The sequence below is a fragment of the Psychrobacter sp. GTC18467 genome (assembly GCF_055397455.1).
Map to the genome: position 1 here is coordinate 1,382,177 of NZ_AP038920.1, position 57,671 is coordinate 1,439,847.

The 57,671-nt window shown below is 46.5% G+C and carries 40 protein-coding genes, 5 tRNA genes and 6 rRNA genes (2 of these 51 running past the window's edge); 25 read left to right on the plus strand and 26 right to left on the minus strand.

What is annotated here, in order from left to right; genetic code table 11:
- Both ACZ5XY_RS05950 and ACZ5XY_RS05955 read right to left on the minus strand, forming a co-directional pair.
- Nucleotides 1–109 carry the 5' portion of a hypothetical protein gene (locus ACZ5XY_RS05950; protein ID WP_464739873.1) on the minus strand. The gene continues 74 nt to the left of window position 1, outside the view, so only the first 109 of its 183 coding nucleotides appear in the window; it begins with the start codon at nt 107–109; the stop codon falls past the left edge of the window.
- Between the two features lie 151 nt (nt 110–260).
- The gene (locus ACZ5XY_RS05955) at nt 261–1,739 is read right to left on the minus strand and encodes an alpha/beta hydrolase (protein ID WP_464739875.1); all 1,479 of its coding nucleotides are present in this window, start codon (nt 1,737–1,739) and stop codon (nt 261–263) included.
- Nucleotides 1,740–2,177: 438 nt separating this feature from the next.
- Between ACZ5XY_RS05955 and grpE the strand changes: the two genes are divergently transcribed.
- Both grpE and dnaK read left to right on the plus strand, forming a co-directional pair.
- Nucleotides 2,178–2,783: a nucleotide exchange factor GrpE gene (gene grpE, locus ACZ5XY_RS05960; RefSeq protein WP_464739877.1), complete on the plus strand. Its 606-nt coding sequence runs from the start codon at nt 2,178–2,180 to the stop codon at nt 2,781–2,783.
- A gap of 312 nt (nt 2,784–3,095) precedes the next feature.
- The gene (gene dnaK, locus ACZ5XY_RS05965; RefSeq protein WP_464739879.1) at nt 3,096–5,054 is read left to right on the plus strand and encodes a molecular chaperone DnaK; all 1,959 of its coding nucleotides are present in this window, start codon (nt 3,096–3,098) and stop codon (nt 5,052–5,054) included.
- Between the two features lie 90 nt (nt 5,055–5,144).
- Here the strand turns inward: dnaK and ACZ5XY_RS05970 are convergent, their stop codons facing one another.
- Together ACZ5XY_RS05970 and ACZ5XY_RS05975 are read right to left on the minus strand one after the other, a co-directional pair.
- The gene (locus ACZ5XY_RS05970; protein ID WP_464739881.1) at nt 5,145–5,924 is read right to left on the minus strand and encodes a methyltransferase domain-containing protein; all 780 of its coding nucleotides are present in this window, start codon (nt 5,922–5,924) and stop codon (nt 5,145–5,147) included.
- Between the two features lie 72 nt (nt 5,925–5,996).
- Nucleotides 5,997–7,217 (minus strand): 8-amino-7-oxononanoate synthase, encoded by a 1,221-nt coding sequence (locus ACZ5XY_RS05975; protein ID WP_464739883.1) that lies wholly within the window; start codon nt 7,215–7,217, stop codon nt 5,997–5,999.
- Between the two features lie 406 nt (nt 7,218–7,623).
- Here ACZ5XY_RS05975 and ACZ5XY_RS05980 point away from each other — a divergent pair, with 406 nt between their 5' ends.
- From ACZ5XY_RS05980 to ACZ5XY_RS05995, 4 genes are all read left to right on the plus strand, one after another.
- Nucleotides 7,624–8,151: a porin family protein gene (locus ACZ5XY_RS05980; protein ID WP_464739885.1), complete on the plus strand. Its 528-nt coding sequence runs from the start codon at nt 7,624–7,626 to the stop codon at nt 8,149–8,151.
- Between the two features lie 238 nt (nt 8,152–8,389).
- On the plus strand, nt 8,390–8,872 hold the full coding sequence (locus ACZ5XY_RS05985) for an NfeD family protein (RefSeq protein ID WP_464743789.1): 483 nt from the start codon (nt 8,390–8,392) through the stop codon (nt 8,870–8,872).
- 78 nt (nt 8,873–8,950) lie between these two features.
- A complete protein-coding gene (locus tag ACZ5XY_RS05990) occupies nt 8,951–9,808 on the plus strand; it encodes an SPFH domain-containing protein (RefSeq protein WP_464739887.1) in 858 nt (285 codons plus the stop codon).
- Between the two features lie 78 nt (nt 9,809–9,886).
- Nucleotides 9,887–11,287, plus strand: coding sequence for an esterase-like activity of phytase family protein (locus ACZ5XY_RS05995; protein WP_464739889.1), 1,401 nt, complete (start codon nt 9,887–9,889; stop codon nt 11,285–11,287).
- A 106-nt stretch (nt 11,288–11,393) separates the two neighbouring features.
- Here ACZ5XY_RS05995 and hemN read toward each other — a convergent pair whose 3' ends face one another.
- Nucleotides 11,394–12,833 carry an oxygen-independent coproporphyrinogen III oxidase gene (gene hemN / locus ACZ5XY_RS06000; protein ID WP_464743791.1) on the minus strand — a complete coding sequence of 480 codons (1,440 nt, stop codon included), beginning with the start codon at nt 12,831–12,833 and terminating at the stop codon, nt 11,394–11,396.
- Nucleotides 12,834–13,175: 342 nt separating this feature from the next.
- On the opposite strand from hemN, the gene ACZ5XY_RS06005 reads away from it, so the two are divergent.
- The gene (locus ACZ5XY_RS06005) at nt 13,176–14,699 is read left to right on the plus strand and encodes a YifB family Mg chelatase-like AAA ATPase (RefSeq protein ID WP_464739891.1); all 1,524 of its coding nucleotides are present in this window, start codon (nt 13,176–13,178) and stop codon (nt 14,697–14,699) included.
- Between the two features lie 3 nt (nt 14,700–14,702).
- Here ACZ5XY_RS06005 and ACZ5XY_RS06010 read toward each other — a convergent pair whose 3' ends face one another.
- From ACZ5XY_RS06010 to ACZ5XY_RS06025, 4 genes are all read right to left on the minus strand, one after another.
- Complete coding sequence (locus ACZ5XY_RS06010) at nt 14,703–15,365, minus strand: phosphoglycolate phosphatase (protein ID WP_464743793.1); 663 nt, start codon at nt 15,363–15,365, stop codon at nt 14,703–14,705.
- Between the two features lie 74 nt (nt 15,366–15,439).
- Complete coding sequence (locus ACZ5XY_RS06015) at nt 15,440–15,940, minus strand: DUF4385 domain-containing protein (RefSeq protein WP_464739893.1); 501 nt, start codon at nt 15,938–15,940, stop codon at nt 15,440–15,442.
- Between the two features lie 212 nt (nt 15,941–16,152).
- A tRNA-Phe gene (locus ACZ5XY_RS06020) sits at nt 16,153–16,228 on the minus strand.
- A gap of 91 nt (nt 16,229–16,319) precedes the next feature.
- A complete protein-coding gene (locus ACZ5XY_RS06025) occupies nt 16,320–16,742 on the minus strand; it encodes a hypothetical protein (RefSeq protein ID WP_464739895.1) in 423 nt (140 codons plus the stop codon).
- 261 nt (nt 16,743–17,003) lie between these two features.
- On the opposite strand from ACZ5XY_RS06025, the gene hisB reads away from it, so the two are divergent.
- The 3 genes from hisB (at nt 17,004) to ACZ5XY_RS06040 (ending at nt 18,719) form a co-directional block, all read left to right on the plus strand.
- Nucleotides 17,004–17,639, plus strand: a complete 636-nt coding sequence (gene hisB / locus ACZ5XY_RS06030) for an imidazoleglycerol-phosphate dehydratase HisB (RefSeq protein WP_464739897.1) — start codon at nt 17,004–17,006, stop codon at nt 17,637–17,639.
- Nucleotides 17,636–18,268 (plus strand): imidazole glycerol phosphate synthase subunit HisH, encoded by a 633-nt coding sequence (gene hisH / locus ACZ5XY_RS06035; protein WP_464739899.1) that lies wholly within the window; start codon nt 17,636–17,638, stop codon nt 18,266–18,268. Before hisB ends, hisH begins: the two co-directional genes overlap by 4 nt.
- A 79-nt stretch (nt 18,269–18,347) precedes the next feature.
- Nucleotides 18,348–18,719, plus strand: coding sequence for a hypothetical protein (locus ACZ5XY_RS06040; protein ID WP_464739901.1), 372 nt, complete (start codon nt 18,348–18,350; stop codon nt 18,717–18,719).
- A gap of 43 nt (nt 18,720–18,762) precedes the next feature.
- On the opposite strand, the gene ACZ5XY_RS06045 is transcribed toward ACZ5XY_RS06040, so the two are convergent.
- The 13 genes from ACZ5XY_RS06045 to ACZ5XY_RS06105 all read right to left on the minus strand — a co-directional run bounded on the left by ACZ5XY_RS06045 (nt 18,763) and on the right by ACZ5XY_RS06105 (nt 33,881).
- On the minus strand, nt 18,763–20,106 hold the full coding sequence (locus ACZ5XY_RS06045) for a valine--pyruvate transaminase (RefSeq protein WP_464739903.1): 1,344 nt from the start codon (nt 20,104–20,106) through the stop codon (nt 18,763–18,765).
- 117 nt (nt 20,107–20,223) lie between these two features.
- Entirely contained in the window at nt 20,224–22,839 is a 2,616-nt protein-coding gene (locus ACZ5XY_RS06050; protein ID WP_464739905.1) for an ABC transporter permease, read from the minus strand.
- A complete protein-coding gene (locus ACZ5XY_RS06055) occupies nt 22,836–23,600 on the minus strand; it encodes an ABC transporter ATP-binding protein (protein WP_464739907.1) in 765 nt (254 codons plus the stop codon). Before ACZ5XY_RS06055 ends, ACZ5XY_RS06050 begins: the two co-directional genes overlap by 4 nt.
- A gap of 28 nt (nt 23,601–23,628) precedes the next feature.
- Entirely contained in the window at nt 23,629–24,444 is an 816-nt protein-coding gene (locus tag ACZ5XY_RS06060; protein WP_464739909.1) for an arylesterase, read from the minus strand.
- 130 nt (nt 24,445–24,574) lie between these two features.
- Nucleotides 24,575–25,822 carry an MFS transporter gene (locus ACZ5XY_RS06065; protein WP_464739911.1) on the minus strand — a complete coding sequence of 416 codons (1,248 nt, stop codon included), beginning with the start codon at nt 25,820–25,822 and terminating at the stop codon, nt 24,575–24,577.
- Between the two features lie 368 nt (nt 25,823–26,190).
- Entirely contained in the window at nt 26,191–26,439 is a 249-nt protein-coding gene (gene nqrM, locus ACZ5XY_RS06070) for a (Na+)-NQR maturation NqrM (RefSeq protein WP_464739913.1), read from the minus strand.
- Between the two features lie 221 nt (nt 26,440–26,660).
- Nucleotides 26,661–27,755: an FAD:protein FMN transferase gene (locus ACZ5XY_RS06075; RefSeq protein ID WP_464739915.1), complete on the minus strand. Its 1,095-nt coding sequence runs from the start codon at nt 27,753–27,755 to the stop codon at nt 26,661–26,663.
- 107 nt (nt 27,756–27,862) lie between these two features.
- Nucleotides 27,863–29,098: an NADH:ubiquinone reductase (Na(+)-transporting) subunit F gene (gene nqrF, locus ACZ5XY_RS06080; protein ID WP_464739917.1), complete on the minus strand. Its 1,236-nt coding sequence runs from the start codon at nt 29,096–29,098 to the stop codon at nt 27,863–27,865.
- Between the two features lie 43 nt (nt 29,099–29,141).
- Nucleotides 29,142–29,750 (minus strand): NADH:ubiquinone reductase (Na(+)-transporting) subunit E, encoded by a 609-nt coding sequence (nqrE, locus tag ACZ5XY_RS06085; protein WP_464739919.1) that lies wholly within the window; start codon nt 29,748–29,750, stop codon nt 29,142–29,144.
- Nucleotides 29,750–30,421, minus strand: coding sequence for an NADH:ubiquinone reductase (Na(+)-transporting) subunit D (locus tag ACZ5XY_RS06090; protein ID WP_464739921.1), 672 nt, complete (start codon nt 30,419–30,421; stop codon nt 29,750–29,752). Before ACZ5XY_RS06090 ends, nqrE begins: the two co-directional genes overlap by 1 nt.
- Nucleotides 30,414–31,307: a Na(+)-translocating NADH-quinone reductase subunit C gene (locus ACZ5XY_RS06095; RefSeq protein WP_464739923.1), complete on the minus strand. Its 894-nt coding sequence runs from the start codon at nt 31,305–31,307 to the stop codon at nt 30,414–30,416. Before ACZ5XY_RS06095 ends, ACZ5XY_RS06090 begins: the two co-directional genes overlap by 8 nt.
- Nucleotides 31,288–32,523, minus strand: coding sequence for an NADH:ubiquinone reductase (Na(+)-transporting) subunit B (locus ACZ5XY_RS06100; protein ID WP_464739925.1), 1,236 nt, complete (start codon nt 32,521–32,523; stop codon nt 31,288–31,290). The genes ACZ5XY_RS06095 and ACZ5XY_RS06100 overlap by 20 nt, the downstream gene beginning before the upstream one ends.
- A 5-nt stretch (nt 32,524–32,528) precedes the next feature.
- Entirely contained in the window at nt 32,529–33,881 is a 1,353-nt protein-coding gene (locus tag ACZ5XY_RS06105) for a Na(+)-translocating NADH-quinone reductase subunit A (protein WP_464739927.1), read from the minus strand.
- Between the two features lie 616 nt (nt 33,882–34,497).
- On the opposite strand from ACZ5XY_RS06105, the gene hisA reads away from it, so the two are divergent.
- From hisA to ACZ5XY_RS06120, 3 genes are all read left to right on the plus strand, one after another.
- On the plus strand, nt 34,498–35,238 hold the full coding sequence (gene hisA, locus ACZ5XY_RS06110; RefSeq protein ID WP_464739928.1) for a 1-(5-phosphoribosyl)-5-[(5-phosphoribosylamino)methylideneamino]imidazole-4-carboxamide isomerase: 741 nt from the start codon (nt 34,498–34,500) through the stop codon (nt 35,236–35,238).
- 96 nt (nt 35,239–35,334) lie between these two features.
- The gene (locus ACZ5XY_RS06115; RefSeq protein ID WP_464743795.1) at nt 35,335–36,795 is read left to right on the plus strand and encodes a mechanosensitive ion channel domain-containing protein; all 1,461 of its coding nucleotides are present in this window, start codon (nt 35,335–35,337) and stop codon (nt 36,793–36,795) included.
- An 81-nt stretch (nt 36,796–36,876) separates the two neighbouring features.
- A complete protein-coding gene (locus ACZ5XY_RS06120) occupies nt 36,877–37,137 on the plus strand; it encodes a hypothetical protein (RefSeq protein WP_464739930.1) in 261 nt (86 codons plus the stop codon).
- Between the two features lie 98 nt (nt 37,138–37,235).
- On the opposite strand, the gene rnr is transcribed toward ACZ5XY_RS06120, so the two are convergent.
- The 4 genes from rnr to thrS form a co-directional block, all read right to left on the minus strand.
- The gene (gene rnr / locus ACZ5XY_RS06125) at nt 37,236–39,494 is read right to left on the minus strand and encodes a ribonuclease R (RefSeq protein WP_464739932.1); all 2,259 of its coding nucleotides are present in this window, start codon (nt 39,492–39,494) and stop codon (nt 37,236–37,238) included.
- Between the two features lie 124 nt (nt 39,495–39,618).
- Nucleotides 39,619–40,860, minus strand: coding sequence for a toxic anion resistance protein (locus tag ACZ5XY_RS06130; protein ID WP_464739934.1), 1,242 nt, complete (start codon nt 40,858–40,860; stop codon nt 39,619–39,621).
- A gap of 321 nt (nt 40,861–41,181) precedes the next feature.
- Nucleotides 41,182–41,685 (minus strand): translation initiation factor IF-3, encoded by a 504-nt coding sequence (gene infC / locus ACZ5XY_RS06135; RefSeq protein WP_464739936.1) that lies wholly within the window; start codon nt 41,683–41,685, stop codon nt 41,182–41,184.
- 23 nt (nt 41,686–41,708) lie between these two features.
- Nucleotides 41,709–43,643, minus strand: a complete 1,935-nt coding sequence (gene thrS / locus ACZ5XY_RS06140) for a threonine--tRNA ligase (RefSeq protein ID WP_464739937.1) — start codon at nt 43,641–43,643, stop codon at nt 41,709–41,711.
- Nucleotides 43,644–44,251: 608 nt separating this feature from the next.
- On the opposite strand from thrS, the gene ACZ5XY_RS06145 reads away from it, so the two are divergent.
- The 12 genes from ACZ5XY_RS06145 to parE all read left to right on the plus strand — a co-directional run.
- Nucleotides 44,252–45,791, plus strand: a 16S ribosomal RNA gene (locus ACZ5XY_RS06145).
- A gap of 181 nt (nt 45,792–45,972) precedes the next feature.
- Nucleotides 45,973–46,049 (plus strand) — tRNA-Ile (locus ACZ5XY_RS06150).
- Nucleotides 46,050–46,056: 7 nt separating this feature from the next.
- Nucleotides 46,057–46,132: transfer RNA gene (locus ACZ5XY_RS06155), tRNA-Ala, on the plus strand.
- 312 nt (nt 46,133–46,444) lie between these two features.
- Nucleotides 46,445–49,302, plus strand: a 23S ribosomal RNA gene (locus tag ACZ5XY_RS06160).
- Nucleotides 49,303–49,417: 115 nt separating this feature from the next.
- Nucleotides 49,418–49,532, plus strand: a 5S ribosomal RNA gene (rrf, locus tag ACZ5XY_RS06165).
- Between the two features lie 719 nt (nt 49,533–50,251).
- Nucleotides 50,252–51,791, plus strand: a 16S ribosomal RNA gene (locus ACZ5XY_RS06170).
- A 181-nt stretch (nt 51,792–51,972) separates the two neighbouring features.
- Nucleotides 51,973–52,049, plus strand: a tRNA-Ile gene (locus ACZ5XY_RS06175).
- Nucleotides 52,050–52,056: 7 nt separating this feature from the next.
- Nucleotides 52,057–52,132, plus strand: a tRNA-Ala gene (locus ACZ5XY_RS06180).
- Nucleotides 52,133–52,444: 312 nt separating this feature from the next.
- Nucleotides 52,445–55,302 (plus strand): 23S ribosomal RNA (locus ACZ5XY_RS06185).
- A 115-nt stretch (nt 55,303–55,417) separates the two neighbouring features.
- Nucleotides 55,418–55,532: ribosomal RNA gene (rrf, locus tag ACZ5XY_RS06190) — 5S ribosomal RNA — on the plus strand.
- Together the 16S, 23S and 5S rRNA genes with 4 tRNA genes alongside form the textbook arrangement of a ribosomal RNA operon.
- A gap of 157 nt (nt 55,533–55,689) precedes the next feature.
- Nucleotides 55,690–56,325: a YqiA/YcfP family alpha/beta fold hydrolase gene (locus tag ACZ5XY_RS06195; RefSeq protein WP_464739939.1), complete on the plus strand. Its 636-nt coding sequence runs from the start codon at nt 55,690–55,692 to the stop codon at nt 56,323–56,325.
- Nucleotides 56,326–56,428: 103 nt separating this feature from the next.
- Nucleotides 56,429–57,671 carry the 5' portion of a DNA topoisomerase IV subunit B gene (gene parE / locus ACZ5XY_RS06200; protein ID WP_464739941.1) on the plus strand. 644 nt of this gene lie beyond the right edge of the window, so the window shows 1,243 of its 1,887 coding nt (coding positions 1–1,243); its start codon is at nt 56,429–56,431; its stop codon lies off the right edge, out of view.

Genomic DNA, 57,671 nt, shown 5'->3' on the forward strand with positions numbered 1-57,671 from the left:
CAAGGTTGACGTTAACCCATTTTACGCCGGCAATATCGCTCGTTGCCTCAACCAAGTCTTTCGCCGCGCTTTGGTCAGCAACCGGCAAGTCATAACTGGTTTGAGCCATAGAAATTCTCTTAAATCATTAAAGATAGTCGATAAAAACTGATTCTTAAAAAGCCAGTACTTTTGTTTAATGTAGCAAAATCAATCCTTTTTTAATAGCCAGTTGGGTTAAAAAATTATGCCACTCGTCGTAAAATTAAGCCCCAATGATTTTAAATCATCGGCTCATTTTTAAAGTCAACATTAGGTAAATCATAAACAAAATCAATAAAGTCATCGATGGCAGCGCAGGTTTGGACATGAAGTCCCCCATGGACGCTTGCCAAATGAACAAAGCCATGCGGCGCGCCTTTAACCACCAGCAGCTGAGTGTTGATACCAAACTCTTTAAGTTGCTCGGCGTAAGCGATGGCTTCATCGCGAAGCATATCAAACTCAGCTGCCACTATAAAACTCGGACAAAGCTTGGAATTGTTGCCTGCCATGGGGGAAATGAGCGCATCATTGCGCTGCAAATTACTTTTTTGGATATAAGCGGAGTCAAAAACCAAAATGTCCTCATAATTGAGCAGCAATCCTTTGCTGTAAAGGTCCCAACTGGGGTAGTCGGTTTTGGTGTCGGTCACCGGATACAAGGTCAACTGAGCAATTGGCGGCGCAAGTCCTGCCACTTGCCGGAAAATTTGGGTATTGATGTCCTCGTCTTGTAAGCTTTGCTCCTGAGCGCTTTTATCCCGCGTCTCAAAGCTTTTAGATTGGCTTAATTGTTGAGCCACTAAAGCTGCCAAGCAACCACCGGCGCTGTCACCTGCCACAATGATATGGTCGTTAAAAACGCCAAAGTCTTTAGCATGCTGCGACAACCAAGCGTAAGCGGCAAGGCAATCTTTTAGGGCAACAGGCGCCGGAAACTCAGGCGCTAAGCGATAATCAACGCTCACCACCTGCCAGCCGGATTTGGCGCAAAGATGGTAGCAAAACTCGTGATGGGTATCTAAATCGCCGATACAAAAGCCGCCGCCATGAAAATAAAGGATAATCGGATTAAAGGTTTGCTGACTTGTCGCTGGTTGATAACAGCGCAGCCGCATGTCGCCGCCATCGGCATTTTGAATGATTCTATCGCCCCAAGTGACCGCTTGTGGTTTGGACAAAGACAAAAATTGGGCTAAGCCAAGCGCGGCAAGCGGGTGCTCGTGCTGCCAAACGATGGGGGATTGTAGCGACACCACATACGCTGAAAAGCGCTGCCGGAATGCTTCCATGTGGGCGGTGGTCAGCGGTTGGCGAATTTTGCGATTAAACCCGATAATCAAGCGCAAAAAAGCATCAGCGGTGGGGTAGTCTTGAGCTTTTGGCGCATCGATTTGCCAATTGATACGTTCAATAACCGCGTCTGGCAAAAAACTAATAGCTTTTAGCGCAAAGTGTAACGTATGGCTTTGATAAAGATTGACATAAGAGTGAGCAAGCTCATCAATGTGTTTTAAGGTTCGCGGCGGCGTAGAGGTGGGGGTTGCCGAAGCAAATTTGGCAGTATGAGCGCCGTGCTTAAATCGACGCTTGCGGTAGCGTTGCTGCTTATACTGCTGAACACTGGTATCAACAGCCTTTTTTATCAAAGAAAGTCCTGCATCGCGAAGCGCTTTGAGCAGTTTATTTTCAAGCTGCCATTTTAGGGTCTGGCTCATCGTTGCCTCCTTTTAACGCTGCCGCTAAACCGGTTAGTTAGCGCCGCCTACGGCAAGCCGTAATTCAAAATCTTGTTAAGTAAGCCCTTGTTTTTAATATATTATTAAGATTTATTAATAAAATAATTATAGTTATTAAAGCCTGCTGTTATGACTATTATTCTAGAAGTTTCCCTCCTAAGAATTAAGTCAAGTTTGGTCAGCTTTGGTGCAAAATCGGTAACTGCGGGCGGTAATTGCAAAAAATTGCGCCGTTAAGGCTTGAAATAAGCCGCCATAACCTTTATCAATCAGCTATTGCCAACCGGCTAGCGTCAGTGCCCACAACTGCCAGTTGCCTGACCTTATAAAGACCTAAATTTATTGCAAAATATTCATAAAACCTGAGTTGCAACTTTTAAGGTAGCACTGCCTTACCATAACAATAAAGGAGATATCATGAGCGAGCAGGCCCCAAACCATAAGTTTGATACCAAAGACCCAAAAGCTGCGCAAAGCAACATCGAGCGCGAAGACAGCGTTCTTGAGGAAGCCATTGAAGAATTTGACCCCAAAGCCAATGATGGCGACTTTGAGACCATCAAAAGTGAAATTGACTTAGATGCCTTTCATGAGCGCATAGCCGAGCTTGAAGGCGAGGTCAAACAAGCCAAAGAGCAAACCGCCCGCGCCAATGCTGAAGCTTACAACGCCCAAAAACGCATGGAACAAGAAGCCGATAAAAGCAAAAAATTTGCCTTGCAAAAATTTGCCAAAGAGCTGCTTGAGGTTGTTGATAACCTTGAGCGCGCCATCGAAAATGGTCAAGAAGACGATGCGGTCACCGAAGGGGTCAAACTTACCCACAAAGCCTTATTAAATGTGTTGAACAAAAACGGTATTGAGGTCATCGACCCCAAAGGCGAGGACTTTAACGCAGATTTTCATGAAGCGGTGGGCATTGATACCGAAGCGGCTGCCAATACTGTGGGCGAGGTATTGCAAAAAGGCTATAGCCTAAACGGTCGCTTGCTGCGCCCTGCTATGGTTCGCGTTGGTCAATAATGACGCTTGGCATGGGAATGGGCTTTTAATGAGCCCCTTTAAAATTAATATTTAAAAACCTATTCCTTAAAAACAGTGCGGATTTTCACAAAACTTCACATTAAATTGAAAATTTGCCGTTTGGATGCCTTGAAAATTAGCGTAAGAAAACCGATATAAAGCAGCAAGTCAGCGTTCAAGATTATCTATTGCAGATTCAGCCGCAGCAAGACAGGTAACTTCAAATCCGGTCTAACTGCTTGCGGCACAATTATTATTGAGCGCCATATTTTGCTAAAAATCATTCAGCAATAACAACATTGGAGAAAAATAATGGGAAAGGTAATTGGAATTGACTTAGGAACCACCAACTCTTGCGTGGCAGTCATGGAAGGCGACAGCGTTCGCGTCATTGAGAACGCCGAAGGTACGCGCACCACGCCGTCGATTGTGGCTTATAAAGACGATGAGATTTTGGTCGGTCAATCCGCAAAACGCCAAGCCGTCACCAACCCAACCAACACTTTATTTGCCATTAAGCGCCTCATCGGTCGCCGTTTTGATGACAAAGTCGTTCAAAAAGACATCGGCATGGTGCCTTATAAAATTGCCAAAGCCGACAATGGCGATGCTTGGGTCGAAATCAACGGCAAAAAACTCGCCCCACCACAGGTTTCTGCTGAAATCTTGAAAAAAATGAAAAAAACCGCTGAAGATTATCTTGGCGAAAGCGTGACCGAAGCGGTCATCACGGTTCCTGCTTATTTTAACGACTCACAGCGCCAAGCGACCAAAGACGCGGGTAAAATTGCCGGTCTTGATGTCAAGCGCATCATTAACGAGCCAACGGCGGCTGCCCTTGCTTATGGTATGGACAAGAAAAAAGGCGACAGCGTTGTTGCGGTTTATGACTTAGGCGGCGGAACCTTTGACGTGTCCATCATTGAGATTGCTGACGTTGATGGCGAGCAGCAGTTTGAAGTATTGGCAACCAACGGCGATACGTTCCTAGGTGGTGAAGATTTTGATTTGGCGTTGATTGATTACTTAGTTAACGAGTTCAAAAAAGACCAAGACGTGAACCTAAAAGGCGACTCACTTGCCATGCAGCGCCTAAAAGAAGCGGCTGAAAAAGCTAAGATTGAGCTGTCAAGCGCCCAAAGCACCGAAGTCAACTTGCCTTATATCACCGCAGACAGCTCAGGACCTAAGCATTTGGTGGTGACCATCAGCCGCTCAAAACTTGAAAGCTTGACCGAAGAGTTGGTTCAGCGCACGATGGAGCCTTGCCGAATTGCTTTAGAGGACGCAGGTCTTAAAGCTTCTGATGTGAACGATGTGATTTTGGTGGGTGGTCAAACTCGGATGCCACTGGTTCAGCAAAAAGTTCAAGAGTTCTTTGGTCAAGAGCCAAGAAAAGACGTGAACCCTGATGAAGCAGTTGCCGTAGGGGCAGCAATTCAAGGCGCCGTATTGTCAGGTGACAAAACTGACGTCTTACTCCTTGATGTGACTCCATTGACCTTGGGAATTGAAACCATGGGCGGCGTGTTAACGCCAATCATTGAAAAGAACACCATGATTCCAACCAAAAAATCACAAGTGTTCTCAACCGCTGAAGACAATCAGCCGGCGGTGACCATTCAGGTTTACCAAGGCGAGCGCAAAATGGCAAGCCAAAACAAATTGCTTGGTCGCTTTGACTTGACCGACATTCCACCAGCGCCACGCGGAATGCCGCAAATTGAAGTTACCTTTGACATTAACGCTGATGGTATCATGAACATCTCCGCCAAAGACAAAGGTACGGGTAAAGCGCAAAGTATCCAAATTAAAGCGGACTCTGGACTTTCGGACGAAGAAATCGAACAAATGGTTCGCGACGCTGAAGCCAACGCCGCCGAAGACGAGAAATTTGCTAACCTTGCGCAAGTTCGCAATGAAGCCGATGGTCGAATCCACGCGGTTCAAAAAGCGCTTAAAGATGCCGCCGATAAAGTATCAAGTGAGGAAAAATCAGCGGTTGAGGCTGCCATCAGTGAGCTTGAAGTGGCGACTAAAGAAGACGACCATGACGCGATTAAAGCCAAGCTTGAAGCGCTTGACAATGCCTTTTTACCGGTAAGCCAAAAAATCTACGCGGATACCGATTCAGGACCTGCCGGAATGGACCCAAGCCAGTTCCAACAGGCAGCAGATGAAATGCGACGTAATCAGCAAGGTGGTCAAAGCCAAGCTGATGATGACGTGGTCGATGCTGAATTTACTGAAGTTAACGACGACAAAAAATAAGTCGTTGTTGAGTTAATCAACAAAAAACGCAGCCTTAATGGTTGCGTTTTTTTATGCCTATTTTTAAAGCCGTCTTATTAATCTCATAAATTAAGGCTTTATGGCAGAGATGATGAGCGCCTCATAAGTTAAGATGACTTCTGAGGGCTTATTTGGATTAAAAAATTGCTGTTGATAATGGGCTTGAAAGTCAAAAAGGCGAGATTTGTTCCAAAAGAACGCTTTTTGCGAATAATTAGTTGAAACGCCGGTCAATTTCATGTGCTTTAGTACCGCCATCGGGTCAGAAAAAGATAAATCAAAGCGTTTGGTGGAGATTTGAATTTGGGTAAATCCGGCTTGAGTGAGCCGATTTTGCCAATCATCTTGACTTGGGTAATGAAGACCTTGACCGGTTAACGCTTTGATTTGCAAAAAATGCTCAGGGGAGAAGGTGTTAAACAGCAATTGACCGTTTGAAATTAGCCTTGAATAGGACGACTCAACCAAGCTTAACGGATTATCGAACCACTGAATGGCGTTGGCGCTGATGATTAAGCTAAAATTTTGCCCAAAATCTAACGTTTCAGCGTCGCCAATAACGACCGTAGCGTTTGGTAAAATCGCTTGCAAAGCGCCGCGTTGGCAATCAGCAAGCTCGTTAATTATGAGGTCAGGGCAAGTCAAGTGTTGCGCCAAAAGCTTGGTCAGCTGACCTGTTCCTGCGCCGATTTCAAGGGTTTTTGAATGGTGAGTCGCCGCCATTTTATCAATCAGCAATTTGCAAATATCATGCTGAATAATGGCATGGCAATCATAAGTAACGGCACCAGCAAAATGCTGAGCAATCGCTTGTTTGCGTAACTGCGCCGTGGTGAGGGTTTGGGTCATGACAAAGGCTACTAAAAAAGGTGAGCAATAAAATAGGCAGTGGCAGTTTTGCTGATAACTACAAGTTAATCACTACAAGGCAGCAATGAGTTTGGCAAGCTCGTCTTTGGTGATTGCTGCATTCATCACCAGCCTTAGCCTTGCGGTATTTATAGGAACGGTTGGCGGGCGAATCGCTTGAACATAAAATCCGGCAGCTTTTAGCGCTTCTGCTTTTTGCAGCGCGCGCTCGTTGCTTCCTAAAATATAAGGAATAATTGGCGTTGGGGTATTTTGATTCGCTAAGACAAAGCCGTTATGTTCATTCATTGGGGCAATGACTTGATAAAGCTCGTTTGAGAGTTGCGCCAAATACTCACGCGCTGCGCTAAATTCCGGCATTTTTGCCAAAATAAATCGCGACCAAGCATGATTTATCGGTGGTAGCGCCGTGCTAAAAATCAGCGGTCGCATCTGATTGACGAGCCAATCCTTAATAAGATCATCACAAAAGATATAAGCGCCAACCGAGGCAAAGGCTTTGCCAAACGTTCCCACCAAATAGTCAATATCGGTAAGCGTTCCGGACAACTCCGAAAGCCCCAAGCCTTGATTACCTAAAACGCCTACCGCATGCGCCTCATCGACATAAAGCTCAACGCGCGGATCACTCGCTTTAATGGCAGCAAGCTTGGGCAAATCGGCGCAATCGCCGTCCATACTAAAAATGCTTTCGGTGACGATAATGATGCGCTCAGCGTCCGATTGCGCGACCATCATTTTGAGCTGCTCATAATCGTTATGCCGGTAGCGCCGATAGCTGCAATGCCGACTTTGGCTTAATTTTATCCCATCAATAAGGCTGGCATGAACCAATTTGTCCGCCAAAATCAGCGTGGGTATAGCCATGGTGGTCAGCGCCGGCAAAATGCCAAGATTGGCATGATAGCCGCTATTAATGACCAGCGCTGCTTGTTTATTTTGAGCCGAATGGTTATTTAAGGCTGAGGAGTACCAAGCTTCTAAATCCGCCTCAAGCTGTTGCAGCTCGTCACTGTTGCCGGTAATGAGCCTTGAAGATACCGCGCTCATTTTTGGCAGATCATCAGGATGTTGCCTCAGCTTGGCGAAAAACTCGCCTTGTAACTCACGGTTGGTTGACAGCCCTAAGTAGTCATTACTGGCGATATTTAATAAAGGTTGCTGAGGGTCAATAAGGTAGCGCCCTTGCTGTGGCAGCGGCGACAGCTGACGATATTGCTGCTTATTTTTTAATTCTGTCAGCATGGATGGCAAAGCAGTCATGAAAGTCATTAGGCGTTCCTTGACCCGAGGGTTAAGATCATTACTGTGGTTCACTTTTAATCACATAGCGAACAACAAAGGCAGTTTATGGGGCAGTGCGCTTATTATAGTCAAAGTTATTAAGCAAACGATTTTTTCAAATGGGCAAATTGTTTATTGCCTCAATTATTGCTAAAAAGCGCTAATTGTAACAAAAGTTTTCATAGAAAGCAGTTTGTAACTTTGCAGATGACAAATGATAGCAAAAAATAACTTCCGACCTATCAAACTCTGACAGAGAAAACGACATGATTTGTTACTATATACTCATCGTTAGCAAACAAGGCGATGGTTTGATAAAAAGCAATTTATCAATCTTGGACACTTCCAACTAAATAAATAACTTGTTTGTAAAAGTGATTTTAAGGAGATGACGATGAAAACGCTACAAAAAACCCTACTTGCTCTTGCAGCTGGCTCGTTACTTAGTGTAGGCGCTCAAGCAGCCGTCTCTTATGGCAGTGGTTATACCGGTCAGCCTTATGTTGGCGCAAAAGTAGGTAAGTTTGACCTTGGTGAAAGTGGTGCAAAAGATCCAACTGCTTATGGTGTTGTTGCCGGCTACAACTTTGATCCAAACTTCGGTATGGAAGCTGAGTACGTAGGTTCAGACGATGCCAATTACAATACAGGGGATATCAGTGCCAAAACTTACGGCGCTTACGGTACGTACCGCTACGGTTTCCCGAATACCGGACTTTATGCCAAAGGTAAACTTGGTCTGGCAGAAACGAAGGTAAAAAGCTCTGGTGCGCTACCTATTGTAGACCGTAGTAAAACTAGCCTAGCAGGCGGTGTAGGACTTGGGTACAATGTTAATCCAAACTTTGGTATCGAAGCTGAGTATGACCGTCTTAATAGTGATGTTGACTTAATGACCATTGGCGCTAATCTAAAATTCTAAAAATGACTTTTAGAAAACAGAATTAACAGCAAAATCTGCCAAATAAAAAGCGATCACTAAGGTGGTCGTTTTTTTTGGCGTTAAAAATCGCTACGACCAGCTTATGTTTTTGAAAAGACTCAGTTTTTGTAGCGCTAATCTTAACAAAAGTATGCTACATTACTGATAAATGAGAATCAAAATCTAAAATTTTGCTCATAAGGGCTGAAAACAAGTAAAAGGGGCAAGGATGGATTGGATGTTCGCGGTTGAGCCTTGGCATTGGTTGGTTCTGGGACTGGTTCTTGCTATTGTAGAGATGTTTATTCCAACATTTGCCAGTATTTGGTTTGGGGCGGCAGCGGTCATCGTGGCTGCCCTAGCTTGGCTGCTGCCGATTTCTATATTATGGCAAGTGCTGATTTGGCTGGCTTTATCCGTCGTGTTTATGATTGCTTGGTTTAAATATATTAAGCCGTTATCCGTTGACCGCACCAAAGCAGGGCTTGGCGGCAGCGTCATTATCGGTGAAACGGGGATGATTATTGTCAAGCCGCAAGGCAGCCAACTTGGTCGGGTGCGCTTTAGTGTACCGATTGTGGGCGCAGATGAGTGGCTTTGCCGGACGCGCGATGAGGCGGTGGAAGTTGGTGACCGCGTTGTTGTGGTCGATATCAGCGGTAACGAATTGATTGTCGCTCCTGCGAAGCGTTTAGATGAGCAAGTTTTGCCTGATCACTGACAACTGGCTTGCTGTGTCAGCCTGACCCCAAGTTTACAACCTATATTTATAAAAATTAATACCGTTAAGGAAGAGATTATGAGTTTAAGCATCGTGATTTTGGTGTTGGTGCTGTTGGTGGTGTTTACCATTTTTAAAGGCGTTCGCATCGTCCCGCAAGGTCATAAATGGATCATTCAGCGCCTTGGCAAATACCATCAAACGCTTGAGCCGGGGCTTAACATTATCATTCCTTATGTCGATACGGTGTCGTATAAAGTCACCACCAAAGATATCGTTCTTGATATCCCCTCTCAAGAAGTTATTACCCGTGACAACGTGGTCATTATTGCCAACGCGGTGGCTTATATTAACATTGTCCACCCTGAGCGCGCCGTTTATGGCATTGAAGATTATGAATATGGCATTCGCAATTTGGTGCAAACCTCCTTGCGATCGATCATCGGTGAGATGGATTTGGACAGTGCGTTATCGAGCCGCGACCAAATTAAAGCTCAGTTAAAACATGCCATTTCAGATGATATTTCTGATTGGGGAATTACCTTAAAAACCGTTGAAATTCAAGACATTAAACCCTCATCGACCATGCAAATGGCAATGGAAGAGCAAGCCGCCGCCGAGCGCCAACGCCGAGCCATCGTGACCCGCGCCGATGGTCAAAAGCAAGCCGCAATTTTGGAGGCTGATGGCAGGCTTGAAGCCTCACGCCGCGATGCTGAAGCGCAAGTGGTCTTGGCAAAAGGCTCTGAAGAATCGATTCGCTTGATTACCGAAGCGTTAGGTGAAGAAGAAATGCCGGTCATTTATTTGCTTGGCGAGCAATATATTAAAGCCATGAACAATTTAGCGGAGTCGGACAACTCAAAAATGGTGGTCTTGCCGGCAGATATTTTAAACACCGTTAAAGGCATCGTGGGCGATAAATTTAAAAGCTAATGGTTTAATTTTGCTTTAGCGTAATTTTAAGCCGCGACTTCAAGCAAAAAATTACGCAAATAGTTGGGGGTATTTTTGGTGATAGAAAATGATGAGATAGGAAATGATAAATTAATACCGCTAAGCAGCTTTGTTCAAGGTTCTGCTTTGCCATTTGAATCCATCATTCATAACCTTGATGATGCCAATCCTCATGAGGCGCCGGTGAAGATTCGCCTTGGCGGTTTTGGCTCAGATGCCGCCGCTCACCCGCATCAGCCCAATCAGTTTTACGCCCTGACCGATCGCGGCCCTAACGCCGATTTTGACGGCGCTTTTGGCGCAGGAAAGCGTTTTTTATTGCCCGAATTTACCCCAAGAATTGGGCTGTTTGAATTAAAGCCTGACGGTCAAATTATTAAAATTAAGGAAATTTTACTCAAAGACAAAACCGGTTGCCCCATCTCAGGGCTTCCCAACCCAAAGGCGCTTGGCGGCACCAATGAGGTGGCTTACAATGCCCAAGGTTTTGCGATGACCATGAATCCTGACCTGCCCTTTGATGACGTCAGCAACCCGCTTAAAACCGATTTAAACGGTCTTGACCCTGAAGGCTTGGCAGCGCTTGCTGACGGCAGCTTTTGGATCAGCGACGAATATGGTCCGCACCTAGTGCATTTTGACCATGAGGGCATGGAGATTGAGCGCATTAACCCGTTTGCCGCTGATGCTCGAAATACAGTTGACGTAGGCGGCAAAACGCTACTTCTGCCATTAGAATTTGCCCATCGCCGTGCCAATCGCGGTATGGAAGCGCTGACCATTACCCCCGACCAAACTACTTTGGTGGGGATTATGGAATCCGCCATGGACAATCCCGATAAGGCGGCGCGGCAGTCGAGTTTGGCGCGGATTGTGACTGTCAATCTCATGACGGGCAAAATAGCGCAGTATTTGTACCGACTAAACCGCGCTCAAAACGTCACCTCAGGGATTGAAGCCATCAGCGGTCATGAATTTTATGTGATTGAGCATGACCGCAAATTCCCCTTGCAAGAGCATTCGGTACAAAAACATATTTATAAAATCAATATTTTGCAAGCCACAGATATAACTGATATTACAAAGTTTTCAAATAGTACAAACCTTCAAAAAATCTCCCAAGATGACTATTTAGGACTATTAATTGACAATCAAACGCTTGAGCAATTTACAAGTAAAGATGACAGCTGCTGGCAAGAGTTTATGGCGATGGAGATTTGTCCTGTCACCAAAACCTTAGCGGTCGATGTCATAGCCGAGCTTGATTATCCTCATGACAAGCTTGAGGGGCTTTGGCTGCGCCGTGATGGCTCGCTTGGGCTGTTAAATGATGATGATTTTGGCATTACCGATGTCACTTTGCCCGATGGTCGTATTGCCCTTGAGCAAAAATATTTAGATAACGATAAAACCATTACCGATGGCAATCGGTTATACCTTGTGAACCCCATGTTATAGCGCCAAACCATAAAAGTAACACCGTTCATAAATCAATTTCGTTCAAAAACGCTCTAGGTTGAATAGATTAATAGCGTCATCGCTAGTGATTTGACGCCGGAGAGCCCTAAATCACCTTCGAAAAGCGGTGATGGTGCTTTTTACCCAAATATTCATCAAAAACCATCGCCACGTTGCGACCCAGCAGGCGACCTTTGGGTAAAATTCGGATGCCGGCGGCGTCCATATCAATGAGTTTATCCGCTTGCATTTGACCAAGCTGCCCGATTTCATCGATAAAATACGTGACCGCATCGATGCCAAATTTTTGATTGACGTCTTTAAAATCAAGGTAATCATGGCAAAGTAAGTTCATAATCACATACTCGCGAAGGCGGTCTTTAATTGACGTTTTGATATATTTAACCGCGGTAAGCGTCGCCGGATTGTTTTTTGCGGCAATCACGCTGTTTTCATAATCTTGTAAATCGGTGGCGTTTTGCAACATATAACGGCTGGTGGCGTTGCTGATTTGGCTGATTGCCGACACCCCAAAACCGACCAAATCGCAATCGCTCATGATGGTATAACCTTGAAAGTTACGGTGCAGCTTGCCTTCGCGCTGAGCAATTGCCAGTTCATCGTCAGGTTTGGCAAAGTGGTCAATGCCAATATATTGATAACCGGCATCGGTTAAGGTATTGATGGTATTTCCTAAAATCGCAAGCTTTTCGCTTGGCGTTGGCAAATCCTCATCTTTAATTTGCCGCTGAGCTTTAAAGCGCTCAGGTAAATGTGCGTAGTTAAATACCGATAAGCGGTCAGGACTCATGGCAAGGATTTGTTCAACGGTTTTGGCAAAGCTTTCAGGCGTTTGGTGCGGCAAGCCATAAATCAAATCTAAATTGATGGAGTGAAAGCCCAATTCGCGAGCTTCGGTCAGGATATTATTGATAAGCTCGGCATCGTGAACGCGGTTGACCGCAATTTGAACTTGATTGTCCAAATCCTGAACGCCCAAGCTGATTCGGTTAAAGCCAAGATTTCGTAAAGTTGCTAGCGTATTTTCACCAAGCTCACGCGGGTCGATTTCGATGGAATAATCGCCCTCGCTCTCTGGGGCAAACTCAAACTTACCTTGCAAAAACTGCCAAAGCTGAATGAGTTCTTCATCTTGTAAAAAAGTTGGCGTGCCACCGCCAAAATGCAGCTGTTTTACAAACGGCTTATACTGATTTGCCGCGTTGGCAAGCAGTTTATGTTTGGCGGTAATTTCGCTCATTAAATACTGCAAATAATCGCCGGAGTCACTATTTTTTTTGGTGATGATTTTATTGCAAGCACAGTAATAGCAAAGGTGGCGGCAAAAGGGAATATGAAAATAAAGCGATAATGGCACCGCAGTTTCACGCTGTTTTAAAATTTTGACTTCCACCCCGTCAGGAATCGGCGCAAATTCAAGCGCGGTCGGGTAGGAGGTGTACCTTGGTCCCGAGCGGTTGTATTTTTGGATGAGGGCTTCGTCAAATTTGGGCAGTTTTTTGCTGCCAAGGCTGCCCTCAATCATCGCATACGGGCTTTGGCGCTGCAGCAAATCCTCGATAGGTCTTGTGGTCGTTGGCATCTCTTGCGGCGAAAAGTCTTGAGCATCAAGATTTGGGGTAGAGTTTGGCATTTGACCTTCCTTTTATAAAAATAAGGCGGCAAATTATCAGCAGTCGTTTTTGTGGGCAACATGATAATTAAGCTTAGACCATTATAACAAAGCAGAGCTATAAATCAGCATTAAGATTAAGGATTAATCAGGTCAATAAAAAACTGGGAGAAAAATAATGGCAAGGCAAAACAATTGCACAGTAATGCCAATTGATTTATCATCTTGGCAATTGGGTCAGCTTGGGAAAATATCATGTCATTTGCGCAAGTGTTTACGCGCTCGGTGGTTGGGCTTCACGCGCCCGAAGTAGTGATTGAAGTGCATTTGTCGCAAGGACTGCCGGCGCTGACCATCGTTGGCTTGCCTGCCGCTGCCGTCAAAGAAAGTAAAGACCGCGTTCGCTCAGCGATTTTAACCTCAGGATTTCAGTTTCCCAATCGCCGATTAACGATTAATTTAGCCCCTGCCGATTTGCCCAAAGACGGCGCTCGCCTTGATTTACCGATTGCTATTGGCATTTTAGCCGCAAGCGGTCAAATTGACGCTGAAACGCTAAGCGGCTTTGAGTTTATCGGTGAGCTTGCTTTAAATGGTGATTTGCGACCGGTTTCTGGAAGCCTTGCCGTTGCTCGCGCCATGATGACTGCAAAATCAAAGGTGAAGCAGCTGATTGTTCCTAATGACAACGGTAAGGAAGCGGCTCGAGTTGAGGGCGTCACCGTCCTTGCCGCGCCTAATCTCAAAGCCGTTTGCGCGCATTTGCAAAGTTTAAGTAAAACCGCAGCCGCAACGATTCACGCTGAGCCTTTAGCGGTCGTTCAGCCGGATTTTAGCCAAAATCAAGCTCAATACTCGGTCGATTTAGCGGACGTTAAAGGTCAGCATCATGCCCGCCGCGCCCTTGAGATTGCCGCAGCCGGCGGTCATTCCTTATTATTTACAGGACCACCAGGGTCGGGAAAAACCTTAATGGCGGAGCGCTTGCCGACGATTTTGCCGGAGCTGAGCAGCGAGGAGGCGCTTGAGGTGGCAAGCACTTATTCGGTTGCCGACAGTGATTATCATTTTGGAACGCGACCCTTTCGTCAAGTCCATCATACGATTTCGGCGGTGGCTTTGGTTGGTGGCGGCTCAAAACCAAGACCCGGCGAGATTACCCTTGCCAACAAAGGCGTACTATTTTTAGACGAGCTGCCCGAATTTGAGCGCAGCGTTTTGGAAGTATTACGGCAGCCATTAGAAGCCAAACAAATCACCATCAGCCGCGCCAGCTCCCAATTGACCTTTCCGGCAAATTTTCAGCTGATTGCCGCGATGAATCCCTGTCCTTGCGGCTTTGATGGCGACCCATCGGGGCGCTGCCGCTGCCGACCTGAACAGGTGAAGCGCTATCAGGATAAATTATCGGGACCTTTGCTTGACCGAATTGACCTGCACATCACCGTTCCTGCATTGCCAATTAGCGATTTGCAAAATGCGCAAGCTGGTGAAGCCTCCGTTGATGTTCGTTTGCGGGTAAGTCAAGCTTATGAGCGGCAACTTTTACGGCAAAATAAAGCCAACAATGAGCTGACGCCAAGCGATTTGGACAAATACGCCACCCTTGGCGCCAGTGAGCAGCAATTATTGCAAGTCGCTCAAGCCAAGCTTAATTTATCCGCTCGCAGTTATCACCGGATTTTACGGGTGGCGCGAACCATTGCCGATTTGGCAGCGAGCGACACTATCGATAGCCGCCATTTGTCCGAGGCGCTCAGTTATCGCAGCAAGGCTTAAGTTTTACTGCTTTTGCTGTAATAAAAAATCGGTCAGCGTTTGAAAATCATCAAAAGCAAAATTGGGATTGCAATCTCTAATATCTTGACCATAGTTGTAGCCGTAAGACAGCCCAATGGTGTCAATTCCGGCATTTTTTCCAGCTAAAATATCATTGATTGAATCGCCAATCATCACCGCGTTTTTTGGGTCAATATTTAAAGTCTGGCAAGTGTGCAAAAGTGGCGCGGCGTCCGGTTTTTTTTGCGGCAAGCTGTCACCACCAATGAGATTTGAAAACAGCGGCGACCAACCAAAATGATTGATAATTTTGGGAACAAAGCGGATGGGCTTATTGGTGACCAGTGCTAGGGTAAAGCCAGAATGATGAAGCTGATTTAAGCCTGAGGTGACATCGGGATAAGCAATGGTTTGCGAGCAATCAAGCGCCTCATAAGCAGCTAAAAATAAGCGCTCCGCCTCTTTGATTTCAGATGCCGATAACGACTCATCAACTTGAATATCGCCTGACAGCGCGCGTTTCACGAGCATTGACGCGCCATTGCCAATCCAAGTTTTAATAATATCTAGCGGATAGGGGTCGCGACCAAGATGCTGCATCATGACGTTGACAGCAGCGGTCAAATCGGCAACGCTATCAATCAGCGTGCCATCAAAGTCAAACATGAGTAATTGTTTTTGTTGCACAACATTGTCCTTATTCTTGTTATTAGGGCGGCGGGTTTGGCATTGAGAGTTCATTACTTGGCGCTTTCATAGCGCTGTTTATGGTCGGCTTTTTGCGCTTGGTAATCAGGATTGCTCCGGCACAAGTCCCATTTTTCTTTAAAAATTCGTGCCGATTCGGCTTTTATGGGGTCTTCAACCTGCCGTGGCAACTCGTCGCGACCATGAGCGCCGCTTTGACCTTTTTTATCAGCAGGGACAGCGCCCTTGTATTTTTTGCCGCCTTTATGATTGGCGTAGCGGCGCGCTCGGGTAAAGCCCATTTGCAAAAACTTGCGCGCCATGTCCGCGCCAACAAAGTCACCTGCGGCTAAATAATCTAAAAACATCTGATAAATGGTGTCGCTGCTTTTTTGGGCAATCTCAGGCGTGGCAAAGCGCCAATGCGGCAGGATTTCCGATTTGTAAGGCTCAACAAGCAGCACGCCTTGCTCACCGCGACCCACACGGTAAAGCTCAGGTTGCGCTCGCAAATCAAGCGCTTGGTAGTCTAGCTCGTAATCAAAGTCTGCCATAACTTCTCCTTTTCCACAGCCAAGCTTTGCTACCGCTTAGCTTTGTCATGGTTTAGTATAGGCAAAAGGTAGGCGCAAAACTGTTATAAACCGTGACTGACAGCATTTTGGCTATTTGTTTTTTTGATTATTTGCTTTTAAAAGATAAAAATTTAACCATAAAAAAAGCCCCAATCCAAAAGGAGTGAGGCTTTTAATATCTGGTCAACGAATGGTGGCTCGAGGCAGGATCGAACTGCCGACACACGGATTTTCAATCCGTTGCTCTACCGACTGAGCTATCGAGCCAATGTCGTTGAGGCGCTATTAAACTAAATATTAGTGCTACTGTCAAGATATTTTTCTAAAAAAGTCAAAATAGTTGCCGTTTTTGACAAAATCAGCCGTCAAGGGCAAGCAAGCCATAATCGCTCATGATTTGGTGAATTAAAGTTTCGGCAGGGACAAACGCGCGGACGCCTTTTTTGACTTCAAGGTCATAAACCATTTTGATAAATTTGGCATCGATGGCGCGACCGTGATTTTGCGGATGCACGGTGAGGTATTGCAAGCGTTTGCTGTTGGTTTGACCGTCATCAAAGCAGCCAACTGCCGCGATGGGCTTGTCGTTAAACATACCGACATAAAGACAGCCGCCGCGTGCAAAGCTGGCTTCGACGATGTTTAGCACGCTATCGCCGTCAGGATGACTGTCATCAGCGTCATAAAGGTCTTTTAGGCGCTCGGCAAGCTCATTTTTACGGGCAGGTTTTTTAATCAGCGGCGCATCAAGTCGGGTGATGGCAAAGGCTTCAAGGGGCATAAAGGCTCCTGATTCAAGTTGGAAAGTTAAAATTGAGCATTAAAATTATGATTATTTTAGCAGAGTTAGAAATATTTACCCGCAATCCTGCCAAGCCATAGCCGATTATCACAGGGTTTGCTATCATAAGCAGAACTTTTCAATGGCTTGATTTTGATAACCTCTTGTTATTGACCTCAAAATCAACCCTCACAAATTAACATCCAAAGCTAACACCCAAAACCGACGTTCATTATTGACGATTTATTATTGAGAGTAGCCATGACCGCCAATTTGACAGATGACACAAAAGCCCTTGCCAATCGCCCCGACCGCACCGCCACCGTTGAGCGCAACACTGCTGAAACGCAAGTGACCTGTACGGTCAACCTTGATGGTACCGGTCAAGGCGTGGTGGATACCGGCGTGCCATTTTTGGATCATATGATTGACCAAATCAAGCGCCATGGGCTGTTTGACATTGACATTAAATGCACGGGCGACACCTATATCGACGACCACCACAGCGTTGAGGACACCGGAATCACCTTGGGGCAAGCATTTGCCAAAGCCATTGGTGATAAAAAAGGCATCCGCCGCTATGGTCATTTTTATGCGCCGCTTGATGAGGCGTTGACCCGCGCCGTGGTGGACATTTCAGGTCGCCCGGGGCTGCACATGGACATTCCATTCACCCGCTCGCACGTCGGCACGTTTGATGTGGATTTATTTAGCGAGTTTTTTTACGGCTTTGTCAATCACGCTTGGATGACGGTGCATTTGGACAATTTAAAAGGCAAAAATAGCCACCATCAAATTGAATGTACCTTTAAAGCGTTTGCCCGAGCGCTCAGAATGGCCTGCGAGTACGACCCGCGAGCGCTTGACACCTTGCCATCAACCAAAGAGGCTTTATGAAAATCGCACTGCTCGATTATGGAATGGGAAATTTGCACTCGGCGGCAAAGGCGCTGGCGAGTGTTGGGGCAGACGTGAGCATCACCGCTGATCCCAAAGTGGTGGCGGCGGCGGATAAAATCGTTTTTCCGGGTGTTGGCGCAATGCGCGATTGCATGCTTGGCATGCAACAAGCCGGCATCGATGAGGTGATTCAATCGGCAGTGTTTAACAAGCCGGTCATGGCAATTTGCGTGGGGATGCAGGCGCTGTTTGAGTCGTCCGCCGAAAATGGCGGAACGCCGTGCTTAGAGATTTTAAAAGGGTCGGTGAACGCCTTTGATAATCCATTATTTAACGCTCAAGGCGAGGTGTTAAAAGTTCCACATATGGGCTGGAACACCATCAATCAGATGGCAACCGAGCATCCGCTTTGGAAAAATATTGCTGAGGACTCATACTTTTATTTTGTCCATAGCTATTATTGCGCGCCAAAAGAGGCGTCAGTGGTGGCAGCAATTTGCAATTATGGCAAGCCGTTTTGCGCAAGCCTGATTCAAGATAACTTATTTGCCACCCAATTTCACCCCGAAAAAAGCCATACCGCAGGGCTGCAACTGCTGAAAAACTTTGTCGATTGGAAGATTTAATCTAAAAGCTACATTTGGCTTACGCTAATGAAAATACGGTGCGGTAAACTAGGCGCTCTGAATCAATTTGGAGCGTTTGGTGGATTTTTACAATTTTAAAGAAGGCATCGTTGCCGCAAGCGGTCTTGATAAAGATGCGCTGCATATTTATGTCGGCGTGAGTATTTATTTGCTTAGCTTAATCGTGCTGCGACCTGTGGTTAAAAAATTGGGCGCTCGCGGTATGATGGCGCTGATTATTGTGACGATAATTGCGCTCTTGGGTGAATATTTGGACAATAAGCCAACCCTGATTAAAACAGGGCTTAACGGTTTAAGTGATAAGGAGATTCGCGACAGCATTCATGACCTTATTAATACTTGCCTGCTGCCTTACGTGCTTTATTTTTTAACTTGTTTTACCAAACTATTTAATAAATCTACCGCACCAAAAAAGCTGCTCAATCGTTAAAGCAGCTTTTTTTAGGCTTCAGGCTTTATCAGTTGATTTCAAATTAGACGTTTGCGTTGTCATAAATTTCGCGAACGACTTCGCCAATCACTTTAATACCTTCAATCAGAGTCTTATCATCGGCGGCAATGCTCATCCGAAAGCACTCGTGAGCATGGTCGTAATTGTCAACGTCAACTCCAGGGAAAAAGTACTGACTTGGGACAATCAACGTGCCTTTAGCTTTTAAGCGCTCATACAATTCAAGGGTGGTAATCGGCAAGTCTTTAAGCCAAATCCATAAAAATATCGCGCCCTCAGGCTTATGAATTTGCATGGGATAATCGCTGAGCGCTTCTTTTAACAAGCGAACGGTGGTAGTGGCTTGCTGCTGATAAAACGGCTGAATGACCTCATCGGATAAGGCTTTCATTCGGTCATCTTGCAGCAGCGGCGTGGCAATGGCGGCGCCAAACCTTGTTGGTGATAAGTTGACCACGGCATTTAGCGCGCTGACTGCTTTAATGACTTCAGGATTTGCCACGATGATTCCGGTTCTGATGCCAGGCAAGCCAATTTTGGATAAACTAAAGCACAAAATGGTGTTGTCATCCCAATTAAGCGTCGCATCGGAATAAATGATGTTAGGAAACGGCATGCCATAAGCATTATCAATAATCAGCGGCACCTCAAAGCGTTTGGCAATGGCAGCTAAGCGCTGCATTTCCTCATCGGTCAGCACGTTTCCGGTGGGGTTGGTCGGGCGCGAGCAGCAAATTGCGCCGATTTCGCCATTATTGAGTTCCGGCAGGTTTTCAAGGGCGTCAAAATCAACATGATATTTAAAAAAGCCTTCTTCGCCGTCATGCTGGCAAGCTTCAATCTTTGGCAGAACGGCTTTAAAATATTGACCGCCAACCTGAACGTCGCTATAGCCGATATATTCAGGGGCAAGCGGTAGCAAAATGGACTTAATTTTCTTTTTATTATTTTGTTTTTCACGGCTTCCGTCTTGATTTTGCTCATCATCAAACTCGCCGCCAAATAAATTAAACAGGTAAAAAAAGGCGTTTTGTGAGCCGTTGGTCAGCGCGATATTGTCTTTGGTCAATTGCCAGTCGTAATGACGGTTAAAAAATTCAACGAGCGCGTCGATAAATTTGCCGTCGCCTTGCGGGTTGGAATAATTGCCGATATTTTCTAAAGCTTGATTGGCAAGTAAATCCGCTGCGCCTAACTGCTGATAAATCGTTAAAAAAGCATCATTCACCGCATCAATTCGCGCCGGATTACCGCCACCAAGCATGTTAATGGGCTGATCGCTTTTGAGCGCATCGCCCAAATCGTCCATCAATTGTGAAATGCCCGTAGGTTTAGTAAATTTTTGCCCAAAACTTGAAAATTTCATAACGTTTGCCTAAATCATTGTCTGAAAGTTAAAAATAAAATTAGTATAGCAAAGCTTAGCTTTTGGCGTTGCCGCTTTTGACTATGGCTTAGATAAATTCGTTTTCGCCTAAACCAACTAAATCAGCGCCCGAACCCGCGCCATGATGCCGCGACCAATCACCAAGCGAACGTAAATCAGCGCAATGGCAATTAAAATAATCAGCAGCGCAGCAAGCCCTAATAAAAACTGCAACCAAGGTAAGCTAAACGGCAGCTGAAATTTTTGGGTGACCACAAACCAAGCGCTAAGGCTGGCTACTACAAGTGAAAAAATAGCCGCACTTGAGCCAATTAAGATGATTTCAATGATATTGAGTGCGTACAAATCACGCTTTTGCATCCCAAGCAAACGATAAGAGGCGCTGTCTTTTAAGCGCTCTTGGGTTGTTGCTAGCAAGGAACTTATCAGAACCATAATCCCCGTAATCAGCGCCAGTAAGGTGAATACAAATACCAATCGGCTCATTTGCGCAATCAGCGATTGCACCTGTTCAGCAATCATCGCGCCATCAATGGTGGTAATCGCCGGATAGCGCCGCGTCAGCTCCCCTTGAATCGGCGCGATGTTTTGCTTTTCCACATGAGCGGTGGCAAATTGAATTTGCGGGGCTTTGGCTAACACATCTGGCTCAAATAAAAAATAAAAAAACGGGCTAGGACCTTGTTCAAACCGCGAGCGAATACTGGTAATTTTACCAATGATTTCAATCCCTTGGATATTAAAGCGAACTTCATCGCCCATTTTAACGTTTAATAAGTCAGCAGCGGTATCCAAAATCGACATCGGCGCCATTTTCAGCGCGCCGGCAAGCTGACTTTTATCTTGACTGACAGGCGCAAACAGCGCGTCTTTTTTAACACTTGATTTAATAAATTCGGTGTCCATTACCTTATCGCTGTAGCTTAAATTAAAGACCCGAGTGGGGTCATCAAAGCCGTCTTTGGGCACGATGTCAGCCGCTTTTATCCCGTTTGCGCTGACCACTCGGGCGCGAATGACCGGAAAATAAGTCACCGGCGCGTTAATAATTTGGTTGATGCTGTCATGTTGGTCACTTTGAACGTCTAGTAAAAATAAGTTGGGCGCGTCCTTTGGGTAGCTGGTCACAAACTGCTTGGTGATGCTGTGATTAAGGGTCGCCACGAGCGCAAGCACGGCGACGGATAAAGCAAGGGTCATAAAAAACAGCGCCGATTGATTGCCTTTTCGCGATAAGTTGTGAATGGCAAGTCGTGGCAGCAGCCCGATTTTATGGCGTTTAGCAAGTTTTGCGAGCAGCCAAAGCCAAGCTTGCGCCAGTCCCCAAAAAATCGTTAATACAGTAACTAAGCCAACCATTAATCCAAGTGCCAATTGCCACGAGCCTGCTTCTAAGGTAAAAAAGCCGAACAACACCAAGCCGATGATAATCACTTTTAGCCTTGATTTTTTTTGCGGTAAAAAGTTGCTTGGGCTGGAGCTTGTGTCTTCTTGAAGCAGTACTGCCGGTTGCATTTTAGCGAGGCTTATCAGTGCTCGGTGGGTGATAAATAAGGTGAGTACCAAGGCAATAATTAGCGTTTTAATCACGCTAATGGGGCTAATACTCAAGCTAATATCGGCAGGTAAAATCGCGCCAAGCTGCGGTCTGGCAATAATAAGAAAGCCGACACTTAACACCGTTGCAATCAGCCAAGACAGAATAGCGGAAATGCCAAAAAGGCGGTAATAACTGATATTTACCGCTCGCCGCGACTCACCAAGCGCAAGCCTTGTGGCGTTAACCGATTGCTGCTTATTCACAAAAGCGGTGATGATGCCAAACATCGCCACCAACGCAAGCAGCAGCACGGCAATGACGAGCAGCTTTAAAAACAACAAAACGTTGTCCGAAATCCGCGTGATGGACGTATCCGCCGATTGCGCGTCGCTCAGTTTAATATCCGGATAATGGGTTAAAATGTTGCCTAAGCTTTCGCGCTCAGCAGCAATGCTATCTGCGCTACCTTTTAGCGCAATTTTATAGCTGACGCGGCTGCGCTCGCCGATAAGTTTGGTTTTGGCGACGGCCGCCTCACTCATCATCACCCGACCGCCAAATCCAAAGGCAGTCAGCGGTCGGTCGGGCTCTTTGATTAAGGTGTCAATGATAGTAAATTGACCTTCACCAATGGTGATGTTATCACCAATTTTGGCATTAAGTCCGGTGAGGACTTCGGGAGCGACGACGATATTTTGGTCAGATAATTGCTGCCAAAGCGGCTTATTTGAGCCAAGTTTAACCTTGCCATAAAGCGGATAATTGGCGCTAACAGCTTTGACATAGCCAAGCTGAGTTTGCTTGTCGGTGGTCAGCATGGCGTTAAAGCGATAATCCATCACCACGTCATCAGCGTCAAGCTTTTGGATATTGGCAAGCAGTTCCGGCGGCCAGTCTTGATTGCTGCTGATAATCAAATCGCCGCCAACAAGGGCGCGCTGATTGTCATTGATATAGTCATCGACGGACGCTTGAATGGAGTCAAGGCTCAAATAGGTGGCAAGCGATAAGCTCAGGGTCAATAGCAGTAGCAGCGGATAAATCCAGCGCCGCCACCACGCTTGTGATAGGGCTTTATTGCCCAGTGAGCGCCCGAATAGTAGGGCTAAAAAGGTTTCGCTTGATTTGGCAGCGTTGGGCGAATTTGGCGAAGGCTTACGGTCAAGGCTCAAATTGCAACCTCTCTTTTTGCCGCGGTTGCAATTTGCAAATTTTGCAAATTACTGTCTTCAATACTGCCATCTTTCATGATGATGACGCGGTCAGCAAGCTTGGCAAGGGCAGGGTCGTGGGTAACGACTACCAAAGCACTGCCCGAGTCTTTGCGCAAATCAAGCAGCAAATTAAGCACTTGCTTGGCGTTTTCTTCATCCAAATTGCCGGTTGGCTCATCGGCAAAAACAATTTTTGGTCGAGCGACCAATGCCCGAGCCACCGCCGTTCGCTGCTGCTCGCCGCCGGACAATTGAGCTGGCAAGTTGTGTTTTCGGTGGTTTAAATTGACCGCCGTAATTAATTCTTGAACGCGGTCAGCATCAGGCGATTTGGCAATATCAAGAGGAAAGGCAATGTTTTCGCTGACGGTCAGCGTTGGCAATAAATGAAACGATTGGAATACAAAGCCCATTTCTGACTGGCGAATTTTGGCTAAGCTGTCCTCATCTAAGGTGTTTAAAAGCGCGCCATCAAGCTCAATGCTGCCGCTGTCGGGATAGTCAAGGGCGGCTAAAAGCCCAAGCAAGGTTGATTTGCCAGACCCCGATTTCCCCATAATAATAACAAACTCGCCTGCCGCAACGCTTAAGCTGACATTTTTAATGATATCAAGGCGGCGCTCGCCCACGCGAACCGATTTATTAAGCTGATTGGCGATTAATAGTGGCGCGTTTTTTTGATTGTCAGTGGTATTGGGCTTGGTAACTTTAGATGTCATAAGGCGACCTTATTATTTTGTTATTGTTCTAAAGAAATTTTTTTTCATTGTTTTTTGCATCGGTACTTTCTAAATTATCATTTTTTTGAGCTTGCTTTTGTTTAATCGTGCTCTCTATAACCGGCAGTAATACCGGTAAAATATTGCTATTGACCACGATTTTATAGCCCTCAGCAGTCGGGTGAATGGCGTCGGCTTGGTTTAAGTTGCGGTCAGCGGCAACGCCTGCTAAAAAAAACGGAATGAGCGCCGCGCCGGTATCGTTAGCAATTCGCGGGTACATTTCAGAAAAGGCGTTGACATAATCGCTGCCCAAATTGTCATAAATTTGCATCCCGCCCAAAACAATAACGCTGCCATCATTTTGCAATCTTGCAATTGCCGTTCGAATGTTTTTTTCGACAATAGCAACGTCAATCCCGCGAATCGCGTCGTTAGCGCCAATAGTTAAAATGGTAATGTCAGGCTTGGTTTGTGCGACCCAATCGAGGCGGTTAATCATTCCAGTACTGGTTTCACCGCTTAATCCTGAATTGATGACTTGGATATTTTTATAGCCTTTTTGTTGAAGTGCGCGTTGCAGTTGCGCCGGATAATTGGCGTCACTTGCCACCCCAAGACCCTCGGTGAGCGAATCGCCAAGCGCTAAAATGGTTAAGGGCGTTAATTTAATATCACTTGAGTCAGCCGTTTGGGTTGTCGACTCGGTCGCGGAATTTTGCACGTCGGTTTGTGGTTGGCTATTGTCTTTGGCTGATTTTGGCTGACAAGCGGCAAGCGCCACCCCAAGCGCGGCGACGAGGGTTAACGCCAATAAATCAATCTTGCCATTTTTTAAGCGCATAAGTCACCTTAACCACGAAAAATTAAAAAGCTTGCGGTTAGTTTAGCAAATAAAAAAGCGCTTGCCTCATTCAAGCGTAACGCATTGTGAATGAAGCAACCGCTTAATATTAAGTTAACATAACTTTTGCTTAAATCGGTTTACCATCGACCATGACCGGACGGCAAACCAGCCAAGCTAACCAAATATTAATTGCCATAAATGCCAGCATCACCAAAATCGGCGTGTTCCAATTGCCCGTAAGCTCATGCAAAAATCCGGTTCCTAAAGGTCCAAAAAACGCCAGAACATAACCGACCCCTTGCGCCATTCCGGACAATTCACTGGCTTGATTGGTGGTATAAGTTCGCATAGAAAACAGCATCATACTCAAAGTAAAAATCGCCGAGCAGCCAAGCCCCATCATCCCCGACCAAACCAGCGCCCAACTTGGCGATAAATACCCCAGCCCCAAAACGCCAATAAAATTGAGCACCGAGGCTAAAATAGCCAAAGCGCGAATCGGGCGACCACGGTTAATCAGCCACGTTAAGGTAATGATAGAAACCGGCGCCATAAACTGGAACATCGACCCCATTTGACCGGCGGTTTTGGCGTCCAATCCGCGGCTAATCCAAATCAAGGGTAAAAAACTTGCCACCGTATAAAACAGCAAGGATTGAATTCCCATAAAAATGGCAATTTGCCAAGCAAACGCCGAGCGCCAAACCGAAACTTGCGGCGCAGCTTCCGAGCCAATCGCTTGATTTTGAGTTAACGCGCCCAATTTTACCCGCATCATCACCCAAACGATGAGCGCGGCAATACCCAAAATTCCCCAACCGCCAATTGCCCATTGCCAGCCGACAAACTCCGATAATGGCAGCACCACCCCCGAAACCAGCCCTGCCGTCACCGTCATCGTTAAGCTAAATATTCCGGTCACCAGCGGAATATGATTCGGCGTTCGCTGCTTAATCACGGGCGCGGCAAGGGTATTGGCAAAGCCGACTGCAAGGGTTAACAAGAGCGTTCCGGTTAAAAAGCCGCCCCACGTTGGCACAATGGCGCGGATAAAAATCCCAACGGTCAACAGCGCAATCATCACAATCAGCGTATTGTCAATGCCAAAGCGCTTGCCAATGGCGGGGGATATCAGCGCCCCGACTGCAAAGGTCAGCATCGGCACCGCACCCAGCCAACCGATTTGGATTTCGCTGATGTTCAGCGCCTCTTGAATCACCGGCGCCATGGAGCCAAGCAGCACGATTTGCGAGCGCATGTTGGTGCCAAGCAGCACCATCGCGCAAATCACCAACCAAAAAACAAATTTGCCTGAGGGAAACTTTGATTTTTGCTCATCTACAGGCTTAGACGGCAAATCAGCAGAGGTGGTCATGGCAGCACAACTATTAAAATAAAAAAGGACAGGCCAAGGATTCGCAGGTGGCTGCAAAAACCCAACCCAAAACAGAATACCAATTGGTATTAAAAGACAATAGATTGTATTGCTGCGACTTAAAATAAGCAATCGCGGCACACGTTTTAGACGATTAAAAGCCCTTAACTTAAAAATAAACGTTAAGGTCAGATTAAGAAACCACAATAAGAAATCAGCAGCTCAGCAACAAGGCTAAATAATGCCAAGCTTATAAACTAAGACTTAACGGCATTATAAGGTCAATATCTGCCTGATAGTATCAGCAAATAGTAACCGCCGTATAAACGACTTTTAAGCGTTAGCCGTAAAAATTCTCGGTTGGGAACTTACTTAGCAGGTGTTCCAAGCTCGGCCGCTTTTAGCGCCGTTTGTTGCTGCTCATCTTTTAACGATTCGCATTTGTTCGGGTCATTGCCACAAAATTGACAATGGGTGTCGCCCATCAATGCCGCCACCCCGCCGCAAGAGCCTTTTAGCGGCTGTTTTTTTACCATATAGCCGATGCCCATAAAGATAAAAAACAGCAAAAACACCCCAAAGCTGATGGCAAGCATAACAAGTAATTGGCTAAGCATAAGGTAACCTCGCGGTTATTTAATGATATCTGATATTATAGCAAAATTTGGCTGGCGCGTCTTAACGGGCTTACAAAGCTTTGATTTTGCTATAGTTAAAATAGTTGCTATTTTTAAAGACGCTCAACTGGGATAAATTTTTTTACTTGCTGTTCGTAATCTCACAGAGGCGGCAAAAAATTCATCCCAGCATCGCGGTATTCCTTTTAAGACAGCTAAAATTAGAGTTTTTTATCCGCTCGCAGTTGTTTCATCGCCGCCGTTTCGACCACCTGCCAGTCGCTAAGGTCATCCTCGCCCGATTTTGTCGCGTCATGAATGATAAATAGCGCGGCAATGTGTTGCTGATGGGCGGTTTTTAGCGCCTTTTCATACGGCATGGCGGTAAGCGCGGTTGCCCAAGCATCAGCTAGCGCCACTGATTTTGCGGCGACCGTCACTGAGGGCGCGCCGCCAGCAATGGGCGAGCCGGTTGTTGGGTCAATGGTATGGCTAAAGCGCTGATTGTTAAACATCACCGAGTTGCGGTAATTGCCGGACGTTGCCAAATGCAATTGGTTATTTTGCGAGGTTGGCTGACGGATGGAGGCGATGGTTTGCCGTTTGCTGACCGTACTGCCGACAATGGGCGCGTCAATGGCGATTTGCCACGGTTTTAATTGTTGATTGACGCCGGACGTTGCCACCTCGCCGCCGATTTCAACCATATAATTGTGGATGTTGTGGCTGTCTTTAAGAACTTCAGCAATGACATCAACGCCATAGCCTTTTGCCACCGCTGAAAAATCAAGGCTCACGCCATCTTTGGATTTATAAATGGCGTTGTCTTGTTGAATGACGGCATCAAAGTCAACCAAGGCTTTGGCTTTGGCGATTTCCTCTTTGGATGGCGGACTTTGCAAACGCTCAACGGTCATGGTTTTACCAAAGCCCCAAGTTTCCACCAACGGCATCACCGTTGGGTCAAACGCCCCGCCTGACTGCTGATACACTTGCCTTGAGACGTTTAGCACATGGCTAAAATCAGGGTCAATGGTGATGGGCGTATTTTTACCCAAGCGGTTAAATTTGGAAATGGTTGCCTCATCGATGTAGGTGGACATGCTGGCGTTAATTTGCGCCAAGCGATCATCAACTTCCTTTTGAATCGCCGCCTCGCTCACGCCGTCTGGCAACTGATAGCTGATATGATAGCTGGTTCCCATGGTTTCCCCCGTTAAATAGTGATATTCAGGGGATTTTTGGCAAGCGCTGAGTAGGGAAGTGGTAGCAAGGGTAAAACTTACCAAAGCAGTTTTTATTGAAAAATTTTTCATAACGATGACCTAAGTCAAAAAAAAATAAAAAAAAGAGCGCCAATGCTGACGTTGACGCTCCGTTGTTTTATTTCCAATATTATTTTTAATCGTATTAATTTTAAAAATTAGCCGCCAAAGTCATCAAGCAAGATATTTTCATCTTCAACGCCAAGGCTATGCAGCATGTCAATTACCGCCGCGTTCATAACCGGAGGCCCACACATGTAGAACTCACAGTCCTCAGGGTTTGGATGGTCTTTGAGATATTCTTCATAAAGCACGTTGTGAATAAAGCCGGTGTAGCCTTCCCAGTTGTCCTCAGGGAGCGGGTCGGAGAGCGCCACGTGCCATTCAAAGTTATCAAACTCTTTTTCAAGCGAGTCGTAATCTTCCACGTAAAACATCTCGCGGATCGAGCGCGCGCCATACCAAAAGCTGATTTTGCGCTTGGAATTGATGCGTTTTAGCTGGTCAAAAATGTGCGATCGCATCGGTGCCATGCCAGCGCCGCCGCCGATAAAGATCATTTCAGCGTTGGTATCTTTGGCAAAAAATTCGCCATAAGGTCCTGAAACGGTGACTTTATCCCCCGGTTTTAAGCTAAACACCCAAGATGACATTTTACCCGGTGGGATGCCATCGCCGCCGCGTGGTGGGGGACTGGCGATACGGATGTTAAACTTGATGATGCCTTTTTCTTCAGGGTAGTTTGCCATTGAATAGGCGCGAACCACCGGCTCATCGACTTTGGACACGTATTTGAAGACGCCAAATTTTTCCCAATCTTCGCGGTATTCTTCCGCAATATCAAAGTCTTTATAGTGAACTTCGTGCGGCGGCGCTTCTAATTGAACATAACCACCGGCGCGGAAATTGACCGCTTCACCTTCAGGAATTTTAAGTACCAATTCTTTAATAAAGGTCGCCACGTTGTCGTTGGAGATGACCTCACATTCCCATTTTTGAACGTCAAAAAACTCAGGGTCAATCTCAATTTTCATATCTTGCTTGACGGCTACCTGACACGCCAAGCGCAAATGGTCGCGGATTTCGCCTTGGGTAAAATGACCTTCTTCGGTCGGCAAAATCGAGCCGCCACCTTCAATCACGCGGCAGCGGCACTGAGCACAAGTTCCGCCACCACCGCAAGCCGACGACAAAAAGATGCCTTCGCTTGCCAAGGTTTGCAAAAGCTTACCGCCGGCTGCGGTCACCACGTCATTGTCGGGATTATCATTGATATGGATGGTCACGTCACCTGAGCTGACCAATCTTGAGCGCGCCATCAAAATAATGGCAACAAAGCTCATGATAATCACCGTGAACATGGCAACGCCACCAATCGCCGTAGCATAATCCATGAATGTATCCTTAATTTATATCTATAAATAAATGAAAGCTTGTTTAAATGGACATCCCGCCAAACGACATAAAGCCAAGTGACATCAGTCCTACGGTGATAAAGGTAATCCCAAGACCACGAAGGGGTGCTGGGATATCCGAGTATTTGAGCTTCTCTCTGATGCCAGCAAGCGCGGTAATCGCAATTGCCCAACCAAGTCCTGCGCCAACCCCGTAAACCACCGATTCGCCAAATTGATAATCGCGCTCAACCATAAACAATACCCCGCCCATGATGGCGCAGTTGACCGTAATCAGTGGCAAAAAGATGCCAAGCGCGTTGTATAAACTTGGCACAAACTTATCAAGGAACATCTCCAAGATTTGAACCACTGCGGCAATCAAGCCGATATAGCTCAGTAGCCCCAAAAAGCTTAAATCAATATCAGGGAAGCCTGCCCAAGCAAGCGCGCCGTCTTTTAAGATAAATTGATACAATAAATTGTTCAAAGGTACGGTGATGCTCATCACCACCACCACCGCGATGCCAAGACCGATGGCGGTCGATACTTTTTTGGAAACTGCTAAAAAAGTACACATCCCCAAAAAGTAAGCCAGCGCCATGTTTTCAATGAAAACGGAGGTAATAAATAAACTGACGTAATGTCCCATTAGTGACCGCCCCCTTGAACCATGCCTTTAGATTGCGGCTTGATGACAAATTCTGCCTCCTCAACCTGCTCAGGCTTCCAAATTCGGATAATAACGATAAACAGCGCAATGATAAAAAACGCCGATGGTGGCAGCAGTAATAGCCCGTTTGGCAAATACCAACCGCCATCTGTCGTCGGCTGCAAAAGGGTAATGCCAAACCAGCTTCCTGCACCCAAAAGCTCGCGGATACTGGCAACAAATAACAATACCGCCGAGTAGCCCATGCCGTTACCAATGCCATCTAAAAAGCTTGAGATTGGCGGGTTACTCATGGCAAACGCTTCCGCGCGACCCATCACGATACAGTTGGTGATGATAAGCCCCACAAATACCGATAAGCCTTTACTCACGTCATAAGCGACCGCTTTTAAGATTTGGTCAACAACGATAACTAAGGAGGCAATAATCGTCATCTGAACGATAATTCGGATGCTCGATGGGATATTTTTGCGGATAATGGAGATAAAAAAGCTTGAAAACGCGGTGACCAGCGTTAGCGCCACACACATCACCAAAGCGTTAGCGACGCTTGTGGTGACCGCAAGCGCCGAACAAATCCCAAGGATTTGCAGCGCAATCGGATTGTTGTCAAAAATGGGCGTCAGTAAAATGCCCTTAGTATCAGCCATGAGTTGCCTCCTTGCCTTGAGCGTGATGCTCGTTGCTTGGTTGAGTCGCTGCTTGATTTTGACTTGATCTGCTGTCTTTATTTAAGCTAGTGCCGCTTTGCTTGCGCAAATAGTCCAAATACGGCTTGTAGCCTTGGTCGCCAAGCCAAAACTGAATCATATTACTGACCCCGCGGCTGGTTAAGGTGGCGCCGCTGATGCCATCGACCCAGTTGTCTTTGGGGTTACCCGCTTTGGTGACGCCGGTTGCGACATTGCCATTTTCATCGTAAGAGTGAATGCCATGCCACATTGCGCGCCATTTTGGCTCTTCAATCAGCGCCCCAAGACCAGGGGTTTCTTTATGGTCGTAAAAGCTGATGCCTTTGATGGTGTTTAAATCGCTCTCCAAAGTCAAAAAGCCATAAATCGTGCCCCAAAGCCCGTAACCTTGAATGGGAAGCACGACCAATTCAGGATTTCCCGACGCGTCATTTTTCACATAAACTTTGGCATATTTGGGCTTACGACCGATGCTGGCAGGGTCATTGGCGCCCAAATCTTCGCTTAATGCTTTATTTTTGGTTGCTTGACTTGCGTCATAAGCATTGCGGTCAGGAATGCCCACTTTTTTAAGTTCTTCATCGGTCAAATAATTGCCGGCGTTTAAATCGACAATTTCAACCTTAAAGTCTTCAAAGCGTTTTGCCACATCGGCGTTGGTGTCTTTTTCGGCATCAAACATGCCGGCTGCGACCAAGATGTTTTTATTGCGGTCAAGGCGCGCATTTTCGACTTGGGCAGGCTTGAGTCCCACCGCCGCCGCCGACACCAATATTGAGCACACCAAGCACAGCACGAGCGCCACGCTGATGGTTTTCATATTGTTACTTTTGGGCTTGGACATAGCGCATCCTCCGTGCCGTTTGGCGTTTGATGTTGGCTTGGGTGACAAAATAGTCGAAAAGCGGAGCGAACAAGTTGGCAAATAAAATGGCCAGCATGATGCCCTCAGGGAAGGCAGGGTTGACCACGCGGATCAGCACCGTCATAAAGCCAATTAAAATGCCATAAGCCCAGCGACCTTTGTTGGTATGCGCCGCCGATACTGGGTCGGTTGCCATAAATACCGCCCCAAACGCAAAGCCGCCAAGCACCAAATGCCAATAAAATGGCATGTTCATCATCAAATTTTCTTCAGAGCCAACAAGGTTAAATACCAGTGAGGTGGCAATCAAGCCGACCACGCAGCCTGCCATAATCCGCCATGACGCAATCCGCGTCCAAAGCAAAAATACCGCGCCAATTAAAATAGCAAGGGTGGACACCTCGCCAATACTGCCTTGGATATTGCCTAAAAACGCATCTGTCCAAGTGATGGCATTGCCATAAGCATCGGTGAATTTATCAGGAGGGACCCCAAGCGCAGCAAGCCCTAAAGGCGTGGCACCTGAGAAACCATCAACCGCCGTCCAAATGGAGTCGCCTGACATATACGCAGGATAGGCAAAATATAAAAACGCGCGACCCGATAAGGCAGGGTTAAGAAAGTTTTTGCCCGTGCCGCCAAAGACTTCTTTGGCAACAACCACGCCAAAGGTAATCCCAAGCGCCACTTGCCAAAGTGGAATATCCGGCGGCAAACATAACGCAAACAGCACCGAGGTGACAAAAAAGCCTTCGTTGACCTCATGACCGCGAACCACCGCAAAGATGATTTCGCATAAAATCCCCACCAAAAAGGTCACCGCATAAATCGGTAAAAACTGCATCGCGCCATAAACAAAGCACGCCCAAATGCTGTCTGGATTGTAGCCAACCATCGAGGTTATCACCGTTCGCCAACCTTCAGGCTGAAGCCCCAATTGGGCAATGGCGGTTAAGGCTTGATGACCGATGTTATACATTCCCCAAAACATCGCCGGAAACGTACAAAGCCAAACGGTAATCATAATCCGTTTTAAATCAATACCATCGCGAACGTGCGAAGAGGCGAACGTCGTCGAGCTTGGCTGGCGCAAAAAGGTATCAAACATCTCATAGATGGCATAATATTTTTCGTGCTTGCCGCCTTTGCTGAACGATGGTTCCATTTTGTCGAACATATTGTGTAAAAATTTCATCGTCATCAGCCCTCAAGCTCAATTCGCGTTAAATTGTCGCGCAAAATGTCGCCAAACTCATATTTTCCCGGTGACACAAAGGTGCAAAGTGCCAAATCCTCTTCATCAAGCTCAAGCGCGCCTAAATCCACAGCGGTGACGATGTCCTCGACAATCAGCGCCCGCAAAAGCTGAGTCGGCAAATAATCTTGCGGCATCACCTCCTCAAACGTACCAATTGGCACCATTGCTCGCGGTGAGCCATTGGTTGAGGTGGTAAAATTGTACTTTTTGCGGCTAAAAAACTGCGACACATAAATGGGCAGTTTTGAAAAACGGTTGCTTCCGGCACTTAAAAAGTGAAATGCAGGGCGCTCATAGCCTTCAGTCAGAGCGCTGATTTGGTCGTGAAAACGTCCTAAATATTCGGTATTTCTTGCAACTTTACGACCCGAGAGCACCGATCCTGAAATTAAACGATTGTCACCGGCGATCAGCTCATTGTTAGCAAGAGCAACGATATTCGCGCCGCGCTCAGTGGCAACCAATCGCGGATTTTTGACCGAAGGTCCTGCAAGGCTGACTAAGCGTTTGGTATAAAGCCGTCCGGTGGTGAATAATTTACCAATGGCAATCACGTCTTGATAGCCAATTGTCCAAACACTCACCCCGCGAGCAATTGGATGCAAAAAGTGAATGTGCGTGCCAACAAGCCCTGCCGGATGCTTTCCTGCAAAGCTGTGATATTCGGTGACATTATTGGGCGCAGTTTTGGTGATTTTTGGCAAATTGGCTGCGGCTTCATGACAAACGAACGTCTTTGGGCTTAAGGTAGATAATACCGCTAAGCCATCATTAAACGCATTTAATTCATCATTGATAAGCAGCATGGGGTCAACGGCTAATGGATTGGTATCCATGGCGTTGACAAAAATAGCATGGGGGCGAGCGCCAATATCAGGAGTTCGGCTAAACGGGCGCGTCCGAAACGCCGTCCACTCGCCTGAAATGATGAGCTGAGATTCAACCGTTTGCGCGTCAAGGTCAGCAAGCGCTTGGGAATTGAACTGATTAAAGGTGATTTCGTCGCCGTTTGGGTCGACCGCAATCACCAAGCTTTCAAACACTCGGCGAGCGCCGCGATTGATGGCGACCACTTTTCCGGCGGCAGGCGCGGTATAAATGACCCCGACCCGTTTTTTATCTTCAAAAACAGGCTGACCTTTAGCGACCACATCGCCTTCTTTGACATTCATGGTAGGTTTCATCCCTACAAAATCATAGCCAATCAGGGCGACTTGAGCAGGTCTGTGCTCAAAGATCTCGCGGGAGGGTTCACCGCTAATCGGCAAATCCAGACCTTTTTTAATGGTAATCATAAGCGAAAACTTAGTCCATAGTCTAAAACGATACCAATCGACCTTGAATGGTATGACTCAGTAATAGACAAAAGCGGCGCTCAATGGCTTGACTGATCAGCCCATTAAGACAAGTTTCGCTTAAAAATTACTGCAAATAAGAATATTAACGCTGACCTTAGACTCCTTAACAACACGTTAATGTCTTAATCCATAACCAAAAGGTGACTGGCTACCAAGATGATGACGGCATTTAGTTTACCTCGACTTTCTCAATTGAAGCTTTGACCAAAATCAGGCAAAATAAGCCCTAAGCCATCATTGTTGTAACAATTAAAATTTGTAACCCGCTAAAAAAGTCATTTTAAGCAGATTTAGCCTTACAAAAAGGATGCAAAACGACACAATAACGACTACTTTAACGCATTTTCGTACAAATTTTCCTAAAGATTATACGCTAACTTAACCTAAAATTGCCAGTTTGTTAGCAACTTCAAACGTATTTTTTGCAACCAAAGGTAAGAAATTAACCTCATACCAGTTGGTCAGAGGCTTGGCAATTGCTTGAAATAATTAGTAAATTTTTTTGACTTTTATAAAAAACATTATGTCTATATTGATAAAATAAGGGTTTGGTATGACTAAAGCGCCAGTGATTATTCCGGCTATTGATTTAAAAGATGGCAAATGCGTTCGCCTAAAGCAAGGTCGGATGGAAGACGACACCGTATTTTCGGACAATCCGGTAGCGATGGCAGCGCGCTGGGTCAAAGAAGGCGCGCGCCGACTGCATTTGGTGGATTTAAACGGTGCGTTTGATGGCGTTCCTGTTCACAAGCGCGTGGTTCAAGACATTGCCAAAGCCTACCCAAAGTTGCCGATTCAGCTTGGCGGCGGCGTTCGCACCATGGCAACCATCGAGCAGTATATTGACGCCGGACTGACCTACATCATCATCGGCACTAAAGCGGTTGAAGACCCTGACTTTGTGGCTGAGGCTTGCCGCGAGTTTGCCGGTCACATCATCGTCGGCATTGATGCCAAAGACGGCTTGGTGGCAACTCACGGTTGGGCAAACGTCACCGACACCCGCGCCACCGAGCTTGCCAAGCGCTTTGCTGATGTGGGCGTCTCCTCCATCGTTTATACCGACATTGCCCGCGATGGCATGATGCAAGGGGTGAACGTCGAGCAAACCGTCAATTTAGCTCGTGAAGGTGGCTTGCCGGTTATTGCTTCAGGCGGCGTCACCGACATGCAAGATATTAAATTGCTCAAGCCTTTTGGTGCCGAGCTTGAAGGCATTATTACTGGTCGCGCCATTTATGAAGGGACGCTTGATTTGGGTGAGGCGCAAAGCTATTTAGACCGTGAATAACGACCTAAATAATTAATTGACCTTATGAAAAAAGGCGCGCTGACGGCTAAATTTTTGGCATCATGGCTTAGCTTAGGGGTAGTTATCCTAAGCTTAATGACCGTATTGCCAAAAACTGCCTTTGCCGAAAATGATGTCATCTCCGACACCGCCGCCGCCCTTGGGGTTCCGCTTCCTGCGACCAAAGACGCCAAAGCTGAGCGCAACTTGCCGGTCATCAGCGGCGAGTCCACCAACAATGAAAAAATCGAAACCCTGCCCAGTCCGCAAAAAGACCAAGACATTAAAAACCGCATCAGTGGCATTTTTTCTGAAATCGACGGCTTGCAAGCGGTCACCATTGAGGTCAGTAAAGGCGTGGTTCGCTTAGGCGGCGAAACCCCCAACGAAAAAAAAGCCCAACAAGCCATCAATATCACCAACCGCTTAACTGATGTGGTCACTGTTGAGGACCGAATCAGCCGAACCCTTGACGTTCAAGATAACGTCTCAACGGTATTTAATGGCTTAAAACATCAATTGCAAACGCTGATTAAGGCGTTACCGCTGCTCATTGTTGGTCTCATTTTATTTATTTTGGTGGCAGGATTTGGGCGTTGGCTATCAAATCGGCAAGCGCTTTGGCAGCGAATTACGCCCAATCCTTTTGTTGCCGAAGTCGTCTCGCAGCTGGTCAAAATTGTCTTTATCATTTTAGGTTTGATATTAGCATTGAGCTTAATTGGCGCGGAAACCATTTTAGGAACGCTGCTTGGCGGCGCAGGGGTGATTGGCATTGCTGTTGGCTTTGCCATTAAAGATACCATTGAAAACTATATTTCCTCCTTGATGCTCAGTATTCGGCAACCCTTTCGCGCCCGTGACCACATCAAAATCAATGGTCAAGAAGGCATTGTGGTTCGCCTAACCTCACGAGCCACCATTTTGATGACCCTTGATGGCAACCAACTGCGGATTCCAAACGCTGAAGTGTTTAAAGGGACGATTTTAAATTTCACCAAAAATCCGGAGCGCCGATTTAGCTTTCGCCTTGGTATCAATAGCAATGATGACCCGCTTGCGGCGATGAAAGTTGGTCTTGATGCCATCAAAGCGCTTGATTTTGTCCTTGAAAAGCCCAAAGCCATTGCCATTATTGTTGAGGTCGGCGACGCCAGTACGGTTTTGGAATTTTTAGTTTGGGTCAACCAATCGACGACCGATTTTACCAAAGCCCGCAGCATTGCCATTCGCGAAGCCAAGCATGCCATTGAAAATGAAGGCTTTAATTTACCAGAGCCAATTTACCGCTTGCGCTTTAATAAAAGCCTTGAAAAATCGCTTGAGCAATGGTCAAAACAAGACTTATCAACACCCTTAACGACTGAGGCGCAAACGCTTGATGACCAAGCCAAGCAGCAAGCTCGAGCCCGCGCCAAGCAAGTGCTCAGCTGCCAAAATGCCGCTGAAGTTCTTGATGCCAGTGCGGACAATAGGCTGCTTGAAAAGGTCGATGAAGAAATTGCCAACGCGCCCAACGAAACCGATTTGCTCAATAAAAACAGTCCGCAAGAATGAACAAAAGGGGCGTTCAAAACTCGGCATGAATCCTGCAACAACGCTGAGAAGACTAAATTATCGTTGTTCAAGGATAAATGAATGCCAATCAAGCCGATTATTATTGCAAGCCTTATTGCCATCGTTCTGCTTGCCGGATTTAACCTCATTAGCAATCAGCGCCATAACAGTCAGCGAACCGCAATGTTAAGCGAAACCGCCCAGTCTGACGCGCCAACGGTGGCGCAAAATGATACGCCACTTGGTCAGCAGCCAAAAGCCATTCTTGATGACGCCAATCGCAAAATTAACACCGCTGAACAGCAAAGCGAGCAGCAACTTGCCGCCGCTGACCAAGAATAATTTTTCATTTAAAAATTTTCAAAACTTAATTGCCATAAAAAAGCCCACAATGTTGTGAGCTTTTTTAGGTTAAGCAGATTTTATTTAAAGCAATAAAATTAGCCTTTTCTGCCTTTAGGCTTATCATTTTTATCTACTTTATCATGGCTGCGTTTGCGCTTTTTTTTTGATTGGTTCATTTGACTTGATTGGAGTTTAGCAACCAATTCAAAATCAATTTGCAATAAGTCCATGTTCACGCCAGCAACTTTTACCCGAACCAAGTCACCAAGACCAAAGATTTTGCCATAATCTTGACCAATAAGCTGCTGCTGCTTTTCATCAAAGACGAAATAATCGTCGCCAACGTTAGAAATATGCACCAAGCCATCAATAAATAAATCGGTTAAGGTGACAAATAAGCCAAAATTGGTCACCGTAGTGACAACGCCGTCAAACTCTTCACCGATGTGGTCTTTCATGTAATGACATTTGAGCCACGATTCAACAAAGCGGGAGGCTTTTTCGGCTCGGCGCTCGGTATCGGAGGTTTGCGTTCCGGCTTCCACTAAGTTAAAGTTCATCACCGGCTGCTTGGCTCCCGTGACTTTGGCTTTAATGGCACGATGCAGCATCAAATCCGGATAGCGGCGAATTGGCGAGGTAAAGTGGCTGTACTCGTCGTAAGCCAAGCCAAAATGACCGATGTTATCAGGCGCGTAGTTTGCTTGCATCATTGAGCGCAAAAGCATACTGTGAATGCTCACCGCATCAGGGCGGTCTTTAGTCGCCTCAATAATACGCTGATAATCCGCTTGCGTTGGGCTTTCTTGTGGGAAGCTTAAGCCAAAGTTTTTGGCGTACTCATGGATTTTAAGCGATTTTTCGCTATCTGGCTTATCATGGTTGCGATAAAGCACGGGAAGCTCATTTTTTAAGGCAAAGTTTGCCGCACTGGTATTGGCAAGCAGCATACACTCTTCAATCAGTTTATGAGCATCGCCGCGCGTTCTTGGAACGATGTCTTTAATCCCGCCTTCCTCATCAAACTCGATTAACGTTTCAACTGTCTCAAATTCCATGGCGTGACGTTCTTCGCGTTTTTTCAATAGCAATTCGTAAAGCTGATGCAGCGTATCGACCGATTTTTTAACCGCTTTATTTCCGGTTAATGACTTAGGAATGCTGTCGTCTTTTGGATTGTCAAAATAAGCATTCACTTGGTTATAAGTCAGCCTTGCCTGCGAGTGCATCACCGCCGGATAAAACTCATAACCGGTGACGTTGCCGGCGCGCGAGACTTTAATATCAGCCACCATACATAAGCGGTCAACGTCAGGATTGAGCGAGCAAAGCCCGTTTGACAGCACTTCAGGAAGCATGGGAATCACGCGGTGCGGAAAATAAACCGACGTTCCGCGCTCAAAGGCATCATGGTCAAGCGGCGAGTTTGGCGTGACGTAATGGCTGACATCGGCAATGGCAACGAGAACGCGAAAGTTACCGCCGCTGCGTTTTTCGGCAAAAACGGCATCGTCAAAGTCGCGAGCATCTTCGCCATCGATGGTGATGAGCGGAATATCGCGCAAATCAACGCGACCTGCCAGCTCTTTTTTGCTGGGTTCTTGGTAGCTGTTGGCTTGGTCAAGCGCCGCTTGGCTAAACTCTGCCGGAATATCGTAGTTGAGCAATGTCGTTTCAATAATCAATTCACGGTCATTGTCATCATTTAATACTTCAGTGATTTTACCAGTGGCAAACTCATGCTGATTTGGCCAATCGATGATGGCAACTTTGACCGGAAAGCCAATTTTGGCATTGACCGCTTGAACATTTTCTTCGGTGACCGTAATCGGCTGATGCGAATTTGGACTGCCAAGCTCAATAAAATAGCCGTCATCATCACCCGAAAGCGTTCCGATAAATTCATTTTGTTGGCGCTCAATCACTTCAACGATGCGGCCTTCGGTGCGACCGCGATTGTCCGTTGCCGTGCCAATGGCGTTGACCTTATCGCCGTTAAAGACCCAGCGCATTTGCTTTTCATGTAAAAACAAATCGGGCATGTCATCAAGAATGACAAAGCCAAAACCTTTTGCATGCGCTGATACGACTCCGGTTACCACGTCGTGCTTGGTGACCACGCGATAGCGGTAAGGTCGACCCTCACGGTTAACTTGACCATCGCGCGTCATGGCTTTTAAGCGGTTGCCAAGCGCGTCAAATTGATCCGGATCGCTGATACCAAAAATAGCCGCAAGCTCTGGATGCGTGATGTCGCTATGCTCGCCAAGCGTCGTCAAAATCAGCTCGCGGCTTGGGATCGGATTGTCATATTTTTGCGCTTCAGCTTGAGCGTTTGGATCATTCCAAGTCATAAATTACCATGTCTGTATTAATTATTGAGTCGTGTCATTTTAACACGATCCTGTCAGGATTACTTAACGCTTATCTGGATAAGCGCTAGGAGTTTTCCGGTCTTTTTAGTTTAAATTCTACTCTTTAAATTTGAATAGAATTGCTCTCATCAGTGATTCTTGAAGTCTCAAGCTCTTTTGATACCTCAAGCACTGTCGTTTGATTCGCTTTATCGAGGTATTTTTGCGCTTTATCAACCTCGGTACTTAAGCTCTCAACCGTCTGCTTCATATTATCGAGCGCTTCAACTTTATATTTACTGATCATATCCATCGTTTCATAAATATTGTTAAAAGCATTTTGCAGCTTATCAAGCTCAATGGTGCTGCTGGTGGCCTGCTCATTAATGGCAAGCGATTGGCGTTTGAGCATCGCTGACGTTGATTCAATGACGCTGCTTGTGGTTTTATTAAGCGCCGTAATTTGATCAAGCACCAATTTTTGATTGGTCATGGCTTGCGCGACGACCACAGCCGTTCTCAGCGCCGAAATGGTCGTCGTCGTTGCGCGATCCACACCTTTTATCAGCTCTAAATTGTTTTTACGAATGGTATCTAGCGCCAAATAACCTTGAACATTTACTGCCAATTGCGTTAAAAAGTCGGTGTTTTTTTGGCGAACATAAAACAGCATTTCTTCTTTAATGATTCGCGCTTTTTCAGGATCGGTGGCTTCCAAATCAGCAACTTTACGCTCAAGCTCAGCATCGATCTTTTTACCGACATAAATATATTGCCGAATCGATTGCATCAGCTCCCACATATTGACTTTTTCTTGCTCAATCATGGCATTGTCTTTAATCAGCTCATCCTTGCCGTTGTAAAGACTGGTCACCACCGCGTTGATATGCGACTGCGCCGATTCATATTGGCGAAAATAATCTTGAACTTTATTGCCAAAAGGAATGATGCCAAACAGCTTTCGCGAATGAGTCAGCTGTTTTTTACTGGGGTCTAAATCTTCAACAATACCGCGAAGCTCGGTCAATGATTTGGCAATTGGGGAGTTTTCAAACAAGCCATCATCGATACTTTTGGCGGGCAGTTGTAGCATTCGATTGGACACTTGCGCCGACTCGCGGATTTCTTTATTGCCCAAATTGTGGATGGATTGCACATTTTGCTGAAAATCAGGGCTATGAACCGGATTGGCAATCACATGATTGACAAACGCTGAGACTTTGGCATCAAGCTCAGGGATTTTATTTTTATTGAGCGTCACCATTTGGTCAGCTTCACTGGTCGCTACTTGCGTTACCGGCTCAGGCGGGGTGAGCGCAACGACAGAAGATTTTGCAGTATCCGGAGGAGTCAATTCTTGCGCCATAAGGTTGTCCTTTAATTTTTTTAATCGCTTTTTATTTAAAACCAGACGTTAAATTATTGTTAATTATTATGGTTAGGCTTCGTTATTGCGGCGGCGGGCTTGATATTCAAGGGTAAACTTCAGCCTTTAAGCGTTCTAAACTAAGAGTAGCTGAGCCAAATCAAAGCTTTAAGCCTTAAATTGTAATCGCGCACCAATTTTTGGTAACCAAAACCCAATCAGCTGACCTAAAAAGCGCAAAAAAGCCACCAATCACCATGAGTAATTGGTGGCTTGCAAGTAATCCAATAACCGCAGTTAAACTTTTACGTCAACAAGCGCTTATTTTTTCTTGGTAGGCCCAAGCAGCATTCCCATTTGTCGACCTTCCATTTTTGGTGGCTGCTCAACGTTTGAGATGTCCGCAGTATCTTCAATGATGCGCTCAAGCTGTTTGCGACCAATTTCTTGGTGCGCCATTTCACGACCACGGAAGCGAATGCTGATTTTGACTTTATCTTGGTCTTCTAAAAAGCTGATAATCTTTTTAAGTTTAACCTGATAATCCGCCTCTTCAGTGCCAGGTCGCAGTTTCATCTCTTTGAGCTGAGTCTGCTTTTGGTTTTTCTTCGCCTCTTTTGCCTTTTGTTTTTGGTCATAAAGATAGCGTTTGTAATCCATGATTTTACAAACAGGCGGCTTTGCGTCAGGAACCAATTCGACCAAGTCCAAGTTTTCATCACGCGCCGCTTTCATTGCGGTGGCAATATCGACCACGCCCAATTGTTCGCCGTCTTCTTTGACCAAGCGGACTTCTTTAGCGCTGATATCTTCGTTGATGTTCAAACGGTTTGACTGTTTAATGGGTCTTACTCCTCATCTGTTTTTTGATTTAGTCGACCTTTTTGCGCAATGTCGGCGTTCACTAAAGTTATAAAATCCTCAATGCTCATGACACCAAGATTTTTGCCTTCACGGGTTCGCACGTTGACGCTGCCAGATTCGACCTCTTTGTCCCCCAATACTAGCATATAAGGGACGCGCTCTAATGTTTTCTCTCGTATCTTAAAGCCAATCTTTTCGTTACGCAAGTCGCTCGTGGCGCGCAGTCCTGCGTTTTTAAGTTGCTCGGTAACTTCAAGACAAGCTTCGCTTTGTTTGTCGGTGATGTTCATGACCGCAACTTGGATTGGCGCAAGCCAGACGGGCATCCAGCCGGCATAATGCTCAATCAGCATTCCCAAAAAGCGCTCAAACGATCCTAAAATCGCGCGATGCAGCATGATTGGCGTTTCGCGCTCGCCATTTTCATTAACAAATTCAGCATCTAAGCGCTCAGGCATATTGGGGTCAACCTGAATCGTGCCGCACTGCCAAACGCGACCTAAGCAATCCTTTAAGCTAAATTCAATTTTAGGACCATAAAACGCGCCTTCACCGGGCAGATATTCCCAATCAAGCCCTGAGCTATCAAGCGCGTCAGCGAGCGCTTTTTCAGCAAAATCCCAAGATTCTTCACTACCAACACGTTTTTCAGGTCGCGTTGACAATTTCATTTCGATGTCTTTAAAGCCAAAATCGTCATAAACCGCCAAAGTTAACTTAATAAAATCGGCAACCTCTTGTTGAATTTGCGCTTGGGTACAAAAAATATGCGCGTCATCTTGGGTAAAGCCGCGAACGCGCATCAAGCCATGAAGCGACCCTGACGGCTCATTGCGGTGGCATGAACCAAACTCCGCCATTCGTAGCGGCAAGTCACGGTAGGATTTTAACCCTTGGTTAAAGACTTGAACGTGACACGGGCAGTTCATTGGTTTTACCGCATAATCACGGCTTTCGCTTGCGGTGGTGAACATGTTGGTTGCGTAATTGCCCCAATGACCTGACTTTTCCCAAAGCGTTCTGTCCACGATTTGCGGCGTTTTGATTTCTTGATAGCCGTTATCAATCTGAACTTTGCGCATATACTGCTCAAGAACCTGATAAATCGTCCAGCCGTTTGGATGCCAAAATACCATCCCTGGCGCTTGCTCTTGCATATGAAATAAGTTTAGTGCCTTGCCAATTCGGCGGTGATCGCGTTTTTCAGCTTCTTCAATGCGGGTGATATAAGCTTTTAACTGCTTTTTATCCGCCCAAGCCGTACCATAAATGCGTTGAAGCTGCTCGTTTTTCGCGTCCCCACGCCAATACGCGCCGCTCATTTTGGTTAATTTAAACACCTTTAAAAAGCGCGTGTTTGGAACGTGTGGTCCTCGGCACATATCAATATATTCTTGATGATAATAAATGCCAAACGCATCCTCACCCGGCATATCATTGATCAATTGCAGCTTATAATCTTCGCCGCGCTCCTCAAAGATTTTGATTGCCTCATCGCGCGGCGTCATTTTTTTGACGACATCATAGTTTTGATTGATAAGCTCAACCATCCGCGCCTCAATCTTTTCCATATGTTCAGGCGTAAATGGCGTCTCACTATAAATGTCATAATAAAAGCCCTCATCAATCACAGGGCCGATCACCATTTTCACTTCAGGATACAGCTGCTTGACCGCATGACCGAGTAGATGCGCGCACGAGTGGCGAATAATATCCACCCCATCGTCATCTTTTGCCGTCACAATCTCTACCCGCGCATCCGCCACAATCGGATCACACGCATCGACCAAATGACCATCGACCCGACCAGCAATCGTCGCCTTGGCAAGTCCTGCGCCGATACTTTCGGCAACCTGCATGACCGTCGTTTGACCCTCAAAGTTTTTCACCGTACCATCGGGTAGAGTAATCGCTACCATAATTTTTCACCTTAATTGCGTCCGCTAGCAGTGATGATTGCAACCATCAACCATTTGACCGTAAGACTGCTAAAACTGAATATCGCTAAAACAACGACAACATCTTAAAAAAAGCTACTATAGCAAAACTGGATAATGAACACTACAAATCAATAGCTTCAAGCGACCAATTAACCTACTCTTTATAAGGTCAAATACGCCCAAATCAAACTTTTTGCAAAATAATTGCAATTAATTTAAAAAAGCTGTTGACACCAAAAATAAAGTCTCTATAATACGCACCTCACAAGGCAAGCGAACTAACAAATTGGCTAGTTATGATTTTAACCTTGAGAAACAAATTAAAATAAAAGCTTGACAGAGTGTCCGATTGTGATATGATAGATGGCTTGAGCGATACTGGACGACAGATTGCTAACTATTTAACAGCGAACTAAAGAACAACTTGTGTGGATTTTTGCTAAGACAGAATGCTAATACTATTATCATTTAGTTTCAGCAAAGAACTCAAGTTAATTCATACGAATGCGAAAGTAATTTGCTAGTAATTAAATGAGCCAAGATTCGAAGTCATCTTCCTTTAAAGGTTAAAGACTTCATTTAAGATTAAACTGAAGAGTTTGATCATGGCTCAGATTGAACGCTGGCGGCAGGCTTAACACATGCAAGTCGAGCGGTAACAGGAAGAAGCTTGCTTCTTTGCTGACGAGCGGCGGACGGGTGAGTAAAGCTTAGGAATCTACCTAGTAGTGGGGGATAACTTGCCGAAAGGTAAGCTAATACCGCATACGACCTACGGGAGAAAGCAGGGGATCGTAAGACCTTGCGCTATTAGATGAGCCTAAGTCGGATTAGCTAGTTGGTGGGGTAAAGGCCTACCAAGGCGACGATCTGTAGCTGGTCTGAGAGGATGATCAGCCACACCGGGACTGAGACACGGCCCGGACTCCTACGGGAGGCAGCAGTGGGGAATATTGGACAATGGGGGGAACCCTGATCCAGCCATGCCGCGTGTGTGAAGAAGGCCTTTTGGTTGTAAAGCACTTTAAGCAGTGAAGAAGACTCCATGGTTAATACCCATGGACGATGACATTAGCTGCAGAATAAGCACCGGCTAACTCTGTGCCAGCAGCCGCGGTAATACAGAGGGTGCGAGCGTTAATCGGAATTACTGGGCGTAAAGCGAGCGTAGGTGGCTTGATAAGTCAGATGTGAAAGCCCCGGGCTTAACCTGGGAACGGCATCTGAAACTGTCAGGCTAGAGTAGGTGAGAGGAAGGTAGAATTCCAGGTGTAGCGGTGAAATGCGTAGAGATCTGGAGGAATACCGATGGCGAAGGCAGCCTTCTGGCATCATACTGACACTGAGGTTCGAAAGCGTGGGTAGCAAACAGGATTAGATACCCTGGTAGTCCACGCCGTAAACGATGTCTACTAGTCGTTGGGGAACTTGATTCCTTAGTGACGCAGCTAACGCAATAAGTAGACCGCCTGGGGAGTACGGCCGCAAGGTTAAAACTCAAATGAATTGACGGGGGCCCGCACAAGCGGTGGAGCATGTGGTTTAATTCGATGCAACGCGAAGAACCTTACCTGGTCTTGACATACACAGAATCTTGTAGAGATACGAGAGTGCCTTCGGGAATTGTGATACAGGTGCTGCATGGCTGTCGTCAGCTCGTGTCGTGAGATGTTGGGTTAAGTCCCGCAACGAGCGCAACCCTTTTCCTTAGTTACCAGCACTTCGGGTGGGAACTCTAAGGATACTGCCAGTGACAAACTGGAGGAAGGCGGGGACGACGTCAAGTCATCATGGCCCTTACGACCAGGGCTACACACGTGCTACAATGGTAGGTACAGAGGGCAGCAAGCGTGCGAGCGCAAGCGAATCTCAAAAAGCCTATCGTAGTCCAGATTGGAGTCTGCAACTCGACTCCATGAAGTAGGAATCGCTAGTAATCGCGGATCAGAATGCCGCGGTGAATACGTTCCCGGGCCTTGTACACACCGCCCGTCACACCATGGGAGTTGATTGCACCAGAAGTGGGTAGCCTAACGTTTGAGGGCGCTCACCACGGTGTGGTCGATGACTGGGGTGAAGTCGTAACAAGGTAGCCGTAGGGGAACCTGCGGCTGGATCACCTCCTTAATGAAGCATTTGATTGGTAAGAATCCACAACAAGTTGTTCTTTGGTTTAAGCGTTTTAGCTTAAGAGGCTAAGCCTAATTATATGAGAATATAAGAAGGTATTGAGCTTTTAGCCATTTCCCTTTAAGGAAATGTCTCTTGCGCTCGGAGCAAAGCAGCGCTTTGCTTTTATCCTCGCTCAGGGTCTGTAGCTCAGTTGGTTAGAGCACCGTGTTGATAACGCGGGGGTCATAAGTTCAAGTCTTATCAGACCCACCAAACATCTGGGGCCATAGCTCAGTTGGTAGAGCGCCTGCCTTGCACGCAGGAGGTCAGGAGTTCGACTCTCCTTGGCTCCACCACAACGCGAGAGTAAGCTGTAAATAACATAAATAAAGAAAGTATAAACAGAAACAAGAGATTGGAATCGATTTCTTTTTTCTGTTTGATACAGAACCTAATACCTGACGAAGGATTAGGAACTATTTAACAACATAGATATGAGTCTGGGTTAGCAATACTATTTCACGTAGTGTTGTTAACCTGATAATCACCTTTTAATGACATCAGTTGTTATCCCAAGGGGTGATTATCAAAGTAAAGAGAACTGAATCAAGCGTAAACATAGGTGATATCGTTATCATTCAAGACAAACAGACCCTTTGGGGTTGTATGGTCAAGTAATGAAGCGCACATGGTGGATGCCTTGGCAGTCAGAGGCGATGAAAGACGTGACAGCCTGCGATAAGCTTCGGGGAGGCGGCAATATCCTGTGATCCGGAGATTTCTGAATGGGGAAACCCACTTAGCAAAAGCTAGGTATCATATACTTGTATATGAAGCGAACGAGGGGAAGTGAAACATCTCAGTACCCTTAGGAAAAGACATCAAATGAGATTCCCCAAGTAGCGGCGAGCGAACGGGGAGGAGCCGATTGACTCTAGAATAGAAGAACAGCGTGGGAAAGCTGACCGTAGAGGGTGATAGTCCCGTATTTTAAATTCTAGATGAGACATATTAAGTAGAGCGGGACACGAGAAATCCTGTTTGAAGATGGGGGGACCATCCTCCAAGGCTAAATACTCCTGACTGACCGATAGTGAACCAGTACCGTGAGGGAAAGGCGAAAAGAACCCCTGTGAGGGGAGTGAAATAGAACCTGAAACCGTGTGCGTACAAGCAGTGGGAGCACCCTTGAGGTGTGACCGCGTACCTTTTGTATAATGGGTCAGCGACTTATATTCTGTAGCAAGGTTAACCGCATAGGGGAGCCGTAGGGAAACCGAGTCTTAATAGGGCGAGTAGTTGCAGGGTATAGACCCGAAACCGAGTGATCTATCCATGAGCAGGTTGAAAGTGCCGTAACAGGCACCGGAGGACCGAACCCACTGTCGTTGAAAAGCCAGGGGATGACTTGTGGATAGGGGTGAAAGGCTAATCAAACTCGGTGATAGCTGGTTCTCCCCGAAAGCTATTTAGGTAGCGCCTCGGACGAACACCATTGGGGGTAGAGCACTGTTTCGGCTAGGGGGTCATACCGACTTACCAACCCGATGCAAACTCCGAATACCGATGAGTGATATCCGGGAGACACACGGCGGGTGCTAACGTCCGTCGTGGAGAGGGAAACAACCCAGACCGCCAGCTAAGGCCCCAAATTCCTAGTTAAGTGGGAAACGAGGTGGGAAGGCATAGACAGCTAGGAGGTTGGCTTAGAAGCAGCCATCCTTTAAAGAAAGCGTAATAGCTCACTAGTCGAGTCGGCCTGCGCGGAAGATGTAACGGGGCTCAAACTAGGAGCCGAAGCTGCGGATTTGAAAATTGTTTCAAGTGGTAGGGGAGCATTGTGTAAGCCTGTGAAGGTGTGTTGTAAAGCATGCTGGAGGTATCACAAGAGCGAATGCTGACGTGAGTAACGATAATGGGTGTGAAAAGCATCCACGCCGGAAGACCAAGGGTTCCAGTCCAACGTTAATCGGGGCTGGGTGAGTCGACCCCTAAGGCGAGGCCGAAAGGCGTAGTCGATGGGAAATCGGTTAATATTCCGATACTTGTTTATGATGCGATGGAGGGACGGAGAAGGTTATGCCAGCCTAGTGATGGTTATCTAGGTGGAAGGATGTAGGTAGAGTGATTAGGCAAATCCGGTCACTTATATACCGAGATCTGATAGCAAGCTGTACTTGTACAGCGAAGTGGCAAATACCATGCTTCCAGGAAAAGCTTCTAAGCGATAGTCATAAACGAATCGTACCCGAAACCGACACAGGTGGTCAGGTAGAGAATACCAAGGCGCTTGAGAGAACTCTGCTGAAGGAACTAGGCAAAATGGTACCGTAACTTCGGGAGAAGGTACGCTGCTGATGGTGATAGAACTTGCTTCTTGAGCTGTTGGCAGTCGCAGATACCAGGCTGCTGCAACTGTTTATTAAAAACACAGCACTCTGCAAACACGAAAGTGGACGTATAGGGTGTGATGCCTGCCCGGTGCTGGAAGGTTAATTGATGGGCTTAGCGCACGCGAAGGTCTTGATCGAAGCCCCAGTAAACGGCGGCCGTAACTATAACGGTCCTAAGGTAGCGAAATTCCTTGTCGGGTAAGTTCCGACCTGCACGAATGGCATAATGATGGCAGCGCTGTCTCCAGCAGAGACTCAGTGAAATCGAAATCGCAGTGAAGATGCTGTGTACCCGCGGCTAGACGGAAAGACCCCGTGAACCTTTACTACAGCTTTACATTGAACTTTGACCTGACTTGTGCAGGATAGGTGGGAGGCTTTGAAGCAGGAACGCTAGTTCTTGTGGAGCCAACCTTGAAATACCACCCTGGTCATGTTGGGGTTCTAACTTGAGTGTGACAGCACTAAGGACAATGTATGGTGGGTAGTTTGACTGGGGCGGTCTCCTCCTAAAGAGTAACGGAGGAGTACGAAGGTGCGCTCAGAACGGTCGGAAATCGTTCAAAGAGTATAAAGGCAAAAGCGCGCTTAACTGCGAGACCCACAAGTCGAGCAGGTACGAAAGTAGGTCTTAGTGATCCGGTGGTTCTGTATGGAAGGGCCATCGCTCAACGGATAAAAGGTACTCTGGGGATAACAGGCTGATACCGCCCAAGAGTTCATATCGACGGCGGTGTTTGGCACCTCGATGTCGGCTCATCTCATCCTAGGGCTGAAGCAGGTCCTAAGGGTATGGCTGTTCGCCATTTAAAGAGGTACGCGAGCTGGGTTTAGAACGTCGTGAGACAGTTCGGTCCCTATCTACCGTGGGCGTAGGAAATTTGAGAGGATCTGCTCCTAGTACGAGAGGACCAGAGTGGACGAACCGCTGGTGTTCGGGTTGTCATGCCAATGGCATTGCCCGGTAGCTACGTTCGGATGGGATAACCGCTGAAAGCATCTAAGCGGGAAGCCCACCTCAAGATGAGATTTCCCTAAAGAGCCGTTCAAGACTAGGACGTTGATAGGCAGGGTGTGGAAGCGCAGCGATGTGTGGAGCTAACCTGTACTAATTGCTCGTTTGGCTTGACCATACAACACCCAAGTGGTTTGTTGCTGTCTAGATCAAAGATAGTATGTCTGATTCGATATCACCAAAAGCTTGATTCAATCCAAGTTCTCAACCAACCTCATATCTATACCCCCTTTGCTGACGACAACAGCGCGATGGAACCACCTGATCCCTTCCCGAACTCAGAAGTGAAACGTCGCCGCGCCAATGGTAGTGTGGCACTTGCCATGTGAGAGTAGGTCATCGTCAGCGCCCTTTTCAAAAGCCCCCAGCATGAGCTGGGGGCTTTTTTTATGCTTGGGGTTTGTGCTATTTTCTTAAAAATTATTTCCAATATGAAATCTAGCAATCCAGAAAATAATTGCGTTTAGACGAAGATTGACAGTTTAGAATCTTAATTTTCAAAAAACTGCTTCGGTAAAAACCTAGCAAAATCAACCTATTAAAAATTAATCCAAATAATTTGCTAATAACGCTTGACCTGCTCTCAAACTTCTCTATAATACGCCCCCACAAGGACGGAAGTTGGCAGCGAAAGCCGCTGATCGTTTTAAAGGGTTTAAATTGCCAAGCGTGATTTGAAACAACTTTAAAAACAATAAAAAAACTTCTTGACTTCAAGATTTAAGCGTCTATAATACGCACCTCACAAGGCAAGCGAACTAACGAATTGGTTAGTTATGATTTTAACCTTGAGAAACAAATTAAAATAAAAGCTTGACAGAGTGTCCGATTGTGATATGATAGATGGCTTGAGCGATACTGGACGACAGATTGCTAACTATTTAACAGCGAACTAAAGAACAACTTGTGTGGATTTTTGCTAAGACAGAATGCTAATACTATTATCATTTAGTTTCAGCAAAGAACTCAAGTTAATTCATACGAATGCGAAAGTAATTTGCTAGTAATTAAATGAGCCAAGATTCGAAGTCATCTTCCTTTAAAGGTTAAAGACTTCATTTAAGATTAAACTGAAGAGTTTGATCATGGCTCAGATTGAACGCTGGCGGCAGGCTTAACACATGCAAGTCGAGCGGTAACAGGAAGAAGCTTGCTTCTTTGCTGACGAGCGGCGGACGGGTGAGTAAAGCTTAGGAATCTACCTAGTAGTGGGGGATAACTTGCCGAAAGGTAAGCTAATACCGCATACGACCTACGGGAGAAAGCAGGGGATCGTAAGACCTTGCGCTATTAGATGAGCCTAAGTCGGATTAGCTAGTTGGTGGGGTAAAGGCCTACCAAGGCGACGATCTGTAGCTGGTCTGAGAGGATGATCAGCCACACCGGGACTGAGACACGGCCCGGACTCCTACGGGAGGCAGCAGTGGGGAATATTGGACAATGGGGGGAACCCTGATCCAGCCATGCCGCGTGTGTGAAGAAGGCCTTTTGGTTGTAAAGCACTTTAAGCAGTGAAGAAGACTCCATGGTTAATACCCATGGACGATGACATTAGCTGCAGAATAAGCACCGGCTAACTCTGTGCCAGCAGCCGCGGTAATACAGAGGGTGCGAGCGTTAATCGGAATTACTGGGCGTAAAGCGAGCGTAGGTGGCTTGATAAGTCAGATGTGAAAGCCCCGGGCTTAACCTGGGAACGGCATCTGAAACTGTCAGGCTAGAGTAGGTGAGAGGAAGGTAGAATTCCAGGTGTAGCGGTGAAATGCGTAGAGATCTGGAGGAATACCGATGGCGAAGGCAGCCTTCTGGCATCATACTGACACTGAGGTTCGAAAGCGTGGGTAGCAAACAGGATTAGATACCCTGGTAGTCCACGCCGTAAACGATGTCTACTAGTCGTTGGGGAACTTGATTCCTTAGTGACGCAGCTAACGCAATAAGTAGACCGCCTGGGGAGTACGGCCGCAAGGTTAAAACTCAAATGAATTGACGGGGGCCCGCACAAGCGGTGGAGCATGTGGTTTAATTCGATGCAACGCGAAGAACCTTACCTGGTCTTGACATACACAGAATCTTGTAGAGATACGAGAGTGCCTTCGGGAATTGTGATACAGGTGCTGCATGGCTGTCGTCAGCTCGTGTCGTGAGATGTTGGGTTAAGTCCCGCAACGAGCGCAACCCTTTTCCTTAGTTACCAGCACTTCGGGTGGGAACTCTAAGGATACTGCCAGTGACAAACTGGAGGAAGGCGGGGACGACGTCAAGTCATCATGGCCCTTACGACCAGGGCTACACACGTGCTACAATGGTAGGTACAGAGGGCAGCAAGCGTGCGAGCGCAAGCGAATCTCAAAAAGCCTATCGTAGTCCAGATTGGAGTCTGCAACTCGACTCCATGAAGTAGGAATCGCTAGTAATCGCGGATCAGAATGCCGCGGTGAATACGTTCCCGGGCCTTGTACACACCGCCCGTCACACCATGGGAGTTGATTGCACCAGAAGTGGGTAGCCTAACGTTTGAGGGCGCTCACCACGGTGTGGTCGATGACTGGGGTGAAGTCGTAACAAGGTAGCCGTAGGGGAACCTGCGGCTGGATCACCTCCTTAATGAAGCATTTGATTGGTAAGAATCCACAACAAGTTGTTCTTTGGTTTAAGCGTTTTAGCTTAAGAGGCTAAGCCTAATTATATGAGAATATAAGAAGGTATTGAGCTTTTAGCCATTTCCCTTTAAGGAAATGTCTCTTGCGCTCGGAGCAAAGCAGTGCTTTGCTTTTATCCTCGCTCAGGGTCTGTAGCTCAGTTGGTTAGAGCACCGTGTTGATAACGCGGGGGTCATAAGTTCAAGTCTTATCAGACCCACCAAACATCTGGGGCCATAGCTCAGTTGGTAGAGCGCCTGCCTTGCACGCAGGAGGTCAGGAGTTCGACTCTCCTTGGCTCCACCACAACGCGAGAGTAAGCTGTAAATAACATAAATAAAGAAAGTATAAACAGAAACAAGAGATTGGAATCGATTTCTTTTTTCTGTTTGATACAGAACCTAATACCTGACGAAGGATTAGGAACTATTTAACAACATAGATATGAGTCTGGGTTAGCAATACTATTTCACGTAGTGTTGTTAACCTGATAATCACCTTTTAATGACATCAGTTGTTATCCCAAGGGGTGATTATCAAAGTAAAGAGAACTGAATCAAGCGTAAACATAGGTGATATCGTTATCATTCAAGACAAACAGACCCTTTGGGGTTGTATGGTCAAGTAATGAAGCGCACATGGTGGATGCCTTGGCAGTCAGAGGCGATGAAAGACGTGACAGCCTGCGATAAGCTTCGGGGAGGCGGCAATATCCTGTGATCCGGAGATTTCTGAATGGGGAAACCCACTTAGCAAAAGCTAGGTATCATATACTTGTATATGAAGCGAACGAGGGGAAGTGAAACATCTCAGTACCCTTAGGAAAAGACATCAAATGAGATTCCCCAAGTAGCGGCGAGCGAACGGGGAGGAGCCGATTGACTCTAGAATAGAAGAACAGCGTGGGAAAGCTGACCGTAGAGGGTGATAGTCCCGTATTTTAAATTCTAGATGAGACATATTAAGTAGAGCGGGACACGAGAAATCCTGTTTGAAGATGGGGGGACCATCCTCCAAGGCTAAATACTCCTGACTGACCGATAGTGAACCAGTACCGTGAGGGAAAGGCGAAAAGAACCCCTGTGAGGGGAGTGAAATAGAACCTGAAACCGTGTGCGTACAAGCAGTGGGAGCACCCTTGAGGTGTGACCGCGTACCTTTTGTATAATGGGTCAGCGACTTATATTCTGTAGCAAGGTTAACCGCATAGGGGAGCCGTAGGGAAACCGAGTCTTAATAGGGCGAGTAGTTGCAGGGTATAGACCCGAAACCGAGTGATCTATCCATGAGCAGGTTGAAAGTGCCGTAACAGGCACCGGAGGACCGAACCCACTGTCGTTGAAAAGCCAGGGGATGACTTGTGGATAGGGGTGAAAGGCTAATCAAACTCGGTGATAGCTGGTTCTCCCCGAAAGCTATTTAGGTAGCGCCTCGGACGAACACCATTGGGGGTAGAGCACTGTTTCGGCTAGGGGGTCATACCGACTTACCAACCCGATGCAAACTCCGAATACCGATGAGTGATATCCGGGAGACACACGGCGGGTGCTAACGTCCGTCGTGGAGAGGGAAACAACCCAGACCGCCAGCTAAGGCCCCAAATTCCTAGTTAAGTGGGAAACGAGGTGGGAAGGCATAGACAGCTAGGAGGTTGGCTTAGAAGCAGCCATCCTTTAAAGAAAGCGTAATAGCTCACTAGTCGAGTCGGCCTGCGCGGAAGATGTAACGGGGCTCAAACTAGGAGCCGAAGCTGCGGATTTGAAAATTGTTTCAAGTGGTAGGGGAGCATTGTGTAAGCCTGTGAAGGTGTGTTGTAAAGCATGCTGGAGGTATCACAAGAGCGAATGCTGACGTGAGTAACGATAATGGGTGTGAAAAGCATCCACGCCGGAAGACCAAGGGTTCCAGTCCAACGTTAATCGGGGCTGGGTGAGTCGACCCCTAAGGCGAGGCCGAAAGGCGTAGTCGATGGGAAATCGGTTAATATTCCGATACTTGTTTATGATGCGATGGAGGGACGGAGAAGGTTATGCCAGCCTAGTGATGGTTATCTAGGTGGAAGGATGTAGGTAGAGTGATTAGGCAAATCCGGTCACTTATATACCGAGATCTGATAGCAAGCTGTACTTGTACAGCGAAGTGGCAAATACCATGCTTCCAGGAAAAGCTTCTAAGCGATAGTCATAAACGAATCGTACCCGAAACCGACACAGGTGGTCAGGTAGAGAATACCAAGGCGCTTGAGAGAACTCTGCTGAAGGAACTAGGCAAAATGGTACCGTAACTTCGGGAGAAGGTACGCTGCTGATGGTGATAGAACTTGCTTCTTGAGCTGTTGGCAGTCGCAGATACCAGGCTGCTGCAACTGTTTATTAAAAACACAGCACTCTGCAAACACGAAAGTGGACGTATAGGGTGTGATGCCTGCCCGGTGCTGGAAGGTTAATTGATGGGCTTAGCGCACGCGAAGGTCTTGATCGAAGCCCCAGTAAACGGCGGCCGTAACTATAACGGTCCTAAGGTAGCGAAATTCCTTGTCGGGTAAGTTCCGACCTGCACGAATGGCATAATGATGGCAGCGCTGTCTCCAGCAGAGACTCAGTGAAATCGAAATCGCAGTGAAGATGCTGTGTACCCGCGGCTAGACGGAAAGACCCCGTGAACCTTTACTACAGCTTTACATTGAACTTTGACCTGACTTGTGCAGGATAGGTGGGAGGCTTTGAAGCAGGAACGCTAGTTCTTGTGGAGCCAACCTTGAAATACCACCCTGGTCATGTTGGGGTTCTAACTTGAGTGTGACAGCACTAAGGACAATGTATGGTGGGTAGTTTGACTGGGGCGGTCTCCTCCTAAAGAGTAACGGAGGAGTACGAAGGTGCGCTCAGAACGGTCGGAAATCGTTCAAAGAGTATAAAGGCAAAAGCGCGCTTAACTGCGAGACCCACAAGTCGAGCAGGTACGAAAGTAGGTCTTAGTGATCCGGTGGTTCTGTATGGAAGGGCCATCGCTCAACGGATAAAAGGTACTCTGGGGATAACAGGCTGATACCGCCCAAGAGTTCATATCGACGGCGGTGTTTGGCACCTCGATGTCGGCTCATCTCATCCTAGGGCTGAAGCAGGTCCTAAGGGTATGGCTGTTCGCCATTTAAAGAGGTACGCGAGCTGGGTTTAGAACGTCGTGAGACAGTTCGGTCCCTATCTACCGTGGGCGTAGGAAATTTGAGAGGATCTGCTCCTAGTACGAGAGGACCAGAGTGGACGAACCGCTGGTGTTCGGGTTGTCATGCCAATGGCATTGCCCGGTAGCTACGTTCGGATGGGATAACCGCTGAAAGCATCTAAGCGGGAAGCCCACCTCAAGATGAGATTTCCCTAAAGAGCCGTTCAAGACTAGGACGTTGATAGGCAGGGTGTGGAAGCGCAGCGATGTGTGGAGCTAACCTGTACTAATTGCTCGTTTGGCTTGACCATACAACACCCAAGTGGTTTGTTGCTGTCTAGATCAAAGATAGTATGTCTGATTCGATATCACCAAAAGCTTGATTCAATCCAAGTTCTCAACCAACCTCATATCTATACCCCCTTTGCTGACGACAACAGCGCGATGGAACCACCTGATCCCTTCCCGAACTCAGAAGTGAAACGTCGCCGCGCCAATGGTAGTGTGGCACTTGCCATGTGAGAGTAGGTCATCGTCAGCGCCCTTTTCAAAAGCCCCCAGCATGAGCTGGGGGCTTTTTTTATGCTTCATATTTATGAATTTATTTTAATACTAAAATGAATAAGTCTTTGCTATTTTAACGGTTAATGGGATAAGGGTTTTAGGTTAAACTAAAGTATTTATGTTAAGAGAACAATATGAATATTATCTATATCCACGGACTAGGAAGTGACGCCAACTCTACCAAAGGCTTACAGCTAGAAGCTTATTGCAAAAGCTATTATCCTAGTATTAATGTTATCCGCCCTGATTTAAACAATTCTCCAAATATGGTTTTTGATTATTTAACTGACTTGGTGACCACTGGTCAAAAAGATGCCCAAACCGTTTTGATGGGAAGCTCTTTAGGCGGTTATTTTTCCACGCTGGTCAGCCATGAAACGAACTGTCCTGCCTTATTATTAAATCCCAGTACCAAACCGCATATTTCTTTGCAACGATTTTGTGAAAATTTTGATGTTAATAGTCAAAAGAATCGTGCTGAGACCATCATTCACACGACCGATGGCGGTTGGCAAATTAGCCTTGCGGATTTGGATTGGTTTAACGCACATCAATTAACGACGATAAATCATCTTCAAAAAATTACGGCAATTATTAAAAAAGCTGATGAGTTATTAGATGCAAAAATTGCCACCAATTTTTATCAAGACCATGGCGCAAAAGTAATCTTACAAGAGGGCGGTAACCATCAATTTACCGATTTTGAAAGCCAGTTGCCGTTAGTCATAACTGAAATTCAAGAATTAATAGCTAAGAACGAGAAAAATTAAGCGACAGTATCTGACGTAAGTTTTTGGCAGACTTCGATAGCGGCAAGCAATTTGGGTATAATAGAAACATAGCAACTATTTTTAAATTCCCAAGGAAGTTATTTTGAGTCAATACAATACGCAGTCGCTCGAAGTTTTAGAAGGGCTTGAGCCGGTTCGCCGCCGTCCTGGAATGTACACGGACACCACGCGCCCCAACCATTTGGCGCAAGAGGTCATTGATAATGCCGTTGATGAGGCGCTTGCTGGATTTGCCAAAATTATTAAAGTGCATCTTCATAAGGATGGTTCGTTGTCGGTTGAAGATGACGGTCGTGGAATGCCAACGGACATTCACCCTGAGTTTAAACAATCTGGAATTGAGCTGATTTTAACGCGACTTCATGCCGGTGGGAAGTTTTCAACGTCGAATTATCAAGTGTCGGGTGGTCTTCATGGTGTTGGCATTTCGGTGGTCAATGCGCTATCCAAGCGCGTTGAAGTGACCGTTTGGCGCGATGGCAATCAATTTGAAATGGACTTTGTAGAAGGGGTTCCAACCTCAATTTTAAAACAGTCGGTCAGCTCAAACAAACGCAAACGCGGAACCAAGGTTCAATTTTGGGCGGACGGTCAGTTTTTTGACTCCGATAAATTTAACGTCAAGCAGCTTAAACACAATTTAAAAGCCAAAGCGGTGTTAGCAGCAGGGCTTACGATTGAGTTTATCGATGATATTCATGAGGAAAAAGTCGTTTGGCAATTTGCTGATGGCATGGTTGAGTATTTAAACGAGCAGCTTGATGGGCTTGAAACCTTACCTGAGCCGCCATTTTATTATCATTTTGACGCCAAAGCAGGCAATAGGACAGGACTTCGCTTTGTGTTGTCGTGGCTTCCTGAGGGTGGAACGCCAATCCAAGAAAGTTATGTGAATTTGATTCCGACAGCGCAAGGCGGTACTCACGTTAACGGTCTGCGCACCGGAATCTTAGAAGCGCTGCGTGAGTTTTGCGATATTCACAATTTACTGCCGCGAAATGTGAAATTGACGGCAGAAGACGTTTGGGACGGCGTCAATTATATTTTATCGCTTAGCTTTTCTGAGCCGCAATTTTCAGGGCAAACCAAAGAGCGCTTATCCAGTCGTGAGGCGGCAGGAGCGGTGCAAACGCTAGCAAAAGATGCCTTTAGTTTATGGCTCAATAAACACGCCGATTTAGGCGCGCAAATTGCTGAGCTTGCGATTAATAAAGCCGGTCGGCGCTTAAAATCTGCTAAAAAAGTTGCCCGCAAAAAAATCACTCAAGGTCCAGCGCTGCCAGGGAAGCTTGCTGATTGCCGAGGGGATTTGCGCGATGGCGCGG

Excerpts from the sequence above, each read along its gene's own strand:
- ACZ5XY_RS05955 (WP_464739875.1), bottom strand. The coding sequence starts at position 1,739 with ATGAGCCAGACCCTAAAATGGCAGCTTGAAAATAAACTGCTCAAAGCG.
- grpE (WP_464739877.1), top strand. The coding sequence starts at position 2,178 with ATGAGCGAGCAGGCCCCAAACCATAAGTTTGATACCAAAGACCCAAAA.
- dnaK (WP_464739879.1), top strand. The coding sequence starts at position 3,096 with ATGGGAAAGGTAATTGGAATTGACTTAGGAACCACCAACTCTTGCGTG.
- ACZ5XY_RS05970 (WP_464739881.1), bottom strand. The coding sequence starts at position 5,924 with ATGACCCAAACCCTCACCACGGCGCAGTTACGCAAACAAGCGATTGCT.
- ACZ5XY_RS05975 (WP_464739883.1), bottom strand. The coding sequence starts at position 7,217 with ATGACTTTCATGACTGCTTTGCCATCCATGCTGACAGAATTAAAAAAT.
- ACZ5XY_RS05980 (WP_464739885.1), top strand. The coding sequence starts at position 7,624 with ATGAAAACGCTACAAAAAACCCTACTTGCTCTTGCAGCTGGCTCGTTA.
- ACZ5XY_RS05985 (WP_464743789.1), top strand. The coding sequence starts at position 8,390 with ATGTTCGCGGTTGAGCCTTGGCATTGGTTGGTTCTGGGACTGGTTCTT.
- ACZ5XY_RS05990 (WP_464739887.1), top strand. The coding sequence starts at position 8,951 with ATGAGTTTAAGCATCGTGATTTTGGTGTTGGTGCTGTTGGTGGTGTTT.
- hemN (WP_464743791.1), bottom strand. The coding sequence starts at position 12,833 with ATGATTGAGGGCAGCCTTGGCAGCAAAAAACTGCCCAAATTTGACGAA.
- ACZ5XY_RS06005 (WP_464739891.1), top strand. The coding sequence starts at position 13,176 with ATGTCATTTGCGCAAGTGTTTACGCGCTCGGTGGTTGGGCTTCACGCG.
- ACZ5XY_RS06010 (WP_464743793.1), bottom strand. The coding sequence starts at position 15,365 with ATGTTTGACTTTGATGGCACGCTGATTGATAGCGTTGCCGATTTGACC.
- ACZ5XY_RS06015 (WP_464739893.1), bottom strand. The coding sequence starts at position 15,940 with ATGGCAGACTTTGATTACGAGCTAGACTACCAAGCGCTTGATTTGCGA.
- ACZ5XY_RS06025 (WP_464739895.1), bottom strand. The coding sequence starts at position 16,742 with ATGCCCCTTGAAGCCTTTGCCATCACCCGACTTGATGCGCCGCTGATT.
- hisB (WP_464739897.1), top strand. The coding sequence starts at position 17,004 with ATGACCGCCAATTTGACAGATGACACAAAAGCCCTTGCCAATCGCCCC.
- hisH (WP_464739899.1), top strand. The coding sequence starts at position 17,636 with ATGAAAATCGCACTGCTCGATTATGGAATGGGAAATTTGCACTCGGCG.
- ACZ5XY_RS06045 (WP_464739903.1), bottom strand. The coding sequence starts at position 20,106 with ATGAAATTTTCAAGTTTTGGGCAAAAATTTACTAAACCTACGGGCATT.
- ACZ5XY_RS06055 (WP_464739907.1), bottom strand. The coding sequence starts at position 23,600 with ATGACATCTAAAGTTACCAAGCCCAATACCACTGACAATCAAAAAAAC.
- ACZ5XY_RS06060 (WP_464739909.1), bottom strand. The coding sequence starts at position 24,444 with ATGCGCTTAAAAAATGGCAAGATTGATTTATTGGCGTTAACCCTCGTC.
- ACZ5XY_RS06065 (WP_464739911.1), bottom strand. The coding sequence starts at position 25,822 with ATGACCACCTCTGCTGATTTGCCGTCTAAGCCTGTAGATGAGCAAAAA.
- nqrM (WP_464739913.1), bottom strand. The coding sequence starts at position 26,439 with ATGCTTAGCCAATTACTTGTTATGCTTGCCATCAGCTTTGGGGTGTTT.
- ACZ5XY_RS06075 (WP_464739915.1), bottom strand. The coding sequence starts at position 27,755 with ATGAAAAATTTTTCAATAAAAACTGCTTTGGTAAGTTTTACCCTTGCT.
- nqrF (WP_464739917.1), bottom strand. The coding sequence starts at position 29,098 with ATGGATTATGCTACGGCGATTGGTGGCGTTGCCATGTTCACGGTGATT.
- nqrE (WP_464739919.1), bottom strand. The coding sequence starts at position 29,750 with ATGGGACATTACGTCAGTTTATTTATTACCTCCGTTTTCATTGAAAAC.
- ACZ5XY_RS06090 (WP_464739921.1), bottom strand. The coding sequence starts at position 30,421 with ATGGCTGATACTAAGGGCATTTTACTGACGCCCATTTTTGACAACAAT.
- ACZ5XY_RS06095 (WP_464739923.1), bottom strand. The coding sequence starts at position 31,307 with ATGTCCAAGCCCAAAAGTAACAATATGAAAACCATCAGCGTGGCGCTC.
- ACZ5XY_RS06100 (WP_464739925.1), bottom strand. The coding sequence starts at position 32,523 with ATGAAATTTTTACACAATATGTTCGACAAAATGGAACCATCGTTCAGC.
- ACZ5XY_RS06105 (WP_464739927.1), bottom strand. The coding sequence starts at position 33,881 with ATGATTACCATTAAAAAAGGTCTGGATTTGCCGATTAGCGGTGAACCC.
- hisA (WP_464739928.1), top strand. The coding sequence starts at position 34,498 with ATGACTAAAGCGCCAGTGATTATTCCGGCTATTGATTTAAAAGATGGC.
- ACZ5XY_RS06115 (WP_464743795.1), top strand. The coding sequence starts at position 35,335 with ATGACCGTATTGCCAAAAACTGCCTTTGCCGAAAATGATGTCATCTCC.
- ACZ5XY_RS06120 (WP_464739930.1), top strand. The coding sequence starts at position 36,877 with ATGCCAATCAAGCCGATTATTATTGCAAGCCTTATTGCCATCGTTCTG.
- rnr (WP_464739932.1), bottom strand. The coding sequence starts at position 39,494 with ATGACTTGGAATGATCCAAACGCTCAAGCTGAAGCGCAAAAATATGAC.
- ACZ5XY_RS06130 (WP_464739934.1), bottom strand. The coding sequence starts at position 40,860 with ATGGCGCAAGAATTGACTCCTCCGGATACTGCAAAATCTTCTGTCGTT.
- thrS (WP_464739937.1), bottom strand. The coding sequence starts at position 43,643 with ATGGTAGCGATTACTCTACCCGATGGTACGGTGAAAAACTTTGAGGGT.
- ACZ5XY_RS06195 (WP_464739939.1), top strand. The coding sequence starts at position 55,690 with ATGAATATTATCTATATCCACGGACTAGGAAGTGACGCCAACTCTACC.